This is a genomic window from Paenibacillus haidiansis, from assembly GCF_036553665.1.
GTDB lineage: Bacteria > Bacillota > Bacilli > Paenibacillales > Paenibacillaceae > Fontibacillus > Fontibacillus haidiansis.
This window is the reverse complement of record NZ_JAZHPZ010000001.1, coordinates 859210-916880: the sequence shown is the minus strand read 5'-3', so window position 1 is coordinate 916880 and position 57671 is coordinate 859210. Positions and strand designations below refer to the sequence as shown.

The following is a 57671-nucleotide window of genomic DNA, read 5'->3' as shown; positions in this document are numbered from 1 at the left end:
CAAGCTACCAGCCGGTTCAGCCGCAGATCAAGCTGAACCAGCTGGACGACCGGGGCATCGCCACCTCCTACCTGCTGACGCTGAAACGGGCAGGGCGGGAATATGCCTGGTCCGCTTTCGAGTGCTCGACGGTGCAGCTTCGCGTATTTTTGGAAGATGCATTCCGGATGTGCTCCCATCAGGCCTATGAAGTATGGAGCTACATGGTACGCAAAGGCTGGTATATGGCGCAGCCCGCTCCGGATCAAACCTTGCAAACAATGGGGCAGATCTACCGCGAGGTGCCGTATCATCAGCCGATGAATATGTACCGTTAAGGAATATGCTCCGCAGAAAGCCGTGTTTTGCCGCAGAATGGATAGCGGTAAGAACACGGCTTTTGTATTGCGGTCGGTTGCGTTATATACAATTTAATGTGAATATTGCTTGCGAAATTGCTGGGGCGAGCAGCCGTTTTTCAATGTGAACCGATTGGAGAAATAAGGAGTGTTCTTGAACCCGACCTCGCGTGCGATCCCGGAAATCGGCCATTCGGTTTTGAGCAGCAGCAGCTTGGCCTGTTCCAGCCGGTAATGCAGCAAATATTCATTCGGCGTCATGCCGTAAACCTGCTTCATGCACCGGGTGATGTAATTGTAATGAAAGTGCAAAGCCTCCGAAAAGCTTTCGCTGGTCAACTCGGAGCGGTAGTTGTTCTTAATGAACGCTTCGGCCTGTTCCGCCAATGTGACGACCGGTGAAGCGTATTGTTCCAATTGGCGCAGGTCCATCATGCGGAGCAGCTCCTCGAAGGTCTGCTGCGAAGACCAATAAGCGCTGGATTGACGCTCCGCCGAGTATCCAAGCAGCTTGTCCATCAGCTGATAGGTTTGCTCAGGATAGGGAAGATCCCACATTTTCGGAAGTTGGATCGAATAGGGCAGGGCTCCGAATTTACGGACATGTTCTTCCGTCTGCAGCGTGGGGGGGACGGCGGGCGAGGTTTCCTGCCACGCACAAACCGTCCGAAAGTGCAGCCAGTAAAAGGAACACCGGTCCTCGCACGGCTTTACGGCGAAATGATACCGGTCCGGCAGCAGCAGAAGCGATTGGCCCGGACCGAGTGCCCACTCGCGGTTCTCTTCCCCGATGAACAAAATGCCCGACTCGACAAACAGCAAGTCGAACACCCCGATATTGTGCCGGTTCGGATGCTGATCTCCGGCAGCGTAAACGGTATGGCCGCATTCGAGAAAATACGGCGCCGGAGGAGCCGAGATCCGTACGATTTCAGCGGCTTGGCTCATGCTGTGAGAACCTCCTTTTTACTGTGTGAAATATTATAAACATTAGGTTGATTATATTTATATTATTTATTAAATATATGCGTTAGAATGAATCTTGTCAGTATGATATTTCAAAAAAGGAGGATTCTCCATCATGTGTGGCAATGAATCGGTTCACAACCATAAATCAACTTCGATGGCTCACTCTTCCAGGGTTCCTTTAAACCGGGTGAACATTCGCGATGAATTTTGGAGTTATTATATTAATCTGGTGCGCGACGTGGTCATTCCGTATCAATGGGATGCGCTCAACGACCGGGTGAACAGCGCGGAGCCAAGCGGGGCGGTACGCAATTTCCGGATCGCGGCGGGCTTGGAGCAGGGCGAATTTTACGGGATGGTGTTTCAGGACAGCGATGTCGCCAAATGGCTGGAGGCCGTGGCGTATATGCTCGAATCGGACCCGGACCCGGCGCTGGAGGAAATCGCCGACGGGATGATCGATATCATCGCGATGGCCCAGCAGGAAGACGGATATTTGAACACCTACTTTACGGTCAAAGAACCCGGCCAAAGATGGACCAATTTGGCGGAATGCCATGAGCTTTATTGCGCCGGTCATATGATCGAAGCGGGGGTTGCCTATTACCGGGCGACGGGCAAACGCAAATTGCTGGATGTCGTCAGCCGGTTCGCCGATTATATTGACAGCGTTTTCGGAACCGAGCCGGGGAAACTGGCCGGTTATGACGGCCATCAGGAGATCGAGCTCGCGCTGGTCAAGCTGTATCAAGCGACAGGCAATGAAAGGTACTTGCGGCTTAGCCGCTATTTTGTGGATCAACGGGGCCAAAAACCGAGCTTCTTTGCCCATGAGCACAAGGAGCGCGGCGGGAAATCGCATTGGCCGGACGGATATGCGGCATTAAATTTGGAATACAGCCAGTCGCATCTGCCCGTTAGGGAACAAGAGAAGGCGATCGGCCATGCGGTCCGGCTGCTTTATATGCTGACCGGGATGGCGGATGTGGCCGCCGAGACGGGGGACGAATCCCTGCTGGCCGCGTGCCGCCGGCTGTGGGACAATATCGTGAACCGGCAGATGTACATTACCGGCGGGGTCGGTTCTATGCCGCAGGGCGAGGCATTCTCTTTCGATTACGATCTGCCGAACGATACGGTCTATGCCGAAACCTGCGCCTCCATCGGCTTGATTTTCTTCGCACAGCGGATGCTGCGGATTTCGCCGGAAGCGCAGTTTGCCGATGTGATGGAAAGAGCGCTCTATAACACCGTTGTTGGAGGGATGTCCCGGGACGGCAAGCATTTCTTTTACGTCAATCCGCTGGAGGTCGATCCAAAGGCGTGCGGCGGCGGCAACCGGAAGTACGACCATGTCAAGCCGGTGCGCCAGGAATGGTTCGGCTGCGCCTGCTGCCCGCCTAACGTGGCCCGGCTGCTCGCCTCCTTGGGCGAATACATTTACACGGTGCAAGGAGACAGCATTTACACCCATCTGTATATCGGCGGGGAAGCGAAGCTCGAGGTCGGCGGACAGCAGGTCGGCATTAAGCAAACCTCCCATTATCCTTGGGACGGGCGCATTTCGCTGGAGGTGACCCCGGAGCAAGCGGGCAGCGCTTTCGCGCTCGCCGTGCGGATTCCGGGCTGGTGCAAACAGGCTGTGCTGACGGTGAACGGCGCGGCTTATCCGCTGGACGCAGGAACGGTCGTGAACGGCTATGCCGTCATCGAGCGGTCGTGGCAGCCCGGCGATCTCGTAGAGCTGAATCTCGATATGCCGGTACTGCGCATGCACAGCCATCCCCTGGTACGCGCGAACGCCGGCAAGGTCGCTCTGCAGCGGGGACCGCTTGTTTATTGCCTCGAGCAGGCGGACAACGGGCCGAATCTGCATGAGATCATGCTGCCTCGGGAGGTCCAACTGGAAGCCGGGCGGGAGGATTTGTTGGGCGACGTCGTTACCGTCCGGGCCGAGGTGCTCCGGCTTCGCGAATCGGACTGGAACGGGGAACTGTACAGTGACAAGCCGACTCCGGAGGCGAAACGCGAAACGGTCAAGTTTATCCCTTACTACGCTTGGGCAAACCGCGGGGAAGGCGAAATGACCGTGTGGGTACGAGAGCAATAATATGAAAGGAAGACCGATCCATCGGCGGTGAATAAGCCGCAGGGGTCGGTCTTTTCCTTTTTAGAGGGGCCTGGCCGGGAGTGCGAAAGCAAACAGGAATTGAGAATCGGCATGGCTTCCCTGTGACAAGGGCCCAGTTCTCCGCATATGATGCCTAAGACGATCATCTTGTGGCAAAGGAGAGGACGGCTCTGAAAAAGCGAGTTAAAACCACCAAACCCACCACCAGAGCGAGAAAGTCGCTCTACTACGTGGACAATCCGGATATCGACGAGTTGACGATGCTGGAAGAAAGAAAACCGGAGGTTTATCAGCCCCCGATTCCCGAACTGAAAATTCACCAGTCTCCTCCCGTCTTGGAGTATACGGTAACGGAGGAACCGGATCCAGCGGCGGACTTCCTGGAGGAGATGGAAGCGGACATCTTGAATGAGGAGGCTGCGGAGCCGATCCAGGAGGCAGCACGCTCCAGCAAGCTCGAAGCCATTCTTGAAGAGAAGCAGGCCCCCCAATCACCCGGGGGCATTATTTACACCGACGATTTGACGGATGCCGCGGTCACGGGCGATAAAATCGCTCCTTACACGATCGATTCCAGCAAATTGAAAATGGGTATCATTGGTACGGCCTGGATCGCCGACTATGCGGTGCAAGGCAGCAAAATCGCCGACGGGGCCATCTCCGCTTCCAAAATCGCCCCTTCGTCGATCCGCGGGGATCATCTCGTCGACGGTGCCATCGAAGGGAGAAACATCCGCGAGCGCTCGGTGAGCGGCAGCAAGCTGGAAGACGGCAGCATTACCGGGGATAAGCTGGCCGACGGGATCATCGGCGGCAGCAAACTCGCGGACGGTTCGATTGAAGGACGTCATTTAAGCGAGTGGATCGTTACGACGGATCTGCTCCAGGATCAGGCCGTTACCTCAAGCAAAATCCACAGCGGAACCATCCGGTCCATTCACCTGGAAAACGGCGCGGTCGATACCTCCAAGCTGGGGGAATCCTCGGTCACGACCTCGAAGCTTCGGGACGGAGCGGTTACGGCTGCAAAAATGCAAGACGGCGCGGTGGAAAGCCGGCACTTGGCGGAAAACGCCATCACCGTGCGCCACCTGGCTCCGGGGATGATCGGCAACGAGCATCTCGCCGCTTCCAGCATAGCCGCCGAGCATTTGCAAGAGGGAATTATCGCTTCCGCCCATATGGCGGATCAGGTCATCCAGTCCCGTCATATTCAGCCGTGGGCCATCGAATCGGTTCATATCAAGCCGGGGAACGTCGGCGAAGGACAAATCGGCAGCGGCGAAGTTCACGGGCGGCATCTGGCGGATAAGACCATCCTGTCCAACAAGCTGGCCGACCAATCCGTAGGCACTGCGCAAGTGGTGGACCAGGCGATTACCTCATCCAAAATTGCGGATCAAAGCATTCTGCCGAACAAAATCGCCGATGAGGCGGTGCTGACGCGCCATCTTGCCAAATCCGCGGTCCATGGGCCGCAGCTCGCGCCCGAATCTGTAACCTCGTTCCATTTGTCGCCGGGTTCGGTGCTCGGAGAACAGATCGCTCCCGAGGCCGTGCAGGATCGGCATCTGGCACGCGGGGCGGTGAGCGGCGAAAAAATCGAGCTCGGGTCGATCGGCGAAGCGCATCTCGCAAAGGGCGCTGTCGCCGAAAAGCATTTACAGCAAGGCAGCGTCACCGGCTCCAAGCTGGCCGACGGCATTATTACCAGTAATAAGCTCGCGCCCGGCTCCGTAACCGGCACGGCCATCGGCGAAGGGCAGGTCGCATCGCGGCATATCGTCCCCGGCGCGATATCCCGGATGCATCTGGCGGAGAACAGCATCGACAGCAGTCTTTTGCAGGCGGGCACCATCCGGGAGGAGCACCTCGGCAACGGCGTCATCTTTTCCCGGCATTTGCAGGATCATGCGGTGACTTCGCTGAAGCTGTCGCCGGAAAGCGTCACGACCGACAAGCTGAACGATTTGGCGGTCACGGCTTCAAAACTGGCCGAGGGCAGCATTGTTTCCTCGAAAATCGCTCCCGATTCGATTTCTTCCCATCATCTCTCGTCCGGCTCCGTTCAATCGGAGCATTTAAGCGAGGGAGCCGTGACGCATCGGCATCTTGGCGCCGAGTCGGTCGGTTCGGAGCAGGTGCAGCAGGGGGCGTTGCAGGAGCCGCATTTCGCATCGGAAGCCGTATCGGAACGCACGCTGCAAAATGAAGCGGTGACCTCCGGCAAACTGGCTTCAGGCGCGGTAAAATCCCGCCACCTGGCGGAAAACAGCGTGGAAGGAGTTCATCTAGCCACAGGCGTGGTTGATTCCCGGCATATTATTCCAAGCGTGATCAAACGGGAGCATTTAGCGGCCGGACTTAAGAAAGAGGGGCTGCTTCCTTCGGAAGGGGTCGCCGGGGCGGATCTTCAGCCGTCCTCGATCCAGCGGGGCCATTTGCAAAAGGCCGTTGTCGACGGCGATGTGCTGCAGGAGAAATCGGTGGGCTCGCATCATCTCCAGCCCTACTCCGTGCTCGGCCACCATTTGGCAAATGCGGCGGTCCGCAGCGAGCATCTGGTTGAAGGATCGGTCGAAACACGCCATTTGGCCCCGGGCAGCGTCGATGGCTCTCTGATCGGCGACCAGGCTGTCGGGTCACGCCATATCCAATTCAACGCGGTGACGGCGGAGCATTTGTCCACTGATTTACAGGAGAACGGATTGCTGCCGAAGGACGGAATAGGCGGAGAGGATCTCCAGCCCGGTTCCGTCAATCGGGGCCATCTCCAAAAAGGTATCGTCGACGGGGAAGTTTTACAGAACGAGTCGGTCGGGGCCCTACATCTGAAATTACAGTCGATTCAGTGTTTTCATATCATGGATGAGGCGGTTCAAAGCCAGCATATCTCCGCAGGCAACGTACAGTCCCGCCATTTGGCGAAGGGCAGCATCGAAGGGGCGCATCTCGCGGAAGCGGCGGTACAATCCGGCCATATCGCGCCGAATGCGGTCACGGCCTCGCATCTGTCCGCCGAGCTGCTGCGGGACGGTCTGCTGCCGGAAGCCGGCATTGGCGGAGCCCAGCTGCAGCCGGAATCGATCGGGCGCAAGCATTTGCAGGCGGGAGCGGTCAATGCCGCGGTGCTCGGCATCCAGTCCGTCGGCTCGGAGCATCTGCAGCCGAACGCCGTCTACAGCCAGCATCTTTCGACCGGATCGGTACTCGGTAAGCATTTGGGCCATGGCACCATCCAACCGGAGCACCTGTCGGAAGGCGCCGTCGAAGGGGCGCATCTCGCGGAAGTAGCGGTACAGTCGGGCCATATCGCGCCCGGCGCTGTGACGGCATGGCACTTGTCCGCCGATTTGCAGCGGGACGGCTTGCTGCCGGAAGCGGGCGTCGGGAGCGGAGATGTGCAGCCCGGCGCGATCGGCAGCCAGCATTTGCAGCCGGGAGCGGTCGGTGCCGAGGCGCTGGGCCGCGGAGCCGTAAGCCAAAGCCACCTGCAAGCCGGAGCCGTGCATAGCGAGCAATTGGCGGACGGCGCGGTGCGGGAGCAGCATTTGACGAGCGAGATCATCCGGTCCCAGCATTTGACGGAGGGTGCTGTCGAGAGCGCGCACATCACGGAGGCGGCGGTGCAAGCGATCCATATCGGGCCGAACGCGGTAACGGCGTGGCACTTGTCAACCGATCTGCAGCAGGAGGGCTTGCTGCCGGAAGGCGGCATAGGCGGGTCCGATGTGCAACCCGGCGCGATCGGCAGTCATCACTTGCAGGCGGGTGCCGTCGGCTCAGAGGCGCTGGGGTATAGCACGGTAGGCCCGGGCCATTTGCAAGCCGAAGCCGTACAATGCGAGCATTTGGCGGACAGCGCGGTGCGGGAGCAGCATTTGGCGAACGGAATCATCGGACCGCAACATCTGACGGCGGGCACCGTTGAGAGTGCGCATCTGGCGGAAGCGGCGGTACAGGCGATCCATATCGGGCCGAACGCCGTGACGGCATGGCACTTGTCGACCGATCTGCAGCAGAAGGGCTTGCTGCCGGAAGGCGGCATAGGCGGGCCCGATGTGCAGCTTGGAGCGATCGGCAGCCGGCATTTACAGACGGGCGCCGTCGGCGCCGAGGCGCTTGGGCTTGGCGCGGTAGGGTCCGGGCATTTGCAGGCTGGAGCCGTGAGTAGTGAGCACCTGGCGGAAGGCACGGTGCAGGAACAGCATTTGGCGAGAGGAATCATCGGGCCGCAGCATTTGGCCGAAGGCGCCGTTGAGGGCACGCATCTGGCGGAAGCGGCGGTGCAATCGGTTCATCTCGCACCGAGCGCGATAACGACATGGCACTTGTCCCCCGAATTGCAAGAAGGCGGCTTGCTGCCGGAGGGCGGCATCGGCGGGCCCGATGTGCAGCCCGGCGCGATCGGTAGTCATCACTTGCAGGCGGGAGCGGTCGGCGCCGAGGCATTGCGGGTTGGCGCGGTAGGATCGGCGCATTTACAAGCAGGAGCCGTGAGCAGCGAGCACCTGGCGGATGACGCGGTGCGGGAACGGCATTTGGCGAGCGGAATCATCGGACCACAGCATTTGGCCGAAGGCGCCGTTGAGGGCACGCATCTGGCGGAAGCGGCGGTGCAATCGGTTCATCTCGCACCGAGCGCGATAACGGCAAGGCACTTGTCCCCTGAATTGCAGGAAGGCGGCTTGCTGCCTGAGGGCGGGATCAGTGGGGCCGATGTGCAGCATAGTGCGATCGGCAGCCAGCACTTGCAGGCGGGAGCCGTCGGTGCCGAGGCGCTGGGGCATAGCGCCGTAGGACCGGTCCATCTGCAAGCGGGAGCGGTGCATAGCGGGCACCTGGCGGAAGGCGCGGTGCGGGAACAGCATTTGGCGAGCGGAATCATCGGGCCGCAGCATCTTGCTGAAGGCAGCGTCGATGGCACGCATCTGGCGGAAGCGTCGGTACAATCCATTCATATCGGGCCGAACGCAGTAACGGCATGGCACTTGTCGACCGACCTGCAGCAGGAGGGGCTACTGCCAGAGGGCGGCATTGGCGGAGCCGATGTGCAGCCTGGAGCGATCGGCAGCCAGCATCTGGCGAGCGGGATCATCGGGCCGCAGCATCTGGCCGAAGGCGCCGTCGAAGGCGTGCATCTGGCGGAAGCGTCGGTGCAATCGGCTCATATCGAACCTAATGCGGTAACGGCATGGCATCTGTCCGCCGACTTGCAGCGGGACGGTTTGTTGCCGGAAGCTGGAATCAATGGAGCCGACGTACAGCCCGGCACCATCGGCCGCAAGCATTTGCAGGCCGGGTCCGTAGACGGCAAAGTGTTGGGCAGCCATTCCGTCGGCCCGGATCATCTCCAGGCGAATGCCGTGTTCAGCCAGCATCTGGCGAACGGGTCCGTTCTGGAGCATCATCTCGGTAAAGGCGTGATCGGATCGCAGCATTTGACGGAGGGTGCCGTCGAGAGCGTGCATCTGGCGGAAGCGTCGGTGCAATCGGCTCATATCGAACCGAATGTGGTGACGGCATGGCATCTGTCTACCGACTTGCAACGGGACGGTTTGTTGCCGGAGGACGGTATCGACGGAGATGACCTTCAAGCCGGTTCTATCAGCGCCAAGCATTTGCAAGCAGGGGCCGTAACCTCCGAAGCGCTAAACGCAGAGTCCGTCGGCGCGGAGCATCTCCGGCCGGAGGCGGTAAACGGCAGCCATCTGGCTGGCGGAGCCGTACTGGATCGGCATATTGGCGACTCTGCCGTGGGGGCGCGTCATCTGCAGCCTGGTTCGGTGCAGCCCGGGCACTTAACGATAACTCCCGTGCAAACTTTAGCGAATCAGCCGGCGCTGCAGCAATTCGGAATGTGTGCGTTTTTACTTTCGAAAAACGAACAGTCCGTAGATGTTACGGTTATGTTTGAACAGCCGTTTAACAACTCGCAATATGTGCTCGTCGCGATGACGAACCAACCGGCGTATTACGCCACCTTAAAGGAACAGAGCGAGGAAATGGCCATCGTGGAAATAACGCGGATTAAAGAAAGCAATATCAATTACGGGTTTATAACCTGGATCGCGATCGGTAACATCGAATAAACGGGATTTCCGCTTCTATGGATTCAAACTGCAGGGCGGCCGCCGGATTGCTTTCAGCGGCCGCCTTTTTACTATCATGATTTAGCGATAAGCCAGCCGGATTGCCCGGGAAATGATTCAAGCGTGTTGTCATCAGGACAAAAGGTGATAAATGTTGCCACCCTTGTGAATTTAGTTACAGACTTTAATTTCACATGTTCAGTATCATGAATCGAAGCCGTATGACGAAAGGAATTTTCAATGCTATCATTTGATGTGAAATATTTCACCATATAATAGGGCTTGCGATTCGGTCATACGGAGAAGGACAGAAGGAAGGGGCGATCCAACAGTTTTTACCTTAAGGGTAAGTACATAGCTTCGGACTCATATAAAGGGAGAGGATTTCATTTGAAAAAGCTTGTTTCGCTAACGCTTTGCGCGACAATGGTCTTATCTTCACTCGCCTTGACGGTCGATTTGTCACCGTTCAAAATTTCGTCCATTGATGTCGTATCCGCCGCTTCCGAAACCGAATCTGCCAAAGAAAGTACGCCTGCCAAGCCGACGACGACCAAGCAGGAAACGAAATCAACGACAACCACGAAACCGACGACAAAATCAACTACAAATTCAACGACGACAAAGCCGGCCTCCACCAAGTCTACCAATAGCGCGGGCAAAGATGCCGATAAGCCGGCTGCGGTCGCTCCGAAAGTGGAGGAAGTACCGCAGAACCCTTATCAAGACGGCGTGTATGTCGCATATGGAAACGCTTACTCGAAAGGGACCGAAGGAGCCAAGGTCACGATCAAGGACGGCAAGATCGCCGATGTGGAGCTGATGAGAACCAGCCCGAAACTGATCGACCGGGATGTGCGCAATAACTTTAACGGATTGTGGCAGGCTTACGAACCGATGAAGAACAGTCTGCTCGGAAGAACGCGCGAGGAAGCGGCCGAAGCCGACGTCGTATCCGGCGCAACCCGCTCCGGCGAAGGCTGGAAGCTGGCGGTCGATCGCGCTTTTGAGCGGGCTTTGACCGAGAAGCCGGCGGGAGAAGTCTATTTTGCGGGCGAGCATATGGGCGTGGACCCCGAGGGCAAATATATGGTGTTTGCCAATTATGACAAAACGAAACTTCTCGGTGTTAAAGTGTACCCGTTGAATGAAAAAGGGGAAGCCGTGGAGGCCTCCGCCATGACTCCGGAGCAAGCGAAAACCGTCTATACGATTGCCAGCGAACTGTTATACCGCGGGACTAACGCCGTAGCCGCAAACGGTATGGAAGCCGACTTCAAAGCGGCGGTCAACGCGTTCTGGGATGCGGAGCAAAATGCGAAGATCAAGAACAACTCGAAATATGTCGACGGGTTCTATTCCGCCTACGGTGCCGCCAGAGACAAAGGCGTGGAGAGAGCGGATGTCTACATCCGCAACGGCAAGCTGGTCGACGTGAAGCTGTACAGACTGGGCTCCAACCTGCTGGACCGCGGCGAGACCGCTTATGCCGAAGTGGTTAAAGCCAACGCTCCAATGACGGCGAAGCTGTTGGCCAACGGCTCGTATATCGAAAATTATAGCGATACCGACGCCATTTCCGGCGCCACGGAAAGCAGCCACAGCTGGAACGAAGCGGTGGAACGAGCTTTCGAGAAAGCGCTGAAAACGCCGGAGGGCGGCAAATATTTTGAAGGTACGTTCGCCGGCGTCGATAACCGGTCCCAGGTTCTGGTACTGGCCGATATTCAGGGCGACAAAGTGACCAAAACAGCCATCCATCTGTTTGATCAGAACGGAAAGCTGATCGCGGAAGATAATTTGACCGAGGCGCAAAAAGCGCTTATCGCCGGCCTCAGCGACGGCCTGGTCAAGCATGGCGCAAACCTGGCGCTTGTTCCGGGTGAGGAACTGGTGTCCGCAGCCGCCAAGGCCGCTTATGCGGACGCGCTGCAAAATGCGTCCAAGGTGCAGGGCGAGTACAAGGACGGAACCTTTACCGCCTATGCCGGCGCTTACGATAAAGGCGCCAACCGTGCCGATGTCACCCTGCGCAACGGGAACATCGTCGGCATCAACCTGTACCGCGTCGGCGTGAATATGGAAGACCGCGGCGAAACGGCGTACGCGGAAGTGGTCAAAGCGATTCCGATTATGGAGAATAGCTTTATGATGGCGGCTTCCCGCGAGAAGGCCGCCGAGGTCGATGCGGTATCCGGCGCAACGAGCAGCACCTCCGCGTTCAAATCGGCCGTGGACGGCGCATACAAGAAAGCCGAAATTTCCGAAGCTTACAAAACGGCTTATCTCAACGGAGTCTTTGCCGGGACGAATGCCGGCAAATCCGTCTATGTGATGGTCACCATAGAGAAGAATGTACCGGTCAAAATGGAAGTATTCTATCTGGATGAAGCCGGCAAGGTCAAGGCCAACGACACCCTGTCCACGGATGAACTTGCCGTGAAACAGGAGATCGAAACGCCGGCAGCGGAAGGCGGCATGCATAAATACGCGTACCGCCCTGCCGCATTCGGCGATACCGACGCGATCAAAGCGTTGTCGGGCAAAGTGATCGAAGCCGTCAAAGCGGCGCTTGAAGCCGCAGGCAGATAAACACGCCAAAGCATCGGATATAGAGGTTGTCCCGAACAAGGTCCGAAATGGCTGCGGGGGCAGCCTCTAATTTTTTGGGGTTTGCCTGCGCCGCCAGAGAATTGGCCTGCCGTCCTTCGTTTCCCCATAGTATAATGAAACTATTATTATCATGGGGGAATTAAGTGTGACATTGATTAAGCAGCTAACGAATCAAGACGAATTTATAGGCTATTATTTGCTCAAAGAAGTGGAGATCAAGCAGACGAACAGCACGCCGCCGAAGGATTATCTGGATCTGGTGCTGGCGGACGCGACCGGGGAGCTGCCGGCAAAATTGTGGGATGCCTCGCCGCTCGACAAGGAGACCTTTTTTCCGATGGGACTTGTGAAGGTCAAAGGGCTGGTGCAAACCTACCGCGACAGACTGCAGGTCAAAATTATCCAAATCCGTCCGGCCAAAACGGAAGACGGGGTGAAGCTGACGGATTTCATCCGCTCCGCGCCGATCTCGTCCAAGGAACTCATTCATACGATTCATCAGGTGATGAACGGCATTTTCGATACGGAAATACGGAAGATCGTCGAATTTTGCGTCGGGAAAGTGGAGGAAAAGCTGGAGCACGCGCCGGCGGCGAAGACCCACCATCACGCGTATTTCGGGGGGCTTGCCTACCACATGGTCCGGATGCTGGAGCTCGGCGAGTTTCTGTGCGGGCAGCGGCCCTTCCTGAACGCCGATCTGCTGAAGGCCGGCATCATCCTGCATGACATCGCCAAGCCGGAAGAGATGGTGGCGCAGCTTGGCATCGTATCCGAATACAGCTTGCAGGGGAAGCTGGTAGGGCATATTTCGATGGCGTCGAACTGGATTACCGAGGCAGCCGTACGGCTGGGCATCGACCCCGAAGCGCCGAAAGTAATGGGATTGCAGCATTTGGTGCTGTCGCATCACAACCTCGGCGAGTGGGGCAGCCCGGTACAGCCGCAGATGGCCGAAGCCGTAGCGCTGCACTATATCGATGCGCTGGACGCCAAGCTGCAGATGGTGGAGGATGCGCTCCACACGACCCCGGAGACGGAGGAATGGACACCGATGATCCGGGGATTGGAAAACAAGGCGATTTACCGGCTGAAGCCCTAATCGCAACCCGCTTGGGCCTGCCGGGCAAAAGCCAGCCAATTAGACAAGAACCGCTTTCCGATGTTGGAAGGCGGTTTTTTTGCGCAAATATGGCGAATAATGCCTCGATTCGATGGAAAGATAAAGATAACTTTTTCTTTTGGAGGCATGACATGGACAACAAGACGGAGCAGAAACATAACGCGGGCCGGCCCGATGATATCCTGACGAATCGCCAAGGCCATCCGGTTACGGATAATCAGAATGTAAGAACGGTAGGAAACCGCGGGCCGGTGACCCTGGAAAATTACCATCTTCTCGAAAAAGTATCCCATTTCGACCGGGAACGCATCCCGGAACGGGTCGTTCATGCCCGGGGGGCGGGCGCGCACGGCTATTTTGAGGCTTACGGGAAAGTCGGCGACGAGTCCATCGCGAAATATACGCGGGCCAAGCTTTTTCAGGAGCCGGGAAAACGGACTCCGGTATTCGTTCGCTTCTCCACGGTAATTGGCGGAGCCGAATCTCCGGAAACCTTGCGGGACCCGCGCGGTTTTGCCGTGAAATTTTATACCGAGGACGGGAACTGGGATCTTGTGGGGAACAATTTGAAAATATTTTTTATCCGCGATCCATTGAAGTTCCCGGACATGGTTCATTCCTTTAAACCGGATCCGGTCTCAAAGCTCCCAAATCCGGAGCGGATGTTCGACTTTTTGTCGCGGACCCCGGAATCGACTCATATGGTTACCTTTATCTTTTCCCCGTGGGGTATTCCGGCCAACTACCGGCAAATGCAAGGCTCCGGCGTCAATACGTATAAATGGGTCAATCAGGAAGGAGAAGCCGTGCTGGTCAAATACCATTGGGAGCCGCTCAAACAAGGGATCAAAAATTTGCTTCAGCATGAAGCGGACCAAATCCAGGCGACCAATTACAATCACGCAACCCAGGATTTATTCGAAGCGATCGAACGCGGCGATTATCCCGAATGGGAGCTGTGCGTGCAAATTATGAGCGATGACGAGCATCCCGAACTGGATTACGATCCGCTCGACCCGACGAAATTGTGGGATACGGAACGGTTTCCGTTTCTGCCCGTCGGCAAAATGGTGCTGAACAAAAATCCGGAAAATTACTTTAATGAAGTCGAACAGTCTGCGTTTGGAACCGGGGTGCTTGTGGACGGCCTTGATTTCTCCGATGACATGCTCCTGCAAGGCAGAACCTTCTCCTATTCGGATACGCAGCGCTACCGGGTAGGAACCAATTATTTGCAGCTTCCGATCAACGCGCCTAAGACGCAAGTAGCTACCAACCAGCGGGGCGGCCAAATGGAATACCGGGTCGATCTCCATCCCGGAGGCAATCCGCATATCGATTACGAGCCTTCCGCGCTCGGCGGCTTAAAGGAAGCGGATAAGCACGGGAAGGATCATCAGCCGCATTATGATGCAAAGCTGGTGCGGGAGAAGATCGAACGGGCGAATGATTTCGCCCAGGCGGGGGAAACCTTCCGTGCTTTTGACGAAGTGGAGCAGAACGAGCTGATTTCCAACCTGGTCAACAATCTGAAAATTTGTAATCCGGTGATTCAAGAAACGTGGATCGGATATTTTACGGAGGCGGACCCGGAGTACGGGAGACGCGTCAAGGAAGGGCTTGAGCGGGCCAAACGGGAGCAAACGGAGCATACGAGTACGGCGGCCGCGGATGAGGCCGTGAAGAAATCGGAACAAATGGGTCACGAATCCGACCGATATTAAAAGTTGGCGGCAGCGTGTATCAGCAGTGAAAAAACAGCCTTGTCCGGCTCGGGTGCCGGGCAGGGCTGTTTATGCGTTCCTGGCGCTGGAGTGTGCCTCAAATATTTTCCGCATAACGAGGCTCGGGGATTTTGGTCAAGATCACATACAAGGAAGCAGGCTCGCTCCCGTCATTGATAAAACCGAATTCTTCGTTGCCTTCCAGGTGGAGGATATCTCCTTCGGCAAAGGCGGTTTTGGCGCCGTCCACGGTTATCGTTCCGCTGCCCGTGAGGCCGAGCAGGTAAACATCGGTTCCCGGGTGGCGGTGACTGGGCAGCTCCTGGCCGGGCATGAAGTTCAGTACGAACACCACGCTCTCCCCTTTTTGAAAAGCAATCCGTTTCGTGAATTTATCGGCTTGAAAATCCTGCAATGCGCTAAGCGATTTTTTATCCATTGATTATCCCTCCTTGGTGTTATCTTAGCAATAAAACTGATTTAAAACCTTGACGCGGATCAAGTTTTTGGGCCGGGGGAGGATTTTCTCATATTTTTCTAACGAACCTGCCTATATAATCGCTAGTGGTGCAACGCCCGTCATCCATTCATTGGGGGCGATAAAAAAGCAGGAGGATTTATGAATGACCTATAAAGCTTTGGAACTGGAAAGGCCGGCAACGTATGAACTGGAAGGGCTGGAAGTCGGCGTGACCTCGAACTGCAATTTCCGCTGCGATTATTGCTGCGCATATAACCGAAACGACGGTAACAGTATTAACGCCGGGGAGATTATCAAGGTGCTGGAGCAATTGCCCGGTTTAAAGCGGGTGCGCCTATCCGGCGGCGAAGTGACGCTGAAATACCGGGATTGCGTGGAGGTTGTCGATTATTGTACTTCGCGGGGGATTCATACGCAGCTTAACTCCAATGCCAGTCTGTTAAATGAAGACCGGATCGCGCAATTGGCGGAGGCCGGGCTGACGAATATCCATATTTCCTTTAATTTTGTAACGGCCGAAGAATTCTCCGATTATTATCGTATTCATCCGAGCGTCTATCATAAAATTCGCGAAAATATCGCGCTTTGTGTCGAAGCGGGGATCGACACGGTGCTGGAAACGCTGTTGTTCAGCGAAACCGAGCACCGAATGGACGAAATCAGCGAGCATGTATACCGGCTCGGGGTCCGTACCCATGAAATTCAGAACAGCATCGTCATGAATCACACCGGCTGGAGATCGATCGCTGCGCGGGAAACGCTCAAGAAGGCGGTAAACGGCTTGATCGCCGGGCGAAAGGAAGATATGACGCTCTATTTTACCTGTATGGACCGTTTTATGAACGAGCTTGGCTTTACGGAGCGGCCGGGGGTTTATTTTCCCCATTGCATCGAAGGCAAGAAGCAGCTTCACCTTCACGGCAACGGGGATATTCTGATTTCGGAGCTGTGTCATCCGGTGATCATCGGGAATATTTATGAAGGAGCTTCGCTCAAAGATCTATATGAACCGAAGCAAATGCCGGAGCCTTTGCGGGAGTTTCTGGACAAACAGCCGTGTCCCGCGTACGATGCGCTGTTTCCGCAAAGCGTATAATCCGGCCAACTATTCGACATCGAAATCAAAGTAGGTGGAAGGGTAGGGCTCGTCTTGAAGCGTATAATGCCACCATTCCTTGGCGTACGGTTTGAAGCCCCGATTCACCATGGCGGTTTTAAGAATATAGCGGTTCGTCCGCTGTTCCTTGGTGATTAGCTTGGAGCCGTGGCTTGAGATTTCGCCGAGAAAATCGACCCGGCTGCCCATATCGACTTCTTCTCCCGTTCTCTTGTAGACGAGCGTCAAATCGACCGTGCTGCCGCGGGAATGACCGGATTTACTGGAGAGGTAGCCGAGTTTGAACAGCTTGCTCTTTTCGACATCGGGGTAAAATTGCTCCTTCATCAGGGTATCGTTTGGATCCTTGGACCAGGCAATAAAATGATTTACCGCTTTCTGCGGGCGGTAGGCATCGATGATCTTGAGCCGGTATCCCTGTTTCTCCAAGTCGTCATTGACTTTCTTCAAGGCATTCGCCGCTTCGGACGTCATGATGGCGAACGGCGCCTCATACCCTTTGACCCGTGTCCCGATAAAGTTGTTATCGCCGTAATATCGGATATCATACTGGGCATTCGGAATCACCTCGTCCAAATAGACGAAGCCTTTGGGAAGTTTGTTCTGTTTACTGACCGATGCTTCGGGTAAGCTTGGCTGTGCGGGAAGAGATTCGATGATGTGGGCGGCTTGCGCGGTTCGGACCGCTTCCGGGCCGCCGAAGCCGCTAGCGATGAGAATCCCCAGGATCGAAAGCAAGAGGGCGGCGAAACGATACGGCTTGGGCCAGGAACGGTTGTTGTCGGGTAACATGGTCTCACTCCTTTGTCTGAGAGATGAATACCTTCCTGCTAAATATTATAGGTTATGATAGACATTCCCGGCATATTTGATTCGAAATAAAGGCTTTCCCGATTCATACATTGGGGAAAGCCTTTTCATTTGGCATGCATCATTTCCCTTACAGCTTGGCACTTGACTAGTGTGTTTCATGAGAGTATATTAGTAAATGCTTTAATAATTAACGTATAATTATTTCAGTTGTTTAATTAAAATTTTAATCATAAATGGGCAAGTGAGGTGTAGCAAGGAAAAGAGCATAAATGGAGGTTATATAGTTGGTAGAAAGAGAAACCCTGCTGGAAGTCACGACCATGTTCAGAATTCTGATCAAGGGAATTACTCAGAAGTGGAACAAACTTGGCGGAAATTACAACCTCAGTTTTCCGCAGTTCAAGATGCTCCATGTATTGCTGCAGTCCGGGCCGCAAAAGGTTTCGAACCTTGCGGAGAAGCTCGGTTTAACGTCGGCGGCCATTACCGGGTTGACGGATCGGCTTATCGTCGAAGGTTATGCCAAAAGGGACCGGACGGAAGAAGACCGGAGAGTCGTTTTTATTTCCATCACGGATAAAGGAAAAGATACCCTCAAGAAGATATTGAGTGACCACGAGGAGTCGACGAAAACGATTTTTACTTCGCTTGAAGACGAAGAGGTTATGCACTTAAAGCGGATTTTTACCATTATGATTGATAATTTAGAGAAATAGAGACAAGAGGTGGAGAGAGTTTTATGGAGCACTTATCAACAAAGCGCAAAGTGACGATCATGATCGCCATTATGGCTGCCATGTTCTTCGCGGCAATCAACCAGACGATTGTCAGCACCGCCATGCCGCGGATTATTTCGATCCTGGACGGTATGGACTATTATACTTGGACGATCAATATTTACTTGTTGACCTCGACGATTGCGACCGTCCTGGTCGGTAAACTGTCCGATATGTTCGGACGCAAGCCGTTTTTGCTCATAGGGATTTTGTTCTTTATGGCCGGTGCGTTCCTGACAGGGACATCGGACAATGTATTCCAATTCATTACTTACCGCGGTATCCAAGGGATTGGCGCCGGGATCATCCAGTCGACAGCCTTTACCGCTGTAGGCGACTTGTTCGCACCGCGCGAACGCGGTAAATGGATGGGTCTCATGACGGCCGTATTCGGCTTCTCCAGTGTCCTTGGCCCAACCCTTGGCGGATACTTGGTCGATCATATGGATTGGCACTGGCTGTTCTGGATCTTCCTGCCGCTCGGTATCGTCGCTTTCATCATGATTATGACCTTGTTCCCGAAAACGGACCGCAAGCCAGGGGAAGGCATCGATTATCTCGGTTCGCTGTTTATGACAACGACAATCGTACCGCTGCTGCTTGCCTTTTCGTGGGCAGGAACGACTTACGCGTGGGGTTCCGCGCAAATTCTGTGGCTGCTTGCCGCTACGGTCGTATCGGCCATCATTTTCGTAATTGTAGAGATGAAATCGAGAAATCCGATTTTGCCGATGCATCTGTTTAAAAACGGCGTAGTGACCATTTCGAACATCATTGGCTTTATCATGAACTTCGGCATGATGGGCGCGATGATCTATATCTCGTTCTTCGTACAGGGCGTTATGGGCATCTCGCCGACTTATGCCGGTTATGTTACGCTGCCGATGAGTATCTTCATGGTGGTGACCAGTGCCTTGACGGGTCAATGGATCGCCAAAATCGGCAAATACAAACGCTTTGCCTTGCTCGGTGTGCCGATCATGATCTTGGGTATGGCGATCATGGTATTCATGAACAGCGTTTGGATGGCGATCGTGGCCATGGTCATTTTCGGCATCGGTCTTGGCCTCGGCATGCCGGTGTTCTCGCTGGCTACGCAAAACGCCGTGCCGCACAAAGAACTCGGGGTTGTTACGGCTTCCTCGCAATTGTTCCGTAACCTCGGGGGCACGATCGGTGTTGCCGTGATGGGTACGGTTATGTCGAACAGCTTGGCTAAGAACCTGAAAGCCGCGATGACTTCGTCCAGCGCTCCCGACTTCAGCCAAGTGGATCCGCAAATGGCGCAGCAATTGTCCGCGTTCGCGAATCCGCAAACGCTGATGAACAAACCGCTGATCGAAGAAACGCAAGCAGGCCTGCCTGCAGACATTCAGCCGCTGTTCGCCCAGATGATTCAAAGCATTCGCGACGCTCTCGGCGATACGCTGTCGCTCGTATTCTTGACAGGGACGCTCGTTCTGATCGTTTCGTTCCTTCTCGTATTCTTCCTGAAGGAGCTTCCGCTTCGGACGACGAACCAGGCTGCGCCTGCGGAGGGAACTCCGGGAGGCAAAGCTCAGGAAAACGGCGCCGTATCGCAGCAAAAAGTCGGGCTTGAATCGTAAGCCGTTATACAGGAAAAACTACTATAAAAAAGCGCAAGCATCGAGGGTGGAATTCACCCGATGCTTGCGCTTTTTGTTTGAAATTTTGTCCGGAAGAACAGGCTAAGGACACGGATGACTGTTAGAAGCTAGTTTTTTCGATTATGACCTTCTAAAGGACGTGTATGTCCATTAGAGTCAAGATTATTACGGAAAAACCTTATTTATAGCCCCTAATGTACATAAGTGTCCGTTAAATAATAAATTAATTGCATTAATGGTCACTAACTGTCATAGATGACCGTAAGAAGGGCCCGTGCGATCTTCTGAACTGCTCCGGAGTTATTCCCTCCAGCCGCTTGAACACCGTGCAAAAATAGCTGGAATGCTCGAATCCCGACCGATGGGCGATCTCTTGAATTTTCAGATCGGGCTCGAGATAAATCAATTGCTTGCTCCGGTTGATCCGTTCGCGGTTGACGTACTCCATCGGCCGGAGGTTCAGGCCTTTCTTGAAGAGCTGGCACAAGTACTGGGGCGAAACCCCGGCCTGCTCGGCCAGCAGCTCGATGCTGAGCGGTTCGTGGCAGTGCCGCTTGATATAGGAGATGACCGGCTGCAGGCGCCTGACATTCTGGTGCAGCGAATGGCGGCTTGTATTGACATGCTTCGGCAAGTCCAGCAAAAAGGAATAGACCAGCTTGGAGCATTCCACCCCCGAAAAGGCTCCCTCCGTATTGGCGGCTTTCAATATCGAGGATAATACGGCCATCATGTTGGCCATGTCTATAATTTGATAGACGCCGGTTTGATGAATTCCGGCCTGATCCAGTAAAGGCCCGGCCTGACTGCCCTCCCAGGCGATAAACGTCACTTCCCACGGCCCCTTGGTCGCGTGATAGCGGTGCGGGACATGGGGGAACAGCGCGATCGCTTGCCCCGCCTTGACGGGAAACGCCTGACCGTCCACATAGAGCATCCCCTCGCCGGAAAGCGTAAGGAGCCATTGATAGGAAGCAAAGCCTTCCGGTCTTTGAATCGGCTCCTGATGCCCCCATTGTCCCGCCGTCGTGAGATAAACGGGCAGGCGCAGATCGGAATCGCTGAGCAGACAGAAAATACATGTATCCAAAACTGATCACTACTTTCATATTTTTGAATTGTTATGAAAATTATTAAATAGAAAAGCCGGATGAGTCATTCTATAATGTTGAATATAATGATATGATACTATAATTTCAACGAATGGGAGTGACGATTTTGCGGAAGAAAAAGCTGGTGTATAACCCGCCTGCCAACGGCTACCCGGAGTGGAACAACAATCCCGAGATTTTCGCACTCAACCGGATGGATGCGCATGCTGCGTTTATTACTTATGACTCCTTGAAGGAGGCGTTGGACGGGAAGCGCGATGAGTCGCGGAGCCGCTATAGCTTAAACGGAATGTGGAAATTCGCTTGGGCCGAAAACCCCGACCACCGGATTCAACATTTTTATGAGCAAGACTACGACTGCAGCGGATGGGCGGAAATTCCGGTTCCGTCCCATTGGCAGCTGCAAGGATATGATTATCCGCAATATACCAATGTCCGTTATCCTTGGATCGAGCAGGAAGACCTGAAGCCGCCGTTTGCTCCGACCAAGTACAATCCGGTCGGTTCTTACGTCCGGACGTTCTCGGTGCCGGAGCATTGGGAGGATCAGCCGGTTTACATCAGTCTTCAAGGCGTGGAATCGGCGTTTTATGTGTGGCTGAACGGGGAACTGGTCGGCTATAGCGAAGACACGTTTACCCCGGCCGAATTCGACCTGACGCCGTACCTGATTCCGGGCACCAACAAACTGGCCGTCGAGGTGTACCGCTGGAGCGATGCCAGCTGGCTGGAGGACCAGGATTTCTGGCGGATGAGCGGTATCTTCCGGGATGTGTATCTTTACACGGCACCGGACGCCCATATTTACGATTTCAAGGCTCTGGCCGATTTGGATCGGGATTTCAGTAGCGGAAGCTTGTCGGTGACGGCCCGGATTCTCAATTACAGCGAACGGGATCAGCAGGCTCTTTCGATCGAGGCGCAGCTATATGACGATGAGCGGAACCCTGTTTGGAGCCAGCCGCTGTCCGGCAATGTCCCGCTGCGGTCCCAACCGGAGCAAACGGCGGTGCTGACGGGAATGGTAGAAGCGCCGAAACGCTGGAGCGCGGAGTACCCGCATTTGTATACGCTGGTGATTACGCTGAAAGACGCAGCGGGAAAGTCGGTTCAATACGTGAGCTGCAAGGTTGGCTTCCGGCGTTTCGAAATCGAAGGCGGGCTGATGAAGATCAACGGCCAAGTCATCGAGTTTAAAGGGGTCAACCGTCACGAGTTCTCTCACACCAAAGGCCGTACGATCGGGGCGGACGAGATGATCCGGGACATTATATTAATGAAAGCTTATAACATTAACGCGGTCCGGACATCCCATTATCCCAATCATCCGCTGTGGTACGAACTGTGCGATGAATATGGCCTGTATGTAATCGACGAGGTGAATTTGGAGACTCACGGAAGCTGGCGTTACGGGCAACAAGAGGAAGAGGATACCATTCCGGGCAGCAAGCCCGAATGGCTGGACAATGTGCTGGACCGTGCCAAATCGATGTATGAACGGGACAAAAACCATCCGTCGATCCTCATCTGGTCGCTCGGCAATGAATCGTTCGGCGGGGACAATTTCCTTCATATGTACCGTTATTTTAAAGAAACGGACCCGTCGCGGGTCGTCCATTATGAAGGGGTATTCCATTTTCGCCGGAGCGACGCGGCCTCCGATATCGAGAGCCACATGTATTCGAATATCGCCGTGATCGAGAATTATGCCAAAAACGACCCGCAAAAGCCGTTCATTCTGTGCGAATACAGCCATGCCATGGGCAATTCCTGTGGCGGTTTAAGCGATTACTGGGATCTGTTCGACCGGTATCCTGTGCTGCAGGGCGGTTTCATATGGGACTGGATCGACCAGTCCATCCTGACGAAAACGGAGGATGGGGTTGAATATCTCGCTTATGGCGGCGATTTCGGCGAGTCTCCGCATGACGGAACGTTTTGCGGGAACGGACTTATTTTTGCCGACCGGACCGTGTCCCCGAAAATTCATGAAGTGAAGAAATGCTACCAAAGCGTCAGATTCGACGGATCGCGGCTTTCGGAGGGCGTTCTGAAAGTAGCCAATCGTTATTTATTTACCGATCTTGGCGAGTTCGACTTCGAATGGAGCGTCATGGCGGACGGCGAGCCTGCCGCGGCAGGGCGGAAAACGGTCTCCGTCGCTCCGGGAGCGGCGGAGGAAGTGGACGTGTCCGAGCTGGTGGAGCTTGCCGCCGCCGGTACCAATGGCGAGGAGTATATCGCCACGTTCCGCTTCCTGCTGAAGCAAAATACGCCTTGGGCGGAGCAGGGGCAAGAGGTGGCGTTCGGACAGTTTGCGCTTCCGGCGGTTCAAAAGCCGCGGGCAGAGCGCTTAGAACCAGCCCAGCCTTTGCAAGCCGGGACTTCGGCAGGAGCATCCGGCGTTCCGGTTCTGACCGTAAACGGCGATGGGTTCGCCGTTTCGTTCGATCAGGCGACAGGGGAACTGTTTTCTTATGCCGCCGGAGGCACCGAACTCGTCAAGCGGGCGCCGCGCCCGAATTTCTGGCGTGCCATGGTCGACAATGACCGGGGGAACGGGCATGAGGAGCGCAGCGGAGTATGGCGCAAAGCGGGCGAGGGAAGACGCCTGTTGCGGTTTGCTTATGAAGCAACACCTTATAAGGTGGATGTTGCTGCGGATTATGCTCTCCCGACGGCGCCGGAATCGCTCTGCACCTTGACCTACACCGTTCACGGGAACGGCCAAGTCGACGTGCGGATGACGCTCGCCCCGGGCGAAGGCTTGCCGGACATTCCGGAGGTCGGCATCATGCTCGAGATGGATGGGGCGTTTGACCGGCTCGAATGGTACGGCAAGGGGCCGTTCGAGAACTATTTCGACCGGAACACCGGTGCGAAAATCGGAAAATACGGCGGCCTTGTCAAGGACCAGTGGGTGCCGTATCTCCGGCCGCAGGAATGCGGCAACAAAACGGAGGTCCGTCAGGCCGCGGTCTTCAATGAGCAAGGTGTAGGCTTGTTCTTTGAGGGCCGACCCAAATTCGAGCTGAACGTGCTTCCGTTTACGCCGGAGGAGATCGAAGCCAGCGACCACGCCTACAAGCTGCCTTCGTCGGACAAAACGGTTATCCGCGTCATGGCCAAGCAAATGGGCGTCGGAGGCGACGACAGCTGGGGGGCGCGGCCGCATCCGCAGCATCTGCTTCATGCCAACCGGGATTATCATTTGACGTTTTCGTTTAGGGCAAAACTGTAAGTCTCTAAATCCGCTTTCTATATAATAGAAGAAAGCCGTCTCTTTAGCCGCGTATCGGAGCGGACAAGAGACGGCTTTTGCTTTGCCGGCATATATCTTCTTACGGATTTAATTAGCGCGGGGCTTGAAAATTCCGAACGGGCGGCCGACCGGCAGAAATGCTTTGCCGAAATGCGCGTTGAGCACCGAGGCGCCGGCGCCATACAGGGACAGCAGTCCGATAGCCATTTCCGCATAGGCGGCCAAGGCATGAAATACTTCCGGAGCGATGCCGAAAGCATCGAAAGTAAGGCCGAGGAAAAGCACATCGATCAGTACGAAAATGAAGAAAAGCACTTTATGGGTTTCCATCGCGCCGATGGTCATAAACAAGGTGAAGATGAGATATCCGGCGAACGCGAATCCGAGCTGCTTGCCGTCGATGCCGGAAGCCAGTTCAGGGCCGAGCGCTCCGAGCTTGATCAGCCAGCCGGTTCCCATGGCGAACCAGAAAAAAGCATAAGCGCCGAAGGCGGTCATCCCGAATGTATTGTTGTGCTTGGCGTCCTGGATGCTGGCAAAGAGCTGAGCGAAGGCGCCGAGAAAAATCGCCCACGGAATGGCGTAGCTTAAGCCCTCCGTTAATCCGAGCTTTTGCGAGGAAGCGACCAGGGTGACGATCGCTAGCCCAAACAGGCCGATCCCGCCCGGATCGGCCGTGATGATTTTTACTTGTGTCGAAGCTGCCGTTTGCATAATCGATTGTGATCCTCCAATAGTTCAAAAGTTATGTACTGGTTCATTCCTCCGATACCGGAATGCATACTGAAGTATTGTAATGGATTTAGGACCTTCCGTACAGTGTCTATTGTCTCTATGACTCGTCAGGTTGCACATTGATTTAATTTTGTTTACTAAACATATATTCGATGTGTAATAAATCCTCAGTTTCTGGAATGGATAATTATAATTTTACCAAATGTGGACAAACGTCGAAACCCGCTGTTTTGCTGAAATTTTTAGCCACTTTCATAAATCGTCATATTGTTAATAGAATTATCTTTTGATATAATTTACTTGTAATTTAACTAAACATTACTTAACAAACAGAAAGGGGGGTGAAGAATGGCAACGATTCGTGACATCGCCCGGGAGGCCCAAGTTTCCGTAGCCACGGTATCCAGGGTACTCAACGAAGATATGACATTGTCTGTTACGCCTCAGACGCGGCAGCGGATTTTGGCCGTATGCGAGCAGTTGAACTACAAGCCGCGCAAAGCCAAGAAGAAAGCGCCTACAGTTGCCGGTCAGCGCCACAGCCTCGGCATGCTGCTTTGGGGCTCGAACGAACAGGAACAGCAGGACCCGTACTTTATGTCTATCCGCCAGGGAATCGAGAATCAGTGCATGGAACTGGGCTTTGATATCGTCAAGTCGATCCGGATGTACGGCGATTCGCCGGAATATCAGGATCTGAGCAACCTGGACGGCCTGTTCGTCGTGGGGAACGTCGATCCGCACGATCTGCAAGAGATTTTCCCGAAGCCGGACCGGACGGTATACGTGGCGAACACGCCGGAAGTCGGAGAGATCGATGCCGTCATCATCGATTTGGAGAAAGCCGCAAACGATGTGATCAGCTATTTGCTGGAATCCGGGTACCGGAATATCGGCTTTGTCGGCGGCAAGGAATATATGCACCGGCTGGAGCGAACGATGTGCGAAATTCCCGAAAAGCGGCGGAGAGCGTTCGAGAACATCATGCGGGAAAACAAGCTATACCGCGAACGGAATGTGTATATCGGAGATTGGACGATTCAAAGCGGATACCGGTTGATGCAGACCGCGATCGCCAAAGGGGATTTGCCGGAAGCATTCTTCTTTGCCAATGATCCGATGGCCATAGGAGCGCTGCGGGCGATCAAAGAAGCGGGCCTCTCCGTACCGGATGATGTTGCGATTGTGGGGCTGGACGATATCGAAATGGCTGCGTTTGCCAGCGTGCCCCTAACGACCGTCAAAATTTACAGCGAACAAATGGGGCGGTCAGCGGTGAACCTGATGGCCGAAAGATTGCGGGGCCGGGACGTTCCGTTACGGGTTGTAGTTCCGACCAAGCTTGTCTTGAGAGAAAGCTGCGGCGCAAAGAGAAAATAGAGAAGAGAATTATGCCGCGCTGCCAAAAAAAAGGACTCCCGTCAGGGAGCCAAAAAAAAGACTATTCCATCTCGTAGTATAAGGTGACCCGAATCAAAAAACAATCATCTAGAATTGTTAATGGAGGACAAAAATGAAAAAAACGTCAATAACTGTGATGCTGCTGATTTTAACTCTCCTTGTAAGCGCTTGTGGCGGCTCTAATAACAATAGTGCTTCGAAATCCGAAAATGGAGGAACGAACGGAGCGGGCGGGGAAAAAGTAACGCTCAGCTTGTACAGCACGGCATCGGACGGCTCTTCCCAAGAAGTCCTGAAAAAAGTCATCGCCGATTATCAAGTTGAAAATCCGAATGTCAACATTGAGGTTCAATATCCGGGGGCGGATTATGACAGTGTTCTCAAGATGATGATGGCATCCAACGAGCTTCCCGATCTGTTCGATACGCACGGTTGGGCTATGACCCGTTATAAGGATTATGTCGCGGATTTGAGCGGCGAAGCATGGACAGCCGACCTGTCGGATACGATCAAAAATGTGCTTGTCGACGACACGGGCAAGGTTTACGCGCTGCCGCTGAACGAATCGAAGGACGGCATTACGTTTAATGCCAATGTGTTGGAAAAATACGGCGTAGAAATTCCTACTACGATTGACGAAATGATCGCGGCCGGCGAAAAAATCAAAGCCGAAAGCAACGGCAGCGTTATTCCGTTCTTCTATGCCGGACAAGACTCCTGGACGATCGGCCAATTCTTCGATTATTTTGCCAACTCGCTGCTGATCAGCCCGGAACCGAACCAGGCTCAAGCTTTGCTGGACAACACGTTCGATTGGAACAACTGGAATCCGCTTGCCGAAAAATTCAAAGAGCTTCATGACAAAGGTCTCATGAACGAAGACGTGCTGACGGCGAAATATTCCGACATTCCGGCCTTGTTCGCCCAGGATCAAATCGCATTCGTCATGACCGGCCCGGCGTTTACAGCCGATGCGCTCAATTTGAACCCTGATTTGAAATTCGGCATTATGCCGGTACCGGCGATGGTGGAAGGCGACGCACCGAACTTCTCCGGCGGCGAGCGCAACACTTTGGCCGCTTGGAAGGATTCGAAGAACCTGGAAGAAGCGAAGAAATTCCTCGCATTCTATGCAAAACCGGAGTATATGAAAATGATGGCCGAAGCGACGGGTTCCCCTGCGGCATTCAAGAGTGTGACTGCGGATCTCGGACAAGCGACCCAATATTATGAGCAATTCAAGGATATCCGCGTATTCCCTTACTTCGACCGTCTGTATCTTCCTAGCGGGATGTGGGACGTAATTACGACCAAAGGGCAGGAAATTTTGGCCGGCGGCATCACTGCACAGGATTTCTCGGATGCCATGAAGCAAAATGTCGATCGTTTGCTCAGCCAACAGTAATTCACCGTCTCCTAACACGCAATTAAAACATAGCTGAATATGAATGTGATGTCTGAGGGCTTGCTTCAGCAAGCCCTTTTTACCTACTTTACGTAAAGAAGGGATACCAAGTATGAAAAGTGGAGGGGCTGCCCGCCTGAATCGCAACGCTCCGTTTTGGCTTAACTTGATGTATTTGCCGGCGCTGTTGCTGTTTTTGCTGTTTATCGTCTATCCGTTCTTGAAAGGCGTCCAAATTTCTTTCACGAACTGGAACGGCTTTTCCCAATCCTATAAATGGATCGGATTCGACAACTACAAGCGGATGTTCTCGGACCCCAATATCGGCGTCGTTATTCGCAATACGCTGATCTACGGGGTCGGAAGCACCTTGCTGCAAAATATTTTCGGCCTGCTTTACGCCTTGCTCCTGAATAAGAGTATCAAAATACGGGGCCTGGCGCGCACGATCGTCTACTTGCCGGTTATCGTGAGCGGCCTGATTATGGGTTATATTTTCTACTTCTTCTTCCAATTCAGAGGCGGTGCCTTCAACGACGTTCTCGAGCTGTTCGGCATGGCTCCGGTCAATATGCTGGGCGATCCGAACCTCAACGTATGGATTATTATGCTGGTCAACAGTTTCCAATTTATGGGTACAGCCATGATCATTTATTTGGCGGGCCTGCAGTCAATCTCGAAAGATTATTTCGAAGCGGCCGACATCGACGGCGCTAACGCATGGGTGAAGTTCAAAAACGTCACGCTGCCGCTGCTTATGCCGTCCATCACCATCAATGTCGTATTGAACCTGATCGGCGGACTCAAGCTGTTCGACGCCATTATGGCGCTGACGGGCGGCGGACCGGGATATGCTTCCCAGTCGATGTCCACGATGATGTACAAGACGTACTTCTCCAGCCAAGACGCCGGGTATGCGTCCGCCATCGGCATTCTGATGTTCCTGATGATTTCGGTCTTCAGTATTATCGCTTTGCAGTATTTGCGCAAAAAGGAGGTCAATTAGGATGAAAAAGACGGGATATATCCTGCTGACGATCCTGATCAGCATTATTCACATCCTGCCCTTCTATTTGCTGCTGACGACATCGTTCAAGCCTGCGAATGATTTCAGCTCGAAATGGGTGTTTCCTAGCGATTTATATTTGGAGAACTTCACCAACGCCTGGAAAAACGCCAACCTGGGGCAAGCCTTCCTTAACAATATTATCGTCACGTTTTTCTCTTTGGTGTTGATCATTATCATCGGAGCGATCGCTTCCTATCCGTTGTCCCGGTTTCAAACGAAGCTGAACAAAGTGATGTATGCGGTATTTATTTCCGCGATGATCGTCCCTCCGCTCACTACGCTCGTTCCGCTTTACCAGCTTTATGTCGATATCGGCGCCATGAACACGTATTGGGGCATTATTTTGCTGCAAGTGACGTTCAACATGCCGATTACGATTTTCCTGTATACGGGTTTCATCGGTTCGATTCCGCGGGAATTGGATGAGGCCGCGATGATCGACGGCATGAGCCGTTTCCGGTTGTTCTTCAAAATCATCCTGCCGCTGCTCAAGCCGATCACGGCCACGGTCATCATCATGACGGGCGTCGGGGTGTGGAATGACTACCAGTTCTCTTTGTTCTTCCTGCAAAAACTGAATATGCAAACCGTAACTGTAGCGCTATCTTCATTCTTTACACAGTACAGCAGCAATGTGGGCTGGGTAGCGGCCGGCTCGCTGTTAGCCGCTCTTCCGTTAATCGTGCTTTATTTGTTCCTGCAAAGATATTTCGTATCCGGCTTGTCGTCGGGTGCCGTCAAAGGATAGGAAGCCGCTCAGCAATCGCTTGAAGGAGGACGACCATACATGGCAATACAATATAATAGAGAGAATAGAACTTTTCATCTGCAGGCGAAAGACAGCAGCTATTTGCTGCACATCACGCCTTACGAATATGTCGCCCACCTGTATTGGGGCAAGAAAATCGGCGGCTGGCGCGGAGCGAATCCGATTCGCTATGTGGACCGGGGGTTCGCACCGAATCCCGTTCCGGGAACGCGTGATTTTTCTTTGGACACCATTCCGTTAGAATATCCTTCATACGGCAATAGCGATTATCGCGAGCCGGCGATCCAGATCCAGCTCGAAAACGGTTCGACCGTCAGCGATTTCCGGTATGTGTCGCATGAAATCTATAGAGGCAAGCCGAAGCTGGAGGGTCTTCCCGCCACTTATGCGGAGCGGGAGGACGAGGCCGAAACGCTGAAGCTCCTACTTGTCGACGAGCTCACGAACATGCGCGTCGAGCTGTTGTATACGGTATTTGAAGAGCTTAGCGTGATCACGCGTTCGGCCAGAATTATCAACGAAGGCTCCGCGCCGGTGAAGCTGCTTCGCGCGCTCAGCGCCAGCGTGGATTTCCGCGATGTGAATTTCGAACTACTGCATCTGTCCGGTTCGTGGGCGAATGAACGGAATATCGTCCGCCGCAAAATCGTGCAGGGCACGCATGCAATCGAGAGCAAACGCGGCGCGAGCAGCCATCAGCACAATCCGTTCCTGGCGCTTCTTCGGCCGGATACGAACGAGGATCACGGCGAAGTGTACGGCTTCAATCTGGTTTACAGCGGCAATTTTACCGCCCAAGTGGAAGCCGATCAATTCAATATGGCCCGCGTATCCATGGGCATCAACCCCTTCGATTTCACCTGGCTGCTGGAGCCGGGCGAATCGTTCCAAACGCCGGAGGTCGTCATGGTTTACTCCGACGGGGGACTTACCGGCATGTCGAGAACGTATCACAAGCTGTACCAGACCCGGCTTATCCGCGGCGCGCACCGCGATGCGCTGCGTCCGGTGCTGATCAACAACTGGGAAGCGACCTACTTCGATTTCAATGCGGACAAGATCGAAAGCATCGCCCGCAAAGGCCGGGAGCTCGGCATGGAATTGTTCGTGCTGGACGACGGCTGGTTCGGCAAGCGCGACGACGACAAGACGTCGCTCGGCGACTGGTTCGTCGACAAGCGCAAGCTGCCCGGGGGACTCGAGGATCTCGTAGCGAGAGTGACCGAAACCGGCATGCAATTCGGCATCTGGTTCGAGCCGGAGATGATCTCCGAGGAGAGCGAGCTGTACCGTGAGCATCCGGACTGGTGCCTGCATGTGCCGGGGCGGTTCCGTTCGCCGGGCCGGGACCAGTATATCCTCGATCTGTCGCGCAAAGAGGTACGCGATGCGGTGGTGAAGATGGTCGCGGACATTCTGTCCTCCGCGCCGATCTCCTACGTCAAATGGGATATGAACCGCCATATGACCGAGATCGGCTCCGCCGCGCTCCCGCCGCAGCGCCAGCGGGAGACCGCCCACCGCTACATGCTCGGACTGTACGACATGATGGAACAGCTCGTCACGCGGTTTCCGCAGGTGCTGTTCGAGAGCTGCTCCGGCGGCGGCGGCCGCTTCGATCCCGGCATGCTATACTACATGCCGCAGGTATGGACGAGCGACAACACCGACGCGGTATGCCGCTTGAAGATCCAGTACGGCACGAGCCTGGTCTACCCGATCGGCGCGATGGGCTCGCACGTATTGGCCGTGCCGAACCATCAGGTTCACCGCATGACCTCGCTCAAAATGCGGGGGGACGTCGCCATGTCCGGCAATTTCGGCTATGAGCTCGATTTGACGGCCATGCCGGAGGACGAGCAGGAGACGGTCAAGCAGCAGGTCGAGTTCTACAAGGAAATCCGGCCGCTCGTGCAGTTCGGTGATTTCTACCGGCTGCTCAGCCCGTTCGAGGGCAACGAGACGGCTTGGATGTTCGTCTCCGAGGACCGGAGCGAAGCGATGTTCGCGTATTTCCGCGTACTGGCGCAGCCGAACGCTTCCTTATGCTCGCTCCGCCTGAAAGGGCTCGATCCCGAGGCCCTCTACCAAGTCGACGGCTTCGACGAGCCGATCGGCGGCGACGAACTGATGTACTCCGGCCTCATGCTTCCGCATCAATCCGGCGATTTCTTCAGCGTCGTGGGCAGATTGCGGAGAGTGTAATATATAATAAGCGCAAGGGGCACCCGGTCAGCCAATGGCGGGTGCCCCTTGCGCTTTTCATTTGCCTTCTCGCGCCTTTCGCTCTTATGCAAACTGACGTACTTCGCTTTCGTCTTCCTCATACAAGACGCGGTGAGTCGGATAGGCAAGCTTGACGCCTTCCTCCTCCAGAATTTGCAGCAGCATGAGATTGATTTCCTGACGGATGCTCAGATGCTCCGCCCATACGGTTGTTCTCGTAAAGAAGTAAAAGAAGATTCCCAGGCTGCTTGCGTTAAATTCATTAAATTTAACGAGCAGTGTTTGCTGATCGATGCTATCATGCTCTCGCAGCATGCGCTCGCAGCGGGCTATAGCGGTCGCAAGCCGGTTCGGATCGGAATCGAGGGCGACGTTCAGCGAAAACGTGATCCGTCTTTTGCCCATCCGGCTCCAGTTTGTAATCGGTTCGTTGGCGAGCGTGGCGTTCGGCATGGTTACCACGGCATCGGCAAAGGTGCGGATGCGGGTACTGCGGAACGTAATGTCCTCGACGAATCCCTCCACACTGGGCGTCAATATCCAGTCGCCCTTCGAGAAGGGCTTCTCCGTAATGATCACGATCCCGCCGAAAATATGGCTCAGCGAATCCTTGGCGGCAAAAGCGATGGCGACGCTGCCGAGCCCCATGCCCGCAACGACTCCGTTAATGCTGAAGCCCCACTCCGCCCCCACAAGCGTTACCGTAAGAACGACGATAATAAAGCGGATGACCTTGGAAATGAACGGGATCATCATGCTGGAATCGTCGACGTTCATCTTTTTGCTGATTTCCTCCAAAATGACGGAAGATCTGGCGGATAAAATGTACAAGCTCCAGCCAACCAATAGGATAAGTCCGCTGCGGAACAAACGCGTGACAAGAAGCATTGCGCTTCCTTCCGGCGGAAGCAAATAAGAAACGGGAAGATAGAGGCCAAGCAAAACGAAGAAAAGACGAAGCGGCCGTTCAAAGGCCATCTTCCATTTGGCCAGGTTGGGCGAGCCCTTGCGCAGCTTGTTGAACACAAAGAATACAATGCTGCTCATCCACCTGTTTCCGATAGCGAACAGAAGGAGCGGAATCGCTATGATGCTAATGCCGAGCCATCCTAAGCCGCTTAGGCCATGAAGAAATTGCTCCCACAACGCAGAGATCTCAGCCACCTCCATTCATTAAAATTTGAATTTACATACTAACATGCTTGGTTGAAGGTTGTCAAAAGAATGAAGGGAGCTTGCATGAAGAAGCTATGCTAAAATAAAGTTTGTTATCTTTTTTTTACTAACAAAAGCTAATAAACTATAGTAATATTCTGGAAAATAATATATTATAAAAGTGTTATTACAAATTATTTCTATTTACTGAAGGAAGGGGGGAGTTGCCCGCTTAATTTGGAAAGCGTTTGCTTGATGAGCCGACTCAGCCGTGCATGGAACAAAATGATCGCCTGTTTTTAACTTTATCGTTATCCATTTTGAAAATTGGAGGTTGTGTTATGAGTAAAAAACTGATGAAATCTTTTGCCGCCATGTTTCTTGCTATGACTGTATTCGCCGCTTCAGCGATGATTCCCGGAGAGAAAGCTTCCGCAGCGGGTACCCCTGTGAAAGGATTTTATGTAAGCGGTACCAATCTTTATGATGCTACAGGTCAGCCCTTCGTGATGAGAGGCATTAACCATGCCCATACTTGGTACAAGAACGATTTGGCTGCGGCGATCCCGGCCATTGCCGCGACGGGCGCTAACACGGTGCGGATCGTATTGTCCGACGGGGGGCAATGGACGAAGGACGATATCGCCTCGGTTGAAAATATAATCGCACTCTGTGACCAGTATAAGCTCATTGCGATGTTGGAGGTGCATGATGCGACGGGGTCGGATTCAACATCCACGCTGAATCGGGCCGTAGATTACTGGATTAGTATCAAAGATGCGTTAATCGGAAAAGAGGACCGCGTCATCGTGAACATTGCCAACGAATGGTTCGGATCCTGGAGTTCGGAAGGTTGGGCGAACGGTTATAAAGCGGCGATTCCGGCCCTCCGCAATGCCGGCATTAAAAACACGCTCGTCGTGGATGCCGCGGGCTGGGGGCAGTATCCGAATTCAATCTTTGAGAAGGGCTTGGAGGTTGCTGGCTCCGACCCGTTGAAAAATATGATCTTCTCCATTCATATGTACGAGTACGCCGGCGGTAACGAAACGACGGTGAAGAACAATATCGACAGCGCTCTTGCCTTAAATATTCCCGTCATTATCGGCGAATTCGGGCATAAGCATTCCAGCGGGGACGTGGATGAGGCTACGATTCTGAGCTATACCCATGAGAAAAACGTCGGCTGGCTCGCCTGGTCCTGGTACGGCAACGGAGGCGGGGTCGAGTATCTGGATTTGGCGACGGGGCCGGCCGGAAGCTTGACGGATTGGGGCAAAACCGTGGTCAACAGCACATACGGCACGCTGGCCACATCCCAGCTGAACGGCATCTATACGACGCCCGGCTACCAGCCGGTTCCGGATAACGGCAATCCTCCCGATCCGACAGCGCCTGCCGCTCCTACCGGATTGACGGCCACGGCGGGGGATGGACAAGCCGCATTGAGCTGGAATGCTTCTTCCGGAGCAACCGGCTATACGGTCAAAAGAGCGACCGTGAACGGCGGCCCATATACGACCGTCGCCAGCAACGTTACAGGCACAAGCTACACGGATACTGGATTGACCAATGGAACCACGTATTATTATGTGGTCAGCGCTTCAAACAGCGCAGGGTCAAGCGCCGACTCCGGCCAAGCCGGCGTGACGCCGCAAGCCGTGACGACGCCGACCGGCTCGCTTGTGCTGCAGTATCGTGCCGGCGATACGAACGCAGCCGATAATCAAATGAAACCGCATTTTAACATTAAAAATAACGGAACGAGCGCAGTGAATCTGAGCGGTTTGAAGATTCGCTACTATTTCACCAAAGAAGGAACGGAGAGCATGAATGCCTGGATCGATTGGGCCCAGATCGGCGGCAGCAACATCCAGACCTCCTTCCATAGTACCACCGGCACAAATGCGGACAGCTATGTTGAGCTCAGCTTCTCGGCCAGCGCCGGTTCCATCCAGGCGGGAGGACAAACCGGCGACATCCAGCTGCGGATGGCCAGATCCGACTGGGCGAATCTGAACGAGAGCAACGACTACTCTTTTGACGCCACAAAGACTTCCTATGCCGATTGGAGCAAAGTAACGCTGTATCAGGACGGTAATCTGGTATGGGGTGTGGAGCCTTAATCGGGCTTTAGCCAAAAATGCGGACAACCTTGGTCTCATGGAGATCAGGGTTGTTTCGCGTGAACTCCTCTATCCGAAGCTGGAAAATCGGGAAATGGAAACAGCCCGCTGTGAAAAATATCAAGTACAGGCACAGATAGGCCGCTGCCCACATACAATTGAAGTGACCCGGAAGCGTTGGTTAAGGTTGCTCTATTGTGATTCAGCAGGAGGTGTCTTCTTTGCCCGGATTGTTTGCAGCCATTGCTTTATTCATTAAACAGCTGACTCTGCTTGTATCCTACGTAAAAAACAATGCGTTTCCCCAGCCTTTGACGGAAGAGGAGGAAACGAAGCATCTGCAGCGGATGGCCGAAGGCGATCCCGTAAGCCGCAACATACTGATTGAGCATAACCTGCGGCTGGTGGCCCATATCGTCAAGAAATTCGATAATACCGGCGAGGACTTGGAGGACCTCATCTCCATCGGGACGATCGGGCTGATCAAAGCGATCGAGAGCTTCCGGCCGAACAAAGGCACGAAGCTGGCCACGTTTGCAGCCCGTTGTATCGAAAATGAAATACTGATGCACTTACGCAGCTTGAAGAAAACCCGTAAGGACGTGTCCCTTCACGATCCGATCGGAACGGATAAAGAGGGGAACGAAATCACGCTGATCGATATTCTTGGTACGGAAGCGGACGATGTCGTGGACCGGGTACAGCTCAAAATGGAGAAGAGCAAAATCTACCGGAATCTCGACATATTGGATGAACGGGAACAGGAAGTGATTAAAGGCCGATTCGGGCTGGAGCATGGGGGAGAAGAGCGGACCCAGCGCGAAATCGCCAAGGAGCTGGGCATTAGCCGCAGCTATGTGTCGCGGATTGAGAAGAGAGCGCTCATGAAGCTGTATCATGAGTTTTATAAGAAGAAATAACGAGGTATTTATACCATAGATACGAAGTCATGTAATATAAATGAAAATAACTTAGCGTTGGACCGAGCCATGCTCGGTCTTTATTTTGTTCAAGGAACCAAGTGCATAGCTGAATGAAAGAATCCTACCCGGCAACCAGGACTACCTGTTTTCATTTTATTAAGGAGACTTCTTTGTTCATATTCTTTGAAACGTTTCCAAAATAGTTATTGAAACGTTTCCAGTTTGGTGATATTATATGGTTCATAAGAGAGCTCGGGGGGGTAATATGGCAAGCATTAAAGATGTAGCTAACCTAGCTGGCGTTGCAGTGGGAACCGTGTCGAGAGTCATCAACAACTCCGGGGCTGTAAAACCCATAACACGCAGAAAAGTGGAGGAAGCCATACAGAAACTGAATTATATTCCTAATGAAGTGGCGCGAAATTTCAAGATGCAGAAATCCAAGATGGTAGCTTTACTGCTCCCCAGCATCTGGAATCCTTTTTTCTCCGAATTGGCTTACTACATTGAGGATGAACTTGACCGGGAAGGCTTCAAGCTTATGCTATGTAACAGCGGAGGCAAGCCCGAAAAGGAACTGTATTATCTGGATATGCTCAGGCAAAACAAAGTGGCTGGTATTGTCGGCATAACTTACAATGATATCGAGAATAATGTTAGCAACGATATTCCGATCGTTAGTATCGACAGACACTTTAACAAGAAAATCACCTGCGTGACTTCGGATAATTATGAAGGAGGGCGTTTAGCTTTAAGAGAGCTTGTTAAGGCCGGATCCCGAAAGCCGGCTTTTATGGGTAGCGTTACTTCCGTCTTTAGTGAAACCATGAACCGGAGAAAGGGGTTCGTTCATGAGGCGCAAACTTTGGGCGTCGATGTCGTGATCTACGAGAAACCGGATCCCATCGTGGATGAAGATGCCTACTTTAACGAATTTCTAAGTGAGCATGGCGATGTTGATGGCATTTTTGCGATTACGGATATGTTAGCCGCTAGCTACATAGAAAGAGCACGCAAGCATGGCATTCGTGTTCCTGAGGATGTAAAGGTCATTGGTTATGACGGCATTCAGGATCATCCCTATTTTCATCCTATCTTGTCAACGATCCGGCAGCCCGTGGAAGAGATGGCACGCATGGCGATTAGGTTGCTTTACAACAAGATCGAGGGTAAGCCTTTAGAACAACAGGTGCACCGCATTCCCGTCATTTTTAAGCAAGGCGAAACTACATGATCTCTATCGGGGAGGAAAAACATCAGTTATCAAGCATGGCCTTGCCGACTGAAGTTTTTCTATTCTTAATTGGAAACGTTTCAAGTTTAAATGTTAACTCTTATAAACATTTGAAAAAAAATCAGCTCCTCGGTTGATTTATGATATAGATCTTCTGGCGTTTTCTTAAACTAATTTGGAAACGTTTCAAAACAGCTGATTACTTTACATGGAAAGGGAGTATAAGAGTGAATCCAACAACCAGCGGGGGGGATCATTCCATGATCAAACCAAATCGCAAAAGATGGAGCCGGGTCAAACGCGACTATGAATTGTATCTGTTTTTGCTGCCGATCATTATTCTCTATCTCGTATTCAAGTATTATCCGATGTACGGCGTGCAAATCGCGTTTAAGGATTTTTCACCGAGTCAGGGAATTTGGGGAAGTGAATGGGTAGGATTTCAGCACTTTATAGATTTTTTCGACTCCTATAACTTCTGGACTATCATAACAAATACGCTCTCACTCAGTTTTCTCTCGTTATTGTTTGGCTTTCCGGCTCCGATCATAATCGCACTGATGCTGAATCAGATGCTTGGGAAGAGATACAAAAAATTTGTGCAAACTGTGATCTATGCACCGCACTTTATTTCTACCGTCGTACTTGTCGGTATGCTAAATGTTTTTTTATCTCCAAATAGTGGAATTGTGAATCATATCATTACCATGTTCGGAGGAGACCCCATTCTGTTTATGGCCGACGAAGGCTGGTTCCGTCCTCTGTATATTTTGTCAGGAATATGGCAGGAGACTGGTTTTTCGACCATTATTTACCTCGCTGCTCTAGCAGGAGTCAATCCGGAACTGCATGAAGCGGCAACCATGGATGGAGCGAGCAAATGGAAGCGTGTATGGAATGTGGATATTCCAAGCATCTTGCCAACGATCGTCATTCTGTTGATTCTCGCCCTTGGTAACATTATGAGCATCGGCTTTGAAAAGGCGTTTCTGATGCAGAGCGATTTGAATTATGGTACCTCCAATATTATCCCGACCTATGTGTATGAAATGGGGATACAGAAGGCTCAATACAGCTTTTCTACGGCAGTTGGCCTGTTTAACTCGCTTATCAATATTATCCTGATTGTCACCGTCAATCGGATCGCTAAAAAGATGACAGAAACTAGTCTGTGGTAGGAGGAATCATCTTGAATCCACTTATGAAGAGAAAGAGCAGAGGAGACATATGGTTTGACATTATCAACTTTGCTCTATTGTCCATAGTTATGCTGCTCGTATTATTCCCGTTGTACTTTGTACTGATTGCGTCGTTCAGTGACCCAAACTATATCTACTCTGGTGAGGTCTGGCTGTTTCCTAAAGGCTTCACATTGGATGGTTATGAACGGATTTTTAATGATTCGTCCATATGGATCGGTTATGCCAATTCAATTCTATACGCGACCCTGGGAACGATAATTGGAGTAGCCGTGACTGTATTTGCGGCCTACCCGTTAGCCCGTAAAGATCTGGTAGGAAGATCGGCGATCATGTGGTTTTTGATGGTTACCATGTTTTTTAGCGGAGGGCTGATACCCACCTATTTGCTGATCAAGGATCTTCACATGCTGAATACGATCTGGGCACTTGTTATTCCTGGTGCAGGCGGCGTATTCAATGTGATTATCGTGAGGACATTTTTTCAATCGTCCATCCCGGATGAAATGTGGGAAGCGGCATCGATTGACGGATGTTCCAATACCAGATTCTTCTGGAGCATCGTCCTGCCCTTGTCCAAGTCGATCCTGGCTGTCATGGTGCTGTATCATGTTGTGGGCTTCTGGAACGGCTTTTTCGACGCTTTGATCTATCTGAACGATGAAAACAAGTATCCGCTGCAACTCGTGTTACGCAACATTCTTGTTCAAAACCAGGTTAACTCCGGAATGATGATCGATGTGGAATCTTACGCAGCAAAAATGCGTGTTACCGAATTGATCAAATACGGTGTCATCATCGTATCCAGTTTGCCGCTGCTGATGTTATATCCTTTCCTGCAAAAGTACTTTGTTAAAGGCGTGATGATCGGATCGATCAAGGGCTAATGTTGGCATGGTGCTTGAGAGGGGGGATGTGCAGCAAATTCGGACAAATGAAAAAGAAGGGCAGTGCATGATTTGGATCTTGTCGGATGAAAAAAAGGGAGGTTATTTACTTGAAGTCATTATTCAAAAATGCAGGGATTCTTGTGTTGGCCGGAGCGTTTGTGCTTAGCGGATGTTCGGGGAACGGCAATAACGGTAACGGGGCAAAAGATCAGGCAAATAGCTCGGTTCAAGACACGAATTTTAACAAAACGGGTCTTCCGATTGTAAACGATACTGTCACATTAAAGATGGTGTCTCCGAAAGCTTCATTGGCACCCGTGTTCTCGGAAATGGAAATCTTCAAGCGGCTGGAAAAGGAAACGAACGTAAAGATCAAATGGGAAAACATTCCTGAAGCCGATTATGCAGAAAAGAAAAATCTGTTACTCGCGAGCAATGATTTGCCGGATGCCTTTTATATGGCCGGATTCACTGATTACGAGTTAATCAATTACGGTAAAGACGGAACCCTTATTCCGCTAGAGGATTTAATTGATCAATATGCGCCTAATTTGAAAGCGCTTCTCGATCGCCGGCCTGATATCAAATCATCGATCACAGCACCGGATGGACACATCTACGGGCTGCCGTCCTTTGAAGAGAATAACCTGGGAACCAACCCTTTCTTTCACGTCATCAACAAAAGCTGGCTGGATAAGCTGGGGCTGAAGGTACCACAAACACTGGATGAATATACAGAAGCACTAGTGGCTTTTAAAACGCAGGATCCGAATGGCAATGGAAAGCAGGACGAAATCCCGTTAAGCTTCAGGCACATGCAGTGGTGTTCGGATATTGCCGGCCTTTTCGCGGCCTTTGGACTTCCGGATAACCTGGAGCACCGGGTCGTCCGTGACGGGAAAGTTATTTTTACCGCGACACAGCCTGAATATAAGGAAGCTCTGAATTATATCCATGAAAAATGGTATAAACAGGGCCTGATTGATCCCGAATCCTTCACTCAGGATGATGCACAGTATCTGGCCAAAGGTAAAACGGCAGATGAGACGCTCGGATCTTATGTCTGGTGGGAAGTCGAAGAAGTTGTCGGAACCGAACGCGCCAAGGATTATGTTATGCTGTCTCCGCTGAAAGGACCAAATGGGGATCAAACCATCGGACGCGCCAATGGCGGTGGTCCAGGACGTGGTTCCTTTGTAATTACAAAAGAAAACAGTAACCCGGAAATCACCATGCGTTGGATCGACCAGCAGTTTGAACCTTACATGGCTGCTCAAATCCACTGGGGTCCGCTGGATATCGTGTATAAGAAAGACGAGAACGGAAAACTGGTGAATTTGCCGCTTCCTGAGGGAACCTCCTCTGCAGGTGAATTCCGTCAACAAGTTGCTCCGGGATCGGGCGCACCTGGCGTCATTACTTTCGATGACTTCGGAAAAGTTGTAGATTTGGAGCCGCGTGCCCAGCAGCGTGCTAAAGATCTGGAGCAATATTACAATGCGTACATGGAAAAGGAAAACTATCCAAGCATCTTCTTTGAACCGGAGGAACTGGACAAAATCAACAAGATTGAGCCTGAATTGATTAAGTATGTAAATACGCAAAGAGGTAAATTCATTGTTGATGGCGGCGTAGACGAGCAGTGGGACGGCTATGTGAAGACACTGGAGAAGATGGGCCTGAATGAATTGATGGACATTTATCAAAACGGGCTGGATCGTTATAACGCAAATCTTAAAAAATAAATGACTAGATGATAGGTGGGGAGAAACTGTGCTTGATGTCATCGCGATCGGGGAAGTATTGATCGACTTTACTCCGGCAGGACGCACAGCCGGAGGTAACGAGCAGTTTGAATGCAATCCCGGAGGGGCTCCGGCTAACGTAGCCGCCGCACTATCCCGGTTAGGCGCCAAAGCGGCGTTGATTAGCAAGGTCGGGGAGGATCAATTCGGTTCCTTGCTTCATAATACCTTGCTAAGTGCCGGGGTTGATGTGTCCGGAGTTTCTTATACGAAAGAAGCGAGTACAACGCTGGCATTTGTCCATCTGGATGACAAGGGAGACCGGTCCTTCAGCTTCTTCCGGAAGCCGGGAGCGGATACCTTCTTACACTCATCGGATGTTCCGCTGGGCAGGATCGAAACGTGTCGGGCTCTGCATTTCGGCTCGTTGTCCATGACCCATGAACCGGCCCGTACGGCAACAAAGACGGCGGTTCTTAAGGCAAAGGAAGCAGGAGCTTTGCTTTCGTTCGATCCGAATATCCGGTTTGCCTTATGGGAGAGCAAAGAGGAAGCAAAGCAGAATATTCTTTGGGGCATGCAGTATGCCGATATCTTGAAAATATCGGAAGAAGAGCTTTCTTTTATAACGGGTACCAGCGATGTTGGAAAAGGCTCGCTGGAACTTCAAGAGCAATTCGGTATCGCGTTGATCGTCGTTACTTTAGCGGAAAAAGGCTGCTATTACCGTTTGGCTGGTCAGGATGGATATGTGCCGGGGTTCCAAGTGAAGCCCATCGACACTACCGGAGCCGGGGATGCCTTTCTGGGCTGCTTGCTGTATAAGATCCTGGAAACCGGAAGTTCTTTATATGATCTAACCAATCAACAAATGATTAGCATGCTGACATTCGCTAATGCCGGCGGAGCGTTGGCGACAACACGGAAGGGGGCTCTTGGAGCAATGCCGACGACAGAAGAGATCAACCGGATGATAGAGTCCAATAAGAAATATAATGATGAGCGTTTCAGACCGGGGTTTCATTTTTCGCCTCCATCCCATTGGTTGAATGATCCGAACGGATTGGTTTTTTACGAGGGAAGCTATCATTTATTCTATCAGCACCATCCTTACGGCAATAAATGGGGACCGATGCATTGGGGCCACGCCGTAAGCAAAGACCTGGTTCATTGGGAGCATATGCCGATCGCTCTTTTCCCGGATGAGCACGGCGCTATTTTCTCCGGATGCTGCGTGGTGGACTGGAAAAATACCAGCGGATTGTTCGAAGGTTCTCATGGATTGGTTGCGCTCTTTACCCATGCGGATACGCATCCGGAGACCGGACAGCCGCGCCAGCGGCAAAGCTTGGCATACAGCTGCGATAAAGGCCAAACCTGGCATAAATATGAAGGGAACCCCGTCCTCACAGAGGATGAGCTTGTTGACTTCCGGGACCCGAAGGTATTCTGGCATGCACAAAGCGAGCGCTGGATTATGGTTATTGTGGCGGGAGATCATGTCCGATTCTATCAGTCCGAAAATCTGCGTGAGTGGTCGTTGACCAGTGAATTCGGTAAAGGAGTAGGATCGCATGACGGAGTTTGGGAGTGCCCTGATCTGTTTGAATTGCCGATTGATGACACCGGTCGTTCCAAATGGGTGCTTATCATAAGCATCGGCGACAATCCCGACTGTCCTGAAGGATCGCGTACGCAATATTTTATCGGAGAGTTCGACGGAAATACGTTTATGAATGACAATCCGGCCGATCATATCATGTGGCTGGATTATGGTAGAGATAATTATGCGGGAGTTACCTGGTCGGATATTCCTGAGCAAGACGGACGCCGCGTGATCATCGGGTGGATGAGTAACTGGAAGTATGCCAACGAGACGCCTACCGGTTCTTGGAGAGGGGCTATGACTCTACCTCGCGCCTTGTCACTGACCGAGCGGGACGGAGGGTTGACCTTGACCCAAATGCCTGTCCGGGAAATGGAGCAGCTTCGCAAAGAATCCATGCGCTGGAATGACGTCACGGTTACGCCGGAGACTCCATTTTTACAGAAGGTGAAGGAGGATCTGCTAGAGATTGAAGCGGATATCGATCTCAGGTCCGGTGAAGAAGTTCATATCGCGTTGACATCTTCTGGGGAGAGCGAGATTGTTGTCGGATATGACCCTGAGGGCCAATGGTTGTTCATCGACCGTTCAAAATCGGGGGCTACGGATTTCCACGAATCGTTCGCTTGCAAGCACGGTGCCAGATTGGTTGCGTTGAATGATAAGATCAGGCTGCATATCTGGTTGGACCGCAATTCGGTTGAAGTGTATGCGGATCATGGCCTGGTTGCACTGACGGATCAAATTTTCCCTGAGGCTCCGATCGAGCAGGTTGAGGTAAGCACGCAATCAGGGCAGGTTGTGCTGGATTTGTTTCAGATCCATACGCTTGAATCCATTACTACTCCCGGTAGCACTATTAAGCTGACTGAAGGGAGGGATGAGGCATGAGCCTCCCAATGGATGACCAGGGTTTGATCATGCATTGGCCATTTGATGAAGGAGAAGGAGCAAGCGCTCTGGAGAACGTATCCCAAGTCCGGGATGAGATTCAGTACGTATTTAATCAAGCCGAATTTACCGAACCGACCGGCCCGCAGTGGAGACAGGGAGTAACGGGAAGCGGGCTCCTATTCGATGGTTACTCGACTTCTATCGTTCATTCGGTCAATCAGGGAGCCGCAAGCGGCGGGCCGGAATCTCTATCGGCACTAAGCATAGGAGTGTGGGTCGCGCCGCGCTCCTATGATTGGGGCTATGAAAGCAAGTTGACTGCCATTGTGAACCGCCATAATAGGGAGCGCGAGCAAGGTTATCTGCTTGGCATGTTCCGACACGGCTGCTGGTCCTTTCAGGTGGGGCTCGAAGAAGGCGGATGGACGGAAATTTGGTCACCGGACGGCCATGAGCTGCCCAAGAATGAATGGTCTTACGTAAACGGTGTATTCGATGGGGATCAAGGCGAAATCAAGCTGTATTTGAACGGGAGTGAAATTGCTCGTACTTCTGTGCCTCGCGGTTCCCGCCTCGCCGAGGCAACGGGCACGGATTTGCTCATCGGCAAAAATAATCACAGCAGCCAGTGGGGGGGAGTATTCAACCTCCAGATGTTTAGCGGTATCCTCGATGAATTGAAAATATACAACCGGGCCTTAAGTGCAGAGGAAGTGGCCGCTTCTTACCGGCATGTGCTGGATTCCGCGCATGGAGGCGTCAAGCCGCAGGTTCAATATGATGAGATCAAGCTGGATCGGACACCTCTGTTACAGGATCGGCACAGACCCCAGTATCATGTCAGCCCGCCCGCCCATTGGATGAACGAACCGCATGCGCCGATTTATTTTGGCGGGCAATATCATTTGTTTTATCAGCATAACCCGTTAGGGCCGTTCTTTTATCATATCCATTGGGGGCATTGGGTCAGTAAGGATCTCGTACATTGGCGTGATCTTCCCGTGGCGCTGGCGCCTGAAAAGGATCGGCTTGCACCGGACGGAATCTGGTCGGGAAGCGCAACTTACGATGCGGACGGTCTGCCTGTCTTGTTCTTTACGGCGGGCAATGACAGTGCTTCTCCAAATCAGAGCGTGGCGCTTGCCCGGAGTACTTATACCCGGGATGGTGACCCGGATTTGGTTCAATGGATTAAACATCCGGAGCCGCTCATCGTACAGGTGAAGGGAATGGGCGCATTCGGGGATTTTCGTGATCCGTTCGTGTGGAAGGATGATGACGGCTGGTATGCCCTGGTCGGATCTGGAATCGAAGGCGGAGGCGGGGCCGCCCTGGCCTTTGCGTCAAAAGACATGCTGAATTGGACGTACAAAGGGCCCTTTTATCAAGCGGATATTCAGAAGTTCCCCTATCTTGGGCCGATCTGGGAGCTTCCTGTCCTTCTTCCTCTTGGTACCGACAAGCAGGGGGAGAGCAAGCATCTTCTTTTGGTCAGCCCTGTGGGAAAAGGCGCCGATGTCGAGGTGTTCTATTGGATCGGACGGCTTGATAAGGAACATCTTTCGTTCATTCCGGATCGGGAGGAGCCTGAACTGATTGATGTTGGTGATTTCCATTTTACCGGCCCGAGCGGAATGGTCGATCCCAAAACCGGCAGAAACATCGTCTTTACGATCGCTCAAGGCGACCGGACGTCCGAACTGGAGTATCAATCGGGCTGGGCGCATAACGCCGGCTTGCCACTCAGCGTATATTTGCGGGATGACGGACGGCTGGGAATCGAGCCGATTCAAGAGCTGGAATCCCTGCGCGGCGCTAAACGGCTATCGATCCGTGACAAGTCATTGGCGGAGGCTAATGTTTTGCTAAGGGATGTTCAAGGCGACATGCTTGAGATCCAAGTGGAAATGGAACCGGCTAGTGCCACAAAACTCGGACTCAAGGTCCGGTGTACACCGGATGGAGAAGAGGAAACCCTGCTGTACTATGATTTCAATGAAGCAAAACTCTTGGTGGATCGGACAAAAACGACGCTTCATCCTGGAGAAAAGTGCAGAGGAGTTCAGGGCGGCAAGCTGGAGCTGTTAGATGAGAATTTGAAGCTTCACATCTATTTGGACCGCTCTATGGTCGAAGCCTATGCCAACGGATTGAAAAGCCTGACGACCCGGGTCTATCCGAGCCGGAGGGATGCCTTGGGGCTAGAAATCTGGGGAGATGGAGAGCTAGTCATTAAATCTATGGAAGTATGGGATATGCATTCCATTTGGTGGAGAAGCGCTTCGGCAGTATTTCCAACGTCCTGAAAGAACATTTTGCGTAAAGACTATCGCGAACATATCCCTATTAGCACCAAGTTTCGCGGATGGGGTTAAACTTCACCGGTTACTTGATACAGTGGAGAAAGCAGCAAAGACTGGAGAACGGCAGTATCTATAAGTGTAGTATCAAGCTCTTTTGACACAAGAATTTCACCGTGATATATCTGGCCGGTTAAATTAAATCAGTTGTTGATTTCCGAGCCGAGGGGATATATTAATGACAGTTACAGTGGATTGCGATACTCGTCAGTCGGTAGACAGAATTTCCTCCCGAATGCGTCGAGATTATAGCGAGTCTCTAAGGGAACTTAACCTTTACGTAGGCCAGGACAATTTACTTTCGTTTGTGGTTAGGCGATGGGGTAAAGCAAATGCAGCTATGTGTCGCGCATCGAGAACAGAGCGCTCATGAATAAGCTGTAACATGAGTTCTATAAGTCTTGGTAAGATGAGTAGAAGGAAGATGGAATAGACCTGCCGGAAGGCAAGGTCTCTTTTTTTATAGGGGCGCATTTCTAAAATATAGTTGCCGTTCCGAATTTCCATTATGGAGCAATGAAGAGCAGGTTAAAACTTCTTTCGGACAATGTTGACCCGATCAACTTATGTAATGGAGCAGATGTACGGTGATTGCTCGTAAAGTTAATTAACCTAAGGTTAATAATATAACGTTCAAAAATGATTCATCTGCGGGCAAATTACCTTTCTCATTTTTGAATTAATATAAATGAGAATTCTGTATGACTTTGTATGAGCGCTTGCAGGCATGGCCTTGCAGCTTGTCGAATGATAGGTGCGATAATAATGGGAGTAACTGTGGCAAGAAGGGGGCATGTCCTTGGGAGTACTCAGGCTGGTTTTGAATTATCTGCAGCAGGCGACGATGAAGAAGAGGATTATGTTTATTTTTGCGACGGGGACACTGATTCCTTTTATTTGTGCAGCGCTGCTGTCGTACCGTACGATGTCCTCCATTTTGACGGGCAATCTGGAGAGCAGCGTCCGCAGCAACCTAAAGCAGGCGGAAGTATCCCTGGAGAGAACGATCAGCAACCTGAACCATGTGTCCCAGCAGCTTGCTTTTCAGGGCAGCATCGGCAAGAAAGTCGACTCGCTCCTATCCTCAGATAAGCCGTATGAAAAAGCGATGTTGACGGAAGAAATCAACACGGAGCTCAATTTGATCTCTTTTACCAATCCGACGATCGGTTTAATGATGTATTACTCGAAGGAACAAGGTGCTTACCTGTTCAACAGTACCATTGTGAAGGAAGATTATGAGATTAACGAATTGCCGCTGCTGGCCGAGTATTTTCGAATCTCTTATTTCGGTCCCCATATCAGCAATGAGCGCTACAATGACGAATTTGTGATCTCGGCGCTGCGCAAGGTGGATATGCCCGAAGATGCCGGTGATATGTACGTGTATGTCGAATCGGGCTTTAAGATGACCCCGTCCATTTTTGAGAACAAGCTGGAGGATTCATCCTATTACCTCATTCTGGACAATGATAAAAGGATTGCCTATAGCGATGTGCCCGAAAGTTTTGAGATAAACGGTTACTTTAATGACGCTGAAGGCAGTAACGGATCGGGGCTGCAAGACGGGTATTACTGGTTTGAGAGCACCAGCAACCAGGGGTGGAGCGTCGTTTCGCTGATCCCCCAAAAGGAATATAACAATGAGAAGAACCGCTGGGTGATCCAGATGATTTACTTGTTCTTGTTGTTCCTGGGAAGCAGTTTTCTCATCTCCTGGTTTCTGTGGAAAATGGTCTATGTTCCGCTGCAGCAGTTCAATTTGCAGATCAAGTCCATTACGCAGCGCAACACGGCTCTTGCCGAAGCCCCGCGCCTGTGGATTCCGGAGTTTGACTTCCTGATCAAGCAACTGCAGAACATGAAAGATCAAATTAATGAACTGATTGAAGAAGTAGGGCGCAAAGAGAAAAGGCGGGCGGACCTGGAAGTGGAAAAGCTGCTGTACCAAATCAATCCCCATTTTCTGATGAACACGCTCGATACGGTCCATTGGCTTGCGGTGATGAACGGACAGAAGGACATTGACAAGCTGGTGGTCTCACTCAATAAGCTGCTGTATTACAACCTGGGCAAGCGGGGACAGGTCTCCACGATCCGGGAGGAAATCGATTCCATCCGGCAATATTTGACGCTGCAGCAGGTCCGGTATGATTTCAACTTCGATGTGCGGATTCAGGTCGACGATGATGTACTCGATCTCGCTATTCCCCGGTTTATTTTGCAGCCGATTCTGGAGAACTCGCTTTACCATGGGCTTGATGATGACGGATATATTGAGGTGGAAGTGAGGAAGGATGAGGGACAGATTATCCTTTCCGTACATGACAACGGAGCAGGCATCCCGGAGGAAGAGATCGGGAAGCTGATGCATCAGACGCAGGTCGAACAGCAGAAAGCGGGCATGGGCATCGGAATGAGCTATGTGAGACGGATGATAGAGAACCAATACGGTGAGTCGGCCAGCCTGGAAATCCGCAGTGAACTGGGCAAAGGAACGACGGTCGATCTGAAATTACCAAGCATGGAGGTTCTACCGAATGATTAAGGTATTGATTGTGGATGATGACAATCTGGTGCGCAAAGGGCTGATATCCATGCTGCCTTGGAGGGAGTACAGCATGAAGGTCGTGGGAGAAGCCAAGAACGGCGAGAAAGCGCTGGAGTTTCTGGCCGAGCATCGAGTGGATTTGCTGCTTACCGATTTGGCGATGCCGGTCATGTCCGGGATGGAGCTGATGCGTGTCGTACGCAAGCGGTATCCCCATATCGCCATCGTTGTCCTCACGCTGCATCAGGACTTTGAATATATCCAGGATTGTTTGCGGCTCGGCGCCATTGATTATATTGCCAAGGTGGAACTGGAAACGGACAGCTATGATGAAGTGATGGGCAGAATCAAAGATAGAATTCTCGAAGATCAAATGAAGCTTGCCATTTCACCGGTCCAGGAAGATGATCATCAGGATTACGGCTGGTTCTATAATGCCCGCCCTGATCATAAGCGGACCGACGCAGTCCCGAAGTCCTCTCTCCTTTCCGTGTCGGCCAATGAAAATGAAGATTTGCTGGCGGATTTGAAAAAGAGCGGGCTGGCGCTGGGCTGGGTTCATAAAAGCGCTGAATTCGAGCAGTTTATGAATGCTTTAAAAGAAGCGGCTCTGCCGCCGGCTAAGCTGACCGCGTTTTTGAACTCCTTGTTGCTGGAATGGAACCGAATTTATACATCGGTGACCCATCGGCGAATGGAATTGCCGGAGACCTTCGGTGCGTGGTTTGAAGTCGAGGAGTGGTTGCATGAAGCCAGAGAGTCTTTGGCTGCCGCTATCGGAAAGCCTCAATATTCAGAGGAAATCAAAGAATGCATTGCGAGGGCGGTGCAGGCTTTGCACGAGGAATTATCCGATCCGGTTACCGCTTCCGAGATGGCCAAGCGGGTAAATATGAGCCGCAGCTATTTCAGCCAATGCTTCAAGGATATTATAGGCATGACCTTTAACGAGTATTTACGCTCGATCCGTATGGACAAAGCCAAGGAATACCTCCAATATACTCAAAAAAACATACAATGGATTTCCGAACATACGGGATACACGGACCAGAAATATTTCAGCCGGGTATTTTATGAAAGGACGGGCATGCTGCCCAGTGAATACCGGCAATCCTGCCAATCCTGCCGATCCGGGATACAAATGTCCGATCTTAAGGGGGAGTAATGTCCTGTAATGCCCGGTAAATATCCTCCATTCTTCTACCCGAATTCGAAGCCGCTTTCTGACATAACGGCAGTTCATATCATGTATACTCAGATCATAAGGTGAGGTAACTGAGAGAAGGGAAGGTCAGATGAAGAGAAGACACGGGATCGCTGCTTTGATCGTAGTGATGCTGCTAACGGGGGCATGCCGCAGCGCGGAAGATTCGGGCGCGGGAGACGGTCAACATCTTTCCGGGCTGCTTCCCGATTCATCCGGAAAATATGAGGAACCTGTTACGATCAGGATCGGTACGACAGTGGAATCCACAAGATCCATGCTGGAGGGCGAAACGCTTCTCGACAATCAATATACCCGTAATATCAGAAATAACTTGAATATTATCGTCGACTATTCCTTCAAGGCTTCACCGGCCAATTATAACCAGAAAGTAAGCCTGGCCATTGCCAGCGGCGATTTGCCGGATGCGATGATTGTCGGGGCTGTAGAGCTTAAAGAAATGGTTGAGGCCGATCAGTTGGCCGATCTGACGGAGGTCTACCATAAGTATGCTTCGCCAGTGATCAAGCGGATTGTGGACAGCACGGACGGGGAAGCCTTAAACAGCGTAACGTTCGACGGCAAAATACTGGCCCTTCCCAATGTACAGCTCCGTGCGGATGGCATTCATCTCCTGTGGATCCGTAAGGATTGGCTGGACATGCTTAATCTGGAGCCGCCGAAAACGATGGAAGAACTGGAGAGGATCGCCCGTGCATTTGTCGAGAAGGATCCGGACGGCAACCAAAAGGCGGACACGATCGGGCTGGCAGGCCCGAGCTCTACGGGGAGGCTGTACGCCACTTTCCTCCAGTCGACCAACAATCTGTATGGGTTTGACGGAATCTTCTCCGCTTATAATGCTTATCCGGGCTACTGGTTAGAAGACAACGGGGAGGTGGTCTATGGCTCAATTCAGCCGGAGACTAAAGAGGCATTGGGAAAATTGAGGGAGATGTACCTGGCTGGATTGATCGATTCGGAAACGGGGGTGCGCGAAGATCCGGGTGACCCCATTGCGAAGGGAAAAACGGGGATGTTCTTTGCGCCATGGTGGGCGCCCTACGGGCCCGTGGACGATGCCGTCAAGAATAACCCGGATGCCAATTGGCAGGCCTATGCCCTTCCGCTGGATGCCGGCGGACAATACCGTCCGCACATGAGCGCCTCGACCAATCAGTTTCTCGTTGTCCGCAAAGGGTATGAGCATCCTGAAGCGGCCATGCTTATCCTTAATAATCTAGTTCTCGGGGAGAGCCGGGGAACGTTTACAACCGAAAGAGGGCCAACCGAATATCCGTTGCGAATGACTTACGCTCCGGCCGATGAGACAGAATTTGAGGTTCGGGCGATACGGCAGGTTCTTGCGGGAACCAAAACCGCGGAAGATTTCCTGGATCAGCCCGAATACAAAATGCTGCAGTCCGATATCCGGAATATTGGACCGGTCAAATTGGGGCCTTATGATAAGTATGACATTCAGCATTGGAATCCTGAAGCAGACAGAGCTATGTGGGTAAGGGCATATGCCTTGTTGGTCGGCGGAGCGCCGCTCGTCGATAACGAGATTAACGGAATATTCAGCGCTACGTATACCCAGACCCAGACGATGGCAACGAAGTGGTTCAAGCTGCAGAGGCTTGAAGATGAAACCTTCCTGAAAATTATTCTGGGCGGCGCGCCTCTGGATACCTTCGACCAGTTCGTACAGGAGTGGAACAGGCAAGGCGGTGAGCAGATTACCCGTGAAGTTTATCAACAGATCCATTGAGATAGGCGCTTCCGATTGGCGCCGGCACAGCTCCGGCGTCGACTTTTAAATCATGGAACGCAGTCGGTCCTGAAATCACAGGGAACTGATTTTAGGATACACCTTTATGCGCCCAACTGATGTAAATATATAACATAAATACAATAAAATGTAATTCAGGTATGGAGGCTGAACGATGGATATTAACCCTGCAAGCCAAACCAAGGTAAATCCCAAAGTATCGAAAAGGTACCACAACAAGGATAAGTACCAGTTGTTTCTGATGGCATTGCCTTTTCTGATTCTGGCGTTCCTGTTTTGTTACCTCCCGCTGTATGGCTGGATTTATGCCTTTTACGACTACCGGCCCGGTATTCCGCTTTCCGTTTCCGAATTTGTAGGCTTTAACTGGTTCACTTCCATGTTCTCCAATGAAGTTCAGCGTCAAGAAATTATACGTGTCCTGCGCAATACCTTTGCCATCAGCAGCTTAAATATTGCGACTTCGGTATTACCGGTTATCTTTGCGGTATTCTTGGTTGAACTGCGGAGCACCCGGTTCAAAAAAATTGTACAAACGCTTACAACGCTGCCGAACTTCATCAGCTGGGTACTTGTATATTCCTTTGCTTTCATGCTTTTTTCGGTCGACAACGGCTTCCTGAATAATTTTCTGCTGGATATGGGATGGGTTTCCAAGCCGTTGAATATCCTGGCTTCCGACGACCATACATGGATGACGATGACGTTGTGGAGTGTATGGAAAGGGCTTGGCTGGGGCGCAATTATGTATATTGCGGCGATTACGGGGATAGACCAGGAAATCTACGAGGCGGCCAGAGTCGATGGCGCCGGACGTTTCCGGTTAATGTGGCACGTCACCGTTCCCGGCTTGATGCCGACCTTCTTCGTCCTGCTGCTGCTCTCGATCGGCAACTTCATCAACAACGGGATGGAGCAGTTCTACGTATTCCAGAATGCCATGAACACCAACCATATCGAGGTCCTGGACCTGTATGTCTACAATATCGGGATGACGAATTCCAACTTCGGATTCGCGACGGCTGTCAGTATGCTGAAGTCGCTGGTTAGCTTGTTCTTGCTGTTTATTGCCAATACCCTATCCAAAGTCATTCGCGGCGACAGCATCTTTTAATCCGGCCGATCAGAAAAGGAGAGTAGAGACCTCATGCCTGTCAAAGAAAAATTTTCCTGGTTCCACTTCTTCAATTATGCCGTCTTTGCCATCATCACGCTCATTTGCGTATTTCCGTTCTATTATCTTTTTATCAATACGATCAGCGACAATGACTTAAGCAGCCGGGGGCTGGTCATGTTCTATCCCAAAGGGGTGCATTTGACCAACTACTTGGATGTGTTCAAAATTCCGGGCTTGGGGCAGGCGGCGCTGGTATCGCTCGGCCGGACCCTGCTCGGTACGCTGTTGACGGTTGCCGCCTCCGCCTTCCTCGGGTATTTGTTTACAAAGCAGATGTGGGGACGGAAATTTTGGTACCGTTTTCTCGTCATAACGATGTATTTCAACGCCGGGCTGATTCCTTGGTATCTGACCATGCTGCACTTGGGCTTGACCAATAATTTCCTGGCCTACGTCCTGCCGACCATCGTTCAGCCCTTCTTTATCATTCTCGTCAAAACCTATGTAGAGTCTACGCCGGTCGCGCTGCAGGAATCCGCGCAAATTGACGGAGCCGGTTATTTTAAAATTTTCACCAGCATCATCTTTCCGCTCATAACACCGATTCTGGCCACCATTGCCATATTCTCGTCGGTGACCCAGTGGAACAGTTTTACGGATACGTTGTTTCTGGTTACGGACCAGAAGCTGTTTACGCTTCAGTTCATCTTATACCGGTACATGAATGAGGCCACCTCCATTGCGCAATTAATGAAGCAGTCCTCTGGGGCGATGGATCTTGACCTGGCCAACATGGCTACGCCGACGTCGATTCGTACTACCGTTTCCATGGTTGTTGTGTTGCCGATTCTGTTCGTATATCCGTTCTTTCAGCGGTTTTTTGTTAAGGGAATTATGATAGGCGCAGTCAAGGGTTAAGCTGCCGGCGGTTTCTCTTGAAGGGGGTGAAGTGTTTCCGCTGATGATCGTTTATCCGTAAAAAAGTTCAGCAAAGAGTATGAACAAGGGGAGGAAATTTGGAATATGAACAAAAGATGGTATGGGTCTGCAATCGTGCTGCTCATGTGTGCCGTTCTCGTATTTACATCGGCTTGTAGCGGCAATAAGAACGGCGGAAATACTGCTACGGGCGGCGCAAATAGTGCCTCCGAGACCGGCGATAACGGCGGTTCCGAGGCAGGGGAGCGAAAAGAGCTGACTATTGACGTGTTCTCTATGCTGGCGAATTATGCCGGTGAACAACCGGGATGGTTTGCCAAGCTTGTAAAGGACAAATTCAATATTAAGCTTAACATTATTGCTTCCAACTTGGCGGGCGGACAGCAAAAAGTCGCTACCATGATGGCTTCCGGCGATCTTGGCGACCTGGTTGTGTTCGGTACCAACGGCAAGGATTATCAGGACGCGATCAAAGCCGGCCTGCTCCTGGATTGGACCAAGGACGATTTGCTCAACAAATACGGCCAGGGTTTGTTGGAGAATGCTCCCGAGGCCATTGAAGCGAACAAGAAGCAATTCGGCGGCGGTACTTCGGTGTACGGAGTCGGATTCGACGTTGGAACAGGGGAAGGTCCTTCCGAAGGGGCGACCATGAATTACGGGCCGAATCTCCGCTGGGATTTGTACCAGAAGCTTGGAAGCCCTGAGATCAAGACACTGAATGACTATCTGCCGGTCTTGAAGCAGATGCAGGAGCTCGAGCCGAAAAGTGAAAACGGTCGTCCGACCTACGGCATTTCGCTTTGGTCCGATTGGGACGGCAGTTATATGACCCTTGCCAAAGTCATCGCTCAATTCCATGGATACAATGAGGGGGACGGCCTTAATCCGGCGGGGCTGATCCTGACGCATCAGAACAAAGATGAATGGCAGGGCGTCCTTGATGAAGACGGATATTACCTGCAAGGTCTGAGGTTCTATTATGATGCGAATCAGATGGGACTCCTCGATCCCGATTCTTTAACGCAAAAATTCTCGGACGTGTCCAATAAGATCAAGGATGGGCAAGTGTTGTTTTCACACTTCCCATGGGTTGATAATGTTTACAACACTCCAGAACGTACAGCTGAGGGCAAAGGATTTGCTCTGGTGCCGTTTGCCGACGAGAAGATCACCTCTTACGGGCAGAGTCCGTACGGAGGGAATCGCGTATGGGCCATCGGGTCCAAAGCGAAGGAGCCTGAGCGCATCATGGAATTCCTGAGCTGGCTGTATTCTCCGGAAGGTGTCATGGAATCGAACTATGGTCCGAAGGGCTTGGCCTGGGATATTGACGAGAACGGGAAGCCGTTCGTTACGGAATACGGTTGGAAGGCGCTGCCTGCCAACTCGGAGCCGGTACCGGCGGAATACGGCGGAGGCACATTTAAGGACGGTACGAATCAGATCAATAATACGACCCTGAAGCTGACAAACATTAACCCGGATACAGGAGAAACCTATGACTACAGTCTGTGGACGTCGACGCTGAATCATGATCCCGACCCGGTAACGAAAAGCTGGCGGGAAGCGATGGGGGTCATGACGGCAAGAGAGTATTTTGTAAAGAACGATATGATTGAAGTCTCGAAACCGTTCTTTACGACAGAACCACCGGCTACGGTTCCCGCCCAAATGCAGCAGAAGATCGATGGTATCGGCAAGATTATCAAGGAGTATTCATGGAAGATGATCTTTGCGAAAAACGAGGATGAATTCAATAGGCTCAAGGAAGAGATGATTACGAAATCCAAAGGCCTTGGTTATGACGAAGCGGTTGCATATGAAGCCGGCAATGCCGAAAAGATGGTTTTTCCATACAGATAAGCTTATTTCCCGAATTCCTGTGCCGGCTCAGGCCGGTACAGGAATTTTCTTGGAGGACCACATTTACCAACGGGACGATATCGGGCTGATTAAAGCACGATAAATATTTTTTGAAAACGGTTAATTGACAAGCTTATCGTTTGTATATATACTGGTCATGTAAGTGAGGAGAAGTTGAAACTGTTATACATTTCTGAAACGTTTCAGTAGTGAAAAGACGATTTTTTTTAGTATTTTACTGTAACGTTTCAGTAACTTCTTGCTTGCCTAATTATAACCTGCAGAGGTGACGGCATGAGCAACAAAGAAACAGCCAAGGAAATTATTAAACAGGTTGGGGGAAAGGGCAATATTGGGAGCTTGATTCATTGCGCAACCCGCTTGCGCTTTGAATTAAACGACAGTACGCTTGCCGACCGGAGCGCACTCAAAGCGATTCCCAAAGTACTCGGCGTTGTGGACGCACAAGGGCAGACCATGATCATTATCGGTCCGCAAGTAAATGAGATGTATACCGAAATAATGGCGCAGCTTGACGGAGATGAACCATCCGAAGAGGTTCGGGGCAACGGAGCCAAGACAGAAACGGCAAAACAAACAAAGGCCGCGAAGAAGTCATGGTTTGATCAACTGCTGTCCACGATTTCCGCCATCTTCACACCGTATATTCCGGTTCTCGCCACTTCGGGGATCATCAAAGGTCTGGTCGATATTCTGGTGAAGAGCAATGTCCTGACAACGGACAACAATACGTACCTCATACTGGCCGGAATCGGCAATGCGCTGATCTACTTTTTCCCGATCTTGCTAGCTTTTACGGCGGCGCAAAAATTCGGTTCGAACCCTTACATAGGGGCGACGATCGGTGCCGCATTAATGGAACCGAATATAGCGGGCATTACTGTCACCGGGAACAAGATCGACTTTCTGGGTATTCCGTTTACCGCAATGAATTTTTCCAGTACCGTTATTCCGATTATTTTGGCGATATGGGCGTATTCCTATCTCGATAAAACGCTTAAACGCTATTTGCCGAAAGCGCTGCAATTTATTCTGGTTCCGCTGTTGTCCTTGCTAATCATGGTTCCGTTGACATTGATGGTATTTGGTCCTGTCGGCGGCTTTATCGCCAATGCGATTGCCGATGGTTATCAATTCCTGTTGAATTCCAATGTTATCATCTTTAATGCGATCTTCGGCGCGCTGTTCATTTATGTCATTATGCTCGGCGTGCATTGGGTCATTCTGCCGCTGCAGCTGTCCTATCTGGCCGAACACGGAATGGAATATTCACTTGGCTCCGGCGGTATGGGCAATTACGCGCTGCTGGGCGTCTGCCTCGCCGTCCTGGTCATTTCCAAAACGAAGGAAGAGCGCACGATCGCCAGTTCCGCCGCCTTTGTCAATTTCCTGTCGGGCGTAACGGAACCGGGATTGTACGGGGTAGTCATGAAGAACAAGAAGTATTTTATCTCGCTTACGCTCGGCGGTCTGGCGGGCGGCATTATTTTCGGCGCAACCAAAAGCTACATTACCAATTTCGCCTTTACCGGATTGTTCGGATTACCGGCTTTCCTGTCTTCCCCAACGGCAACTACGTACATTATTAGTGTTCTGGTCACCCTTGTTGTATCGTTTATGGCTACGCTCTTGCTCAGCAGCAACAAGATATCGTTTGGTAAGAAACTCTCCAAATAGTATTAAGGCAGAGCAGAAGACGTAATAATCCGGATAATGGTATAATGAGCGGGATGTGGATTAATCAGTGAGAGGTGCAAGGTATACATGCCTACAATAAAAGATATCGCGAAATCATTGGGAGTCTCGGTATCCACGGTTTCCATGGCGCTCAACGACAGTCCGGAAATTGGCCAGAAGACGAAAGCCAAAATCAGGGAAGCTGCCAAAGCAATGAATTATATCAAAAACGGTACGGCGTTGGATTTGCAGCGCAAGAAAACCAATATTGTCCTGTTAATTACCGACAACCCTACGCGACCATATTTCACCGATTCCTTACAGGTTATCCAAAGCGAACTGCTGAAGCACAATATGGATCTGGTAATTATTGCGGCCACTAATAAACATACCGCTACAGCAGAGCGGTTTATCTCGGAGAACCGGGCGGATGCCATTATCTGCATGTCCAAATTCATCACGGATGAAATCGTCAACGATTATGCCAGTCGGAATATGCCAATCATTGTGATGGGCCGCACGCCGGATCTGATTACAAACCCGTTTGTGGTAAATGTTGCGCTGGATTACGAACGGGTCGGTGAGGAT

The 57671-nt window shown here is 52.0% G+C and carries 37 protein-coding genes (2 of these 37 only partly in view); 31 read left to right on the top strand and 6 right to left on the bottom strand.

The annotated features are described in order from the left end of the window. Positions 1-317: the 3' portion of a spore coat protein gene (locus V3851_RS04185; protein WP_331845213.1), read on the top strand. The gene continues 256 nt to the left of window position 1, outside the view; only the last 317 of its 573 coding nucleotides appear in the window; the start codon falls outside the window, past its left edge; it ends in the stop codon at positions 315-317. A 93-nt stretch (positions 318-410) separates the two neighbouring features. Here V3851_RS04185 and V3851_RS04180 read toward each other — a convergent pair whose 3' ends face one another. Beyond that, positions 411-1286, bottom strand: coding sequence for an AraC family transcriptional regulator (locus V3851_RS04180; protein WP_331845212.1), 876 nt, complete (start codon positions 1284-1286; stop codon positions 411-413). 133 nt (positions 1287-1419) lie between these two features. Between V3851_RS04180 and V3851_RS04175 the strand changes: the two genes are divergently transcribed. The 5 genes from V3851_RS04175 to V3851_RS04155 all read left to right on the top strand — a co-directional run bounded on the left by V3851_RS04175 (position 1420) and on the right by V3851_RS04155 (position 14990). Then, positions 1420-3417: a glycoside hydrolase family 127 protein gene (locus tag V3851_RS04175; RefSeq protein ID WP_331845211.1), complete on the top strand. Its 1998-nt coding sequence runs from the start codon at positions 1420-1422 to the stop codon at positions 3415-3417. Positions 3418-3587: 170 nt separating this feature from the next. Beyond that, a complete protein-coding gene (locus V3851_RS04170) occupies positions 3588-9530 on the top strand; it encodes a WIAG-tail domain (RefSeq protein WP_331845210.1) in 5943 nt (1980 codons plus the stop codon). 390 nt (positions 9531-9920) lie between these two features. After that, positions 9921-12122, top strand: a complete 2202-nt coding sequence (locus V3851_RS04165) for an FMN-binding protein (RefSeq protein ID WP_331845209.1) — start codon at positions 9921-9923, stop codon at positions 12120-12122. A 166-nt stretch (positions 12123-12288) separates the two neighbouring features. After that, the gene (locus V3851_RS04160; protein ID WP_331845208.1) at positions 12289-13245 is read left to right on the top strand and encodes a 3'-5' exoribonuclease YhaM family protein; all 957 of its coding nucleotides are present in this window, start codon (positions 12289-12291) and stop codon (positions 13243-13245) included. Between the two features lie 152 nt (positions 13246-13397). After that, positions 13398-14990: a catalase gene (locus tag V3851_RS04155; protein ID WP_414859250.1), complete on the top strand. Its 1593-nt coding sequence runs from the start codon at positions 13398-13400 to the stop codon at positions 14988-14990. A gap of 97 nt (positions 14991-15087) precedes the next feature. Here the strand turns inward: V3851_RS04155 and V3851_RS04150 are convergent, their stop codons facing one another. Continuing rightward, positions 15088-15429, bottom strand: coding sequence for a cupin domain-containing protein (locus V3851_RS04150; RefSeq protein ID WP_331845207.1), 342 nt, complete (start codon positions 15427-15429; stop codon positions 15088-15090). A 184-nt stretch (positions 15430-15613) separates the two neighbouring features. Between V3851_RS04150 and V3851_RS04145 the strand changes: the two genes are divergently transcribed. Next, positions 15614-16567, top strand: coding sequence for a radical SAM protein (locus tag V3851_RS04145; RefSeq protein ID WP_331845206.1), 954 nt, complete (start codon positions 15614-15616; stop codon positions 16565-16567). A gap of 9 nt (positions 16568-16576) precedes the next feature. Here the strand turns inward: V3851_RS04145 and V3851_RS04140 are convergent, their stop codons facing one another. After that, positions 16577-17380: a M15 family metallopeptidase gene (locus V3851_RS04140; RefSeq protein WP_331845205.1), complete on the bottom strand. Its 804-nt coding sequence runs from the start codon at positions 17378-17380 to the stop codon at positions 16577-16579. Between the two features lie 305 nt (positions 17381-17685). On the opposite strand from V3851_RS04140, the gene V3851_RS04135 reads away from it, so the two are divergent. Further along, a complete protein-coding gene (locus tag V3851_RS04135) occupies positions 17686-18117 on the top strand; it encodes a MarR family winged helix-turn-helix transcriptional regulator (RefSeq protein WP_331845204.1) in 432 nt (143 codons plus the stop codon). 23 nt (positions 18118-18140) lie between these two features. Next, positions 18141-19784: an MDR family MFS transporter gene (locus tag V3851_RS04130; RefSeq protein ID WP_331845203.1), complete on the top strand. Its 1644-nt coding sequence runs from the start codon at positions 18141-18143 to the stop codon at positions 19782-19784. A 253-nt stretch (positions 19785-20037) separates the two neighbouring features. Here V3851_RS04130 and V3851_RS04125 read toward each other — a convergent pair whose 3' ends face one another. Further along, complete coding sequence (locus V3851_RS04125) at positions 20038-20895, bottom strand: AraC family transcriptional regulator (RefSeq protein WP_331845202.1); 858 nt, start codon at positions 20893-20895, stop codon at positions 20038-20040. Between the two features lie 128 nt (positions 20896-21023). Between V3851_RS04125 and lacZ the strand changes: the two genes are divergently transcribed. After that, on the top strand, positions 21024-24158 hold the full coding sequence (gene lacZ / locus V3851_RS04120; protein ID WP_331845201.1) for a beta-galactosidase, LacZ type: 3135 nt from the start codon (positions 21024-21026) through the stop codon (positions 24156-24158). Positions 24159-24266: 108 nt separating this feature from the next. Here lacZ and V3851_RS04115 read toward each other — a convergent pair whose 3' ends face one another. Beyond that, the gene (locus V3851_RS04115) at positions 24267-24893 is read right to left on the bottom strand and encodes an acetate uptake transporter (RefSeq protein WP_331845200.1); all 627 of its coding nucleotides are present in this window, start codon (positions 24891-24893) and stop codon (positions 24267-24269) included. Between the two features lie 369 nt (positions 24894-25262). On the opposite strand from V3851_RS04115, the gene V3851_RS04110 reads away from it, so the two are divergent. The 5 genes from V3851_RS04110 (at position 25263) to V3851_RS04090 (ending at position 31763) form a co-directional block, all read left to right on the top strand. Further along, entirely contained in the window at positions 25263-26294 is a 1032-nt protein-coding gene (locus tag V3851_RS04110) for a LacI family DNA-binding transcriptional regulator (protein WP_331845199.1), read from the top strand. Positions 26295-26427: 133 nt separating this feature from the next. Next, entirely contained in the window at positions 26428-27720 is a 1293-nt protein-coding gene (locus V3851_RS04105) for an ABC transporter substrate-binding protein (protein WP_331845198.1), read from the top strand. Between the two features lie 112 nt (positions 27721-27832). After that, positions 27833-28726, top strand: coding sequence for a carbohydrate ABC transporter permease (locus tag V3851_RS04100; RefSeq protein ID WP_331845197.1), 894 nt, complete (start codon positions 27833-27835; stop codon positions 28724-28726). A gap of 1 nt (position 28727) precedes the next feature. Beyond that, entirely contained in the window at positions 28728-29537 is an 810-nt protein-coding gene (locus V3851_RS04095; RefSeq protein ID WP_331845196.1) for a carbohydrate ABC transporter permease, read from the top strand. Between the two features lie 39 nt (positions 29538-29576). Then, complete coding sequence (locus V3851_RS04090) at positions 29577-31763, top strand: alpha-galactosidase (protein WP_331845195.1); 2187 nt, start codon at positions 29577-29579, stop codon at positions 31761-31763. An 84-nt stretch (positions 31764-31847) separates the two neighbouring features. On the opposite strand, the gene V3851_RS04085 is transcribed toward V3851_RS04090, so the two are convergent. After that, positions 31848-32831, bottom strand: a complete 984-nt coding sequence (locus V3851_RS04085) for a mechanosensitive ion channel family protein (RefSeq protein WP_331845194.1) — start codon at positions 32829-32831, stop codon at positions 31848-31850. Positions 32832-33280: 449 nt separating this feature from the next. Between V3851_RS04085 and V3851_RS04080 the strand changes: the two genes are divergently transcribed. From V3851_RS04080 to V3851_RS04005, 16 genes are all read left to right on the top strand, one after another. Further along, positions 33281-35065: a cellulase family glycosylhydrolase gene (locus V3851_RS04080; protein WP_331845193.1), complete on the top strand. Its 1785-nt coding sequence runs from the start codon at positions 33281-33283 to the stop codon at positions 35063-35065. A 221-nt stretch (positions 35066-35286) separates the two neighbouring features. Next, positions 35287-35985 (top strand): RNA polymerase sporulation sigma factor SigK, encoded by a 699-nt coding sequence (sigK, locus tag V3851_RS04075; protein WP_331845192.1) that lies wholly within the window; start codon positions 35287-35289, stop codon positions 35983-35985. A 268-nt stretch (positions 35986-36253) separates the two neighbouring features. Further along, positions 36254-37222, top strand: a complete 969-nt coding sequence (locus V3851_RS04070; RefSeq protein WP_331845191.1) for a LacI family DNA-binding transcriptional regulator — start codon at positions 36254-36256, stop codon at positions 37220-37222. Between the two features lie 260 nt (positions 37223-37482). Beyond that, entirely contained in the window at positions 37483-38400 is a 918-nt protein-coding gene (locus V3851_RS04065; RefSeq protein WP_331845190.1) for an ABC transporter permease, read from the top strand. Positions 38401-38411: 11 nt separating this feature from the next. Continuing rightward, positions 38412-39308: a carbohydrate ABC transporter permease gene (locus tag V3851_RS04060; protein ID WP_331845189.1), complete on the top strand. Its 897-nt coding sequence runs from the start codon at positions 38412-38414 to the stop codon at positions 39306-39308. 110 nt (positions 39309-39418) lie between these two features. Next, on the top strand, positions 39419-41056 hold the full coding sequence (locus V3851_RS04055) for an ABC transporter substrate-binding protein (RefSeq protein ID WP_331845188.1): 1638 nt from the start codon (positions 39419-39421) through the stop codon (positions 41054-41056). Positions 41057-41084: 28 nt separating this feature from the next. Continuing rightward, positions 41085-43553, top strand: a complete 2469-nt coding sequence (locus V3851_RS04050; RefSeq protein WP_331845187.1) for a PfkB family carbohydrate kinase — start codon at positions 41085-41087, stop codon at positions 43551-43553. Further along, positions 43550-45862, top strand: a complete 2313-nt coding sequence (locus V3851_RS04045; RefSeq protein ID WP_331845186.1) for a GH32 C-terminal domain-containing protein — start codon at positions 43550-43552, stop codon at positions 45860-45862. Before V3851_RS04050 ends, V3851_RS04045 begins: the two co-directional genes overlap by 4 nt. Before the next feature lie 853 nt (positions 45863-46715). Continuing rightward, positions 46716-48464: a sensor histidine kinase gene (locus tag V3851_RS04040; protein ID WP_331845185.1), complete on the top strand. Its 1749-nt coding sequence runs from the start codon at positions 46716-46718 to the stop codon at positions 48462-48464. After that, positions 48457-49632, top strand: coding sequence for a response regulator transcription factor (locus V3851_RS04035; protein WP_331845184.1), 1176 nt, complete (start codon positions 48457-48459; stop codon positions 49630-49632). The genes V3851_RS04040 and V3851_RS04035 overlap by 8 nt, the downstream gene beginning before the upstream one ends. A gap of 130 nt (positions 49633-49762) precedes the next feature. After that, complete coding sequence (locus tag V3851_RS04030) at positions 49763-51442, top strand: extracellular solute-binding protein (protein ID WP_331845183.1); 1680 nt, start codon at positions 49763-49765, stop codon at positions 51440-51442. A 175-nt stretch (positions 51443-51617) separates the two neighbouring features. Beyond that, positions 51618-52577, top strand: a complete 960-nt coding sequence (locus V3851_RS04025; RefSeq protein ID WP_331845182.1) for an ABC transporter permease — start codon at positions 51618-51620, stop codon at positions 52575-52577. 33 nt (positions 52578-52610) lie between these two features. Further along, positions 52611-53498, top strand: coding sequence for a carbohydrate ABC transporter permease (locus tag V3851_RS04020; RefSeq protein WP_331845181.1), 888 nt, complete (start codon positions 52611-52613; stop codon positions 53496-53498). A gap of 105 nt (positions 53499-53603) precedes the next feature. Further along, entirely contained in the window at positions 53604-55385 is a 1782-nt protein-coding gene (locus tag V3851_RS04015; protein ID WP_331845180.1) for an extracellular solute-binding protein, read from the top strand. Positions 55386-55679: 294 nt separating this feature from the next. Beyond that, complete coding sequence (locus V3851_RS04010) at positions 55680-57083, top strand: PTS transporter subunit EIIC (RefSeq protein ID WP_331845179.1); 1404 nt, start codon at positions 55680-55682, stop codon at positions 57081-57083. An 87-nt stretch (positions 57084-57170) separates the two neighbouring features. After that, positions 57171-57671, top strand: the 5' end (the start) of a protein-coding gene (locus V3851_RS04005; protein WP_331845178.1) for a LacI family DNA-binding transcriptional regulator. Its footprint extends 534 nt past the window's final position; 501 of the gene's 1035 nt are visible here — the first part of the coding sequence; the start codon lies at positions 57171-57173; its stop codon lies off the right edge, out of view.

What these genes read in the sequence shown, in the direction of transcription:
- V3851_RS04180 (WP_331845212.1), bottom strand. Translation starts at nt 1,286, where the DNA reads ATGAGCCAAGCCGCTGAAATCGTACGGATCTCGGCTCCTCCGGCGCCG.
- V3851_RS04175 (WP_331845211.1), top strand. Translation starts at nt 1,420, where the DNA reads ATGTGTGGCAATGAATCGGTTCACAACCATAAATCAACTTCGATGGCT.
- V3851_RS04155 (WP_414859250.1), top strand. Translation starts at nt 13,398, where the DNA reads ATGGACAACAAGACGGAGCAGAAACATAACGCGGGCCGGCCCGATGAT.
- V3851_RS04150 (WP_331845207.1), bottom strand. Translation starts at nt 15,429, where the DNA reads ATGGATAAAAAATCGCTTAGCGCATTGCAGGATTTTCAAGCCGATAAA.
- V3851_RS04145 (WP_331845206.1), top strand. Translation starts at nt 15,614, where the DNA reads ATGACCTATAAAGCTTTGGAACTGGAAAGGCCGGCAACGTATGAACTG.
- V3851_RS04140 (WP_331845205.1), bottom strand. Translation starts at nt 17,380, where the DNA reads ATGTTACCCGACAACAACCGTTCCTGGCCCAAGCCGTATCGTTTCGCC.
- V3851_RS04130 (WP_331845203.1), top strand. Translation starts at nt 18,141, where the DNA reads ATGGAGCACTTATCAACAAAGCGCAAAGTGACGATCATGATCGCCATT.
- V3851_RS04115 (WP_331845200.1), bottom strand. Translation starts at nt 24,893, where the DNA reads ATGCAAACGGCAGCTTCGACACAAGTAAAAATCATCACGGCCGATCCG.
- V3851_RS04110 (WP_331845199.1), top strand. Translation starts at nt 25,263, where the DNA reads ATGGCAACGATTCGTGACATCGCCCGGGAGGCCCAAGTTTCCGTAGCC.
- V3851_RS04105 (WP_331845198.1), top strand. Translation starts at nt 26,428, where the DNA reads ATGAAAAAAACGTCAATAACTGTGATGCTGCTGATTTTAACTCTCCTT.
- V3851_RS04100 (WP_331845197.1), top strand. Translation starts at nt 27,833, where the DNA reads ATGAAAAGTGGAGGGGCTGCCCGCCTGAATCGCAACGCTCCGTTTTGG.
- V3851_RS04095 (WP_331845196.1), top strand. Translation starts at nt 28,728, where the DNA reads ATGAAAAAGACGGGATATATCCTGCTGACGATCCTGATCAGCATTATT.
- V3851_RS04090 (WP_331845195.1), top strand. Translation starts at nt 29,577, where the DNA reads ATGGCAATACAATATAATAGAGAGAATAGAACTTTTCATCTGCAGGCG.
- V3851_RS04085 (WP_331845194.1), bottom strand. Translation starts at nt 32,831, where the DNA reads ATGAGCAGCATTGTATTCTTTGTGTTCAACAAGCTGCGCAAGGGCTCG.
- V3851_RS04080 (WP_331845193.1), top strand. Translation starts at nt 33,281, where the DNA reads ATGAGTAAAAAACTGATGAAATCTTTTGCCGCCATGTTTCTTGCTATG.
- V3851_RS04070 (WP_331845191.1), top strand. Translation starts at nt 36,254, where the DNA reads ATGGCAAGCATTAAAGATGTAGCTAACCTAGCTGGCGTTGCAGTGGGA.
- V3851_RS04065 (WP_331845190.1), top strand. Translation starts at nt 37,483, where the DNA reads ATGATCAAACCAAATCGCAAAAGATGGAGCCGGGTCAAACGCGACTAT.
- V3851_RS04045 (WP_331845186.1), top strand. Translation starts at nt 43,550, where the DNA reads ATGAGCCTCCCAATGGATGACCAGGGTTTGATCATGCATTGGCCATTT.
- V3851_RS04035 (WP_331845184.1), top strand. Translation starts at nt 48,457, where the DNA reads ATGATTAAGGTATTGATTGTGGATGATGACAATCTGGTGCGCAAAGGG.
- V3851_RS04030 (WP_331845183.1), top strand. Translation starts at nt 49,763, where the DNA reads ATGAAGAGAAGACACGGGATCGCTGCTTTGATCGTAGTGATGCTGCTA.
- V3851_RS04025 (WP_331845182.1), top strand. Translation starts at nt 51,618, where the DNA reads ATGGATATTAACCCTGCAAGCCAAACCAAGGTAAATCCCAAAGTATCG.
- V3851_RS04020 (WP_331845181.1), top strand. Translation starts at nt 52,611, where the DNA reads ATGCCTGTCAAAGAAAAATTTTCCTGGTTCCACTTCTTCAATTATGCC.
- V3851_RS04015 (WP_331845180.1), top strand. Translation starts at nt 53,604, where the DNA reads ATGAACAAAAGATGGTATGGGTCTGCAATCGTGCTGCTCATGTGTGCC.
- V3851_RS04010 (WP_331845179.1), top strand. Translation starts at nt 55,680, where the DNA reads ATGAGCAACAAAGAAACAGCCAAGGAAATTATTAAACAGGTTGGGGGA.